The 57,425-nt window shown below is 71.8% G+C and carries 52 protein-coding genes and 4 tRNA genes (1 of these 56 only partly in view); 41 read left to right on the top strand and 15 right to left on the bottom strand.

The genetic code is table 11. The features are described from left to right. Positions 1-613: the 3' portion of a hypothetical protein gene (locus KLP28_00550; GenBank protein QWC85317.1), read on the top strand. 194 nt of this gene lie to the left of the window's left edge; the window shows 613 of its 807 coding nt (coding positions 195-807); its start codon lies off the left edge, out of view; it ends in the stop codon at positions 611-613. A gap of 21 nt (positions 614-634) precedes the next feature. Here the strand turns inward: KLP28_00550 and KLP28_00545 are convergent, their stop codons facing one another. Together KLP28_00545 and KLP28_00540 are read right to left on the bottom strand one after the other, a co-directional pair. Beyond that, on the bottom strand, positions 635-1,201 hold the full coding sequence (locus KLP28_00545; protein QWC85316.1) for a hypothetical protein: 567 nt from the start codon (positions 1,199-1,201) through the stop codon (positions 635-637). A 32-nt stretch (positions 1,202-1,233) separates the two neighbouring features. Next, complete coding sequence (locus tag KLP28_00540) at positions 1,234-1,929, bottom strand: MBL fold metallo-hydrolase (GenBank protein ID QWC85315.1); 696 nt, start codon at positions 1,927-1,929, stop codon at positions 1,234-1,236. Positions 1,930-2,055: 126 nt separating this feature from the next. Here KLP28_00540 and uvrA point away from each other — a divergent pair, with 126 nt between their 5' ends. Both uvrA and KLP28_00530 read left to right on the top strand, forming a co-directional pair. Beyond that, on the top strand, positions 2,056-5,139 hold the full coding sequence (gene uvrA / locus KLP28_00535) for an excinuclease ABC subunit UvrA (protein ID QWC85314.1): 3,084 nt from the start codon (positions 2,056-2,058) through the stop codon (positions 5,137-5,139). 47 nt (positions 5,140-5,186) lie between these two features. After that, positions 5,187-5,666: a Rieske (2Fe-2S) protein gene (locus KLP28_00530; GenBank protein QWC85313.1), complete on the top strand. Its 480-nt coding sequence runs from the start codon at positions 5,187-5,189 to the stop codon at positions 5,664-5,666. An 11-nt stretch (positions 5,667-5,677) separates the two neighbouring features. On the opposite strand, the gene KLP28_00525 is transcribed toward KLP28_00530, so the two are convergent. Further along, entirely contained in the window at positions 5,678-7,156 is a 1,479-nt protein-coding gene (locus KLP28_00525; protein QWC85312.1) for an exopolysaccharide biosynthesis polyprenyl glycosylphosphotransferase, read from the bottom strand. A gap of 426 nt (positions 7,157-7,582) precedes the next feature. Here KLP28_00525 and KLP28_00520 point away from each other — a divergent pair, with 426 nt between their 5' ends. The 6 genes from KLP28_00520 to KLP28_00495 all read left to right on the top strand — a co-directional run bounded on the left by KLP28_00520 (position 7,583) and on the right by KLP28_00495 (position 15,737). After that, the gene (locus KLP28_00520; protein ID QWC85311.1) at positions 7,583-8,689 is read left to right on the top strand and encodes a cellulase family glycosylhydrolase; all 1,107 of its coding nucleotides are present in this window, start codon (positions 7,583-7,585) and stop codon (positions 8,687-8,689) included. A gap of 15 nt (positions 8,690-8,704) precedes the next feature. Next, positions 8,705-9,841, top strand: coding sequence for a glycosyltransferase family 4 protein (locus KLP28_00515; GenBank protein QWC85310.1), 1,137 nt, complete (start codon positions 8,705-8,707; stop codon positions 9,839-9,841). A gap of 110 nt (positions 9,842-9,951) precedes the next feature. Further along, positions 9,952-11,229 (top strand): hypothetical protein, encoded by a 1,278-nt coding sequence (locus tag KLP28_00510; GenBank protein QWC85309.1) that lies wholly within the window; start codon positions 9,952-9,954, stop codon positions 11,227-11,229. Continuing rightward, complete coding sequence (locus tag KLP28_00505; GenBank protein QWC85308.1) at positions 11,226-12,068, top strand: polysaccharide deacetylase family protein; 843 nt, start codon at positions 11,226-11,228, stop codon at positions 12,066-12,068. The genes KLP28_00510 and KLP28_00505 overlap by 4 nt, the downstream gene beginning before the upstream one ends. Positions 12,069-12,108: 40 nt before the next feature. Beyond that, positions 12,109-13,629, top strand: a complete 1,521-nt coding sequence (locus KLP28_00500; GenBank protein QWC85307.1) for an O-antigen ligase family protein — start codon at positions 12,109-12,111, stop codon at positions 13,627-13,629. Continuing rightward, positions 13,626-15,737 carry a glycosyltransferase gene (locus tag KLP28_00495; GenBank protein QWC85306.1) on the top strand — a complete coding sequence of 704 codons (2,112 nt, stop codon included), beginning with the start codon at positions 13,626-13,628 and terminating at the stop codon, positions 15,735-15,737. Before KLP28_00500 ends, KLP28_00495 begins: the two co-directional genes overlap by 4 nt. Positions 15,738-15,873: 136 nt before the next feature. On the opposite strand, the gene KLP28_00490 is transcribed toward KLP28_00495, so the two are convergent. Next, complete coding sequence (locus KLP28_00490) at positions 15,874-17,523, bottom strand: acyl-CoA dehydrogenase family protein (GenBank protein ID QWC85305.1); 1,650 nt, start codon at positions 17,521-17,523, stop codon at positions 15,874-15,876. 18 nt (positions 17,524-17,541) lie between these two features. Between KLP28_00490 and KLP28_00485 the strand changes: the two genes are divergently transcribed. Genes KLP28_00485 through KLP28_00465 form a run of 5 tightly spaced genes read left to right on the top strand, consistent with a single transcriptional unit; the run spans position 17,542 to position 21,178 of the window. Beyond that, positions 17,542-18,606, top strand: coding sequence for a YihY/virulence factor BrkB family protein (locus tag KLP28_00485; GenBank protein QWC85304.1), 1,065 nt, complete (start codon positions 17,542-17,544; stop codon positions 18,604-18,606). Positions 18,607-18,651: 45 nt separating this feature from the next. Further along, positions 18,652-19,701, top strand: coding sequence for a potassium channel family protein (locus KLP28_00480; protein QWC86707.1), 1,050 nt, complete (start codon positions 18,652-18,654; stop codon positions 19,699-19,701). 2 nt (positions 19,702-19,703) lie between these two features. Continuing rightward, positions 19,704-20,459 carry a potassium channel family protein gene (locus tag KLP28_00475; protein ID QWC85303.1) on the top strand — a complete coding sequence of 252 codons (756 nt, stop codon included), beginning with the start codon at positions 19,704-19,706 and terminating at the stop codon, positions 20,457-20,459. A 27-nt stretch (positions 20,460-20,486) separates the two neighbouring features. Further along, positions 20,487-21,041 (top strand): PGPGW domain-containing protein, encoded by a 555-nt coding sequence (locus KLP28_00470; GenBank protein QWC85302.1) that lies wholly within the window; start codon positions 20,487-20,489, stop codon positions 21,039-21,041. After that, complete coding sequence (locus KLP28_00465; GenBank protein ID QWC85301.1) at positions 21,038-21,178, top strand: hypothetical protein; 141 nt, start codon at positions 21,038-21,040, stop codon at positions 21,176-21,178. Before KLP28_00470 ends, KLP28_00465 begins: the two co-directional genes overlap by 4 nt. Positions 21,179-21,190: 12 nt before the next feature. Here KLP28_00465 and KLP28_00460 read toward each other — a convergent pair whose 3' ends face one another. From KLP28_00460 to KLP28_00440, 5 genes are all read right to left on the bottom strand, one after another. Further along, the gene (locus KLP28_00460) at positions 21,191-21,565 is read right to left on the bottom strand and encodes a DoxX family protein (GenBank protein QWC85300.1); all 375 of its coding nucleotides are present in this window, start codon (positions 21,563-21,565) and stop codon (positions 21,191-21,193) included. A gap of 52 nt (positions 21,566-21,617) precedes the next feature. After that, a complete protein-coding gene (locus KLP28_00455) occupies positions 21,618-22,013 on the bottom strand; it encodes a hypothetical protein (GenBank protein QWC85299.1) in 396 nt (131 codons plus the stop codon). A gap of 409 nt (positions 22,014-22,422) precedes the next feature. Then, positions 22,423-22,497: transfer RNA gene (locus KLP28_00450), tRNA-Val, on the bottom strand. A 1-nt stretch (position 22,498) separates the two neighbouring features. Next, positions 22,499-22,569, bottom strand: a tRNA-Cys gene (locus tag KLP28_00445). 31 nt (positions 22,570-22,600) lie between these two features. After that, positions 22,601-22,673, bottom strand: a tRNA-Gly gene (locus KLP28_00440). A gap of 111 nt (positions 22,674-22,784) precedes the next feature. Here KLP28_00440 and KLP28_00435 point away from each other — a divergent pair. Next, the gene (locus tag KLP28_00435; GenBank protein ID QWC85298.1) at positions 22,785-23,633 is read left to right on the top strand and encodes an aminotransferase class IV; all 849 of its coding nucleotides are present in this window, start codon (positions 22,785-22,787) and stop codon (positions 23,631-23,633) included. 117 nt (positions 23,634-23,750) lie between these two features. On the opposite strand, the gene KLP28_00430 is transcribed toward KLP28_00435, so the two are convergent. Next, positions 23,751-24,197, bottom strand: a complete 447-nt coding sequence (locus KLP28_00430) for an SsgA family sporulation/cell division regulator (protein QWC85297.1) — start codon at positions 24,195-24,197, stop codon at positions 23,751-23,753. Between the two features lie 296 nt (positions 24,198-24,493). Between KLP28_00430 and KLP28_00425 the strand changes: the two genes are divergently transcribed. Further along, positions 24,494-24,565 (top strand) — tRNA-Val (locus tag KLP28_00425). Positions 24,566-24,636: 71 nt separating this feature from the next. Here KLP28_00425 and KLP28_00420 read toward each other — a convergent pair. Both KLP28_00420 and KLP28_00415 read right to left on the bottom strand, forming a co-directional pair. Then, the gene (locus tag KLP28_00420; GenBank protein QWC85296.1) at positions 24,637-26,628 is read right to left on the bottom strand and encodes a sulfatase; all 1,992 of its coding nucleotides are present in this window, start codon (positions 26,626-26,628) and stop codon (positions 24,637-24,639) included. Continuing rightward, complete coding sequence (locus KLP28_00415; GenBank protein QWC85295.1) at positions 26,625-28,727, bottom strand: sulfatase; 2,103 nt, start codon at positions 28,725-28,727, stop codon at positions 26,625-26,627. The genes KLP28_00420 and KLP28_00415 overlap by 4 nt, the downstream gene beginning before the upstream one ends. A gap of 176 nt (positions 28,728-28,903) precedes the next feature. Here KLP28_00415 and thrS point away from each other — a divergent pair, with 176 nt between their 5' ends. The 11 genes from thrS (at position 28,904) to pdxS (ending at position 40,590) form a co-directional block, all read left to right on the top strand. Then, on the top strand, positions 28,904-30,910 hold the full coding sequence (gene thrS, locus KLP28_00410; protein QWC85294.1) for a threonine--tRNA ligase: 2,007 nt from the start codon (positions 28,904-28,906) through the stop codon (positions 30,908-30,910). 26 nt (positions 30,911-30,936) lie between these two features. Beyond that, positions 30,937-31,899: a GldG family protein gene (locus tag KLP28_00405; GenBank protein ID QWC85293.1), complete on the top strand. Its 963-nt coding sequence runs from the start codon at positions 30,937-30,939 to the stop codon at positions 31,897-31,899. Between the two features lie 381 nt (positions 31,900-32,280). Further along, positions 32,281-33,294, top strand: a complete 1,014-nt coding sequence (locus KLP28_00400; protein ID QWC85292.1) for a diiron oxygenase — start codon at positions 32,281-32,283, stop codon at positions 33,292-33,294. A 19-nt stretch (positions 33,295-33,313) separates the two neighbouring features. Beyond that, a complete protein-coding gene (locus KLP28_00395) occupies positions 33,314-35,041 on the top strand; it encodes an FAD-dependent oxidoreductase (GenBank protein QWC85291.1) in 1,728 nt (575 codons plus the stop codon). Positions 35,042-35,092: 51 nt separating this feature from the next. Continuing rightward, complete coding sequence (locus tag KLP28_00390) at positions 35,093-35,797, top strand: TetR/AcrR family transcriptional regulator (protein ID QWC85290.1); 705 nt, start codon at positions 35,093-35,095, stop codon at positions 35,795-35,797. A 47-nt stretch (positions 35,798-35,844) separates the two neighbouring features. Then, positions 35,845-36,393: an HIT domain-containing protein gene (locus tag KLP28_00385; protein QWC86706.1), complete on the top strand. Its 549-nt coding sequence runs from the start codon at positions 35,845-35,847 to the stop codon at positions 36,391-36,393. A 12-nt stretch (positions 36,394-36,405) separates the two neighbouring features. Next, on the top strand, positions 36,406-37,020 hold the full coding sequence (locus KLP28_00380) for a CDP-alcohol phosphatidyltransferase family protein (protein ID QWC85289.1): 615 nt from the start codon (positions 36,406-36,408) through the stop codon (positions 37,018-37,020). Positions 37,021-37,024: 4 nt separating this feature from the next. Next, positions 37,025-37,912, top strand: a complete 888-nt coding sequence (locus KLP28_00375) for a phosphatidylinositol mannoside acyltransferase (GenBank protein QWC85288.1) — start codon at positions 37,025-37,027, stop codon at positions 37,910-37,912. 5 nt (positions 37,913-37,917) lie between these two features. Then, positions 37,918-39,030: a glycosyltransferase family 4 protein gene (locus KLP28_00370; protein ID QWC85287.1), complete on the top strand. Its 1,113-nt coding sequence runs from the start codon at positions 37,918-37,920 to the stop codon at positions 39,028-39,030. Positions 39,031-39,037: 7 nt separating this feature from the next. After that, a complete protein-coding gene (locus KLP28_00365) occupies positions 39,038-39,592 on the top strand; it encodes a hypothetical protein (GenBank protein ID QWC85286.1) in 555 nt (184 codons plus the stop codon). A 113-nt stretch (positions 39,593-39,705) separates the two neighbouring features. Beyond that, positions 39,706-40,590: a pyridoxal 5'-phosphate synthase lyase subunit PdxS gene (pdxS, locus tag KLP28_00360; GenBank protein QWC85285.1), complete on the top strand. Its 885-nt coding sequence runs from the start codon at positions 39,706-39,708 to the stop codon at positions 40,588-40,590. 5 nt (positions 40,591-40,595) lie between these two features. On the opposite strand, the gene KLP28_00355 is transcribed toward pdxS, so the two are convergent. Further along, on the bottom strand, positions 40,596-41,459 hold the full coding sequence (locus KLP28_00355; GenBank protein QWC85284.1) for a hypothetical protein: 864 nt from the start codon (positions 41,457-41,459) through the stop codon (positions 40,596-40,598). A gap of 285 nt (positions 41,460-41,744) precedes the next feature. Here KLP28_00355 and KLP28_00350 point away from each other — a divergent pair, with 285 nt between their 5' ends. From KLP28_00350 to KLP28_00285, 14 genes are all read left to right on the top strand, one after another. After that, positions 41,745-42,206, top strand: a complete 462-nt coding sequence (locus tag KLP28_00350; protein QWC85283.1) for a M73 family metallopeptidase — start codon at positions 41,745-41,747, stop codon at positions 42,204-42,206. A 36-nt stretch (positions 42,207-42,242) separates the two neighbouring features. Next, positions 42,243-42,806, top strand: a complete 564-nt coding sequence (locus KLP28_00345) for a hypothetical protein (protein ID QWC85282.1) — start codon at positions 42,243-42,245, stop codon at positions 42,804-42,806. After that, positions 42,803-44,296, top strand: coding sequence for a hypothetical protein (locus tag KLP28_00340; protein ID QWC85281.1), 1,494 nt, complete (start codon positions 42,803-42,805; stop codon positions 44,294-44,296). Before KLP28_00345 ends, KLP28_00340 begins: the two co-directional genes overlap by 4 nt. 36 nt (positions 44,297-44,332) lie before the next feature. Then, a complete protein-coding gene (gene pdxT / locus KLP28_00335) occupies positions 44,333-45,004 on the top strand; it encodes a pyridoxal 5'-phosphate synthase glutaminase subunit PdxT (GenBank protein ID QWC85280.1) in 672 nt (223 codons plus the stop codon). A 29-nt stretch (positions 45,005-45,033) separates the two neighbouring features. Further along, positions 45,034-45,798 carry a YebC/PmpR family DNA-binding transcriptional regulator gene (locus tag KLP28_00330; protein QWC85279.1) on the top strand — a complete coding sequence of 255 codons (765 nt, stop codon included), beginning with the start codon at positions 45,034-45,036 and terminating at the stop codon, positions 45,796-45,798. Between the two features lie 125 nt (positions 45,799-45,923). Beyond that, the gene (locus tag KLP28_00325) at positions 45,924-46,523 is read left to right on the top strand and encodes a hypothetical protein (protein ID QWC85278.1); all 600 of its coding nucleotides are present in this window, start codon (positions 45,924-45,926) and stop codon (positions 46,521-46,523) included. Positions 46,524-46,570: 47 nt separating this feature from the next. Then, entirely contained in the window at positions 46,571-47,116 is a 546-nt protein-coding gene (ruvC, locus tag KLP28_00320) for a crossover junction endodeoxyribonuclease RuvC (GenBank protein QWC85277.1), read from the top strand. Beyond that, positions 47,113-47,733, top strand: coding sequence for a Holliday junction branch migration protein RuvA (gene ruvA / locus KLP28_00315; protein QWC85276.1), 621 nt, complete (start codon positions 47,113-47,115; stop codon positions 47,731-47,733). Before ruvC ends, ruvA begins: the two co-directional genes overlap by 4 nt. Positions 47,734-47,740: 7 nt before the next feature. Further along, positions 47,741-48,841, top strand: a complete 1,101-nt coding sequence (gene ruvB / locus KLP28_00310) for a Holliday junction branch migration DNA helicase RuvB (protein QWC85275.1) — start codon at positions 47,741-47,743, stop codon at positions 48,839-48,841. 63 nt (positions 48,842-48,904) lie between these two features. Beyond that, a complete protein-coding gene (gene yajC / locus KLP28_00305) occupies positions 48,905-49,222 on the top strand; it encodes a preprotein translocase subunit YajC (GenBank protein ID QWC85274.1) in 318 nt (105 codons plus the stop codon). Positions 49,223-49,285: 63 nt separating this feature from the next. Then, positions 49,286-51,118, top strand: coding sequence for a protein translocase subunit SecD (gene secD, locus KLP28_00300; GenBank protein ID QWC86705.1), 1,833 nt, complete (start codon positions 49,286-49,288; stop codon positions 51,116-51,118). Continuing rightward, on the top strand, positions 51,118-52,413 hold the full coding sequence (gene secF / locus KLP28_00295) for a protein translocase subunit SecF (protein QWC85273.1): 1,296 nt from the start codon (positions 51,118-51,120) through the stop codon (positions 52,411-52,413). Before secD ends, secF begins: the two co-directional genes overlap by 1 nt. A 19-nt stretch (positions 52,414-52,432) precedes the next feature. Beyond that, positions 52,433-52,960, top strand: a complete 528-nt coding sequence (locus tag KLP28_00290) for an adenine phosphoribosyltransferase (GenBank protein ID QWC86704.1) — start codon at positions 52,433-52,435, stop codon at positions 52,958-52,960. A gap of 167 nt (positions 52,961-53,127) precedes the next feature. Next, the gene (locus tag KLP28_00285; protein ID QWC86703.1) at positions 53,128-55,380 is read left to right on the top strand and encodes a bifunctional (p)ppGpp synthetase/guanosine-3',5'-bis(diphosphate) 3'-pyrophosphohydrolase; all 2,253 of its coding nucleotides are present in this window, start codon (positions 53,128-53,130) and stop codon (positions 55,378-55,380) included. 75 nt (positions 55,381-55,455) lie between these two features. On the opposite strand, the gene KLP28_00280 is transcribed toward KLP28_00285, so the two are convergent. Together KLP28_00280 and KLP28_00275 are read right to left on the bottom strand one after the other, a co-directional pair. Then, positions 55,456-55,794 (bottom strand): GIY-YIG nuclease family protein, encoded by a 339-nt coding sequence (locus KLP28_00280; protein QWC85272.1) that lies wholly within the window; start codon positions 55,792-55,794, stop codon positions 55,456-55,458. A gap of 102 nt (positions 55,795-55,896) precedes the next feature. Continuing rightward, the gene (locus KLP28_00275; GenBank protein QWC86702.1) at positions 55,897-57,099 is read right to left on the bottom strand and encodes a DUF349 domain-containing protein; all 1,203 of its coding nucleotides are present in this window, start codon (positions 57,097-57,099) and stop codon (positions 55,897-55,899) included. Positions 57,100-57,425: the final 326 nt, after the last annotated feature.

Raw genomic sequence — 57,425 nt, 5'->3', positions numbered from 1 at the left:
GGTGGCGCGCAGCTACTCCGTGTCCTCCGCGCCGCACCACGGCGCCGACAGGATCCGGATCACGGTGAGGCCGACGCCGGAGGGCTTCGGCTCGCGATGGGTCGTCGAGACGCTCCGACCCGGCCACCGCGTCCGCGTGCTGCCGCCGGCGGGGGAGTTCACCCTCGACGACGTCGATGCCGACCTGCTGCTCCTCGCGGCAGGGTCGGGCATCACCCCCGTCATGTCGATCGCCTGCGAGGCTCTCGCCGCCGGCTCGGGGCGCGTGCGCCTGGTGTACGCCAACGCCGACCGACGCTCCGTGGTCTTCGCCGACCGTCTGGCGGCCCTGGAGGAGGCGTACGCGGACCGCCTCGAGGTGCTCCACTGGCTCGAGGACGAGCGCGGGCTGCCGACGCCCGAGGGCCTCGCCCCGCACGTGGCCGACTGTCGCGAGCGCCACGCGTTCGTGTGCGGGCCGTTGCCGTTCATGGAGGTCGCGACCCGGGCCCTGCGCGAGGCGGGCGTCCCGCGCGAGCGTCGGCACCAGGAGAGGTTCAGCTCGCTGGGCGGCAACCCGTTCGGGGACGCCGGGGTGCCCGAGGGGAGCCCTCGACTCGCACGCTGCCCCTGAGGAGCCGCGCCGCGGCGGCCGTCAGGGGAACGCGAGGAAGGACCCACCCTCGCCGACGCAGCCGGTGCCGACCTCGGCGCCGTCGACGTAGGCGTTCGCCGTCCAGAAGCCGATGCCCTCGGCGTCGAGGCCCCCGACCTCGGCGAGAGGCACGGTCGAGGTGACGGAGTCGTCCGCGACCTCGGGCTCCCCGTCGACGGGGACCTCTCCGCTGTCCAGGTCGGCGAGCACCGTGTACTGCGCGAGCCGCGCGCCGTCGTAGACGACCGTGAGCGCGCCGCCGGAGTCCTCGCCGCGGTTCGAGTTCGGGCCGAGGGCGTTCACCCGGAGCTCCAGCAGCGTGCCCAGCTCCGGCGAGACGCCGGCCCAGGTCGTCACCATGTCGCTCTCGGTCTGCTCGAGGGTCACCGACGCGCCGTCGCCGAGGTCGCAGGTCGCCTCGGCCGGTCCCTGCGGCGGTGCCGACTGGTTGCCTCCCGCGTCGGCGGACCCGGACGACCCGGCGGCGTCGGAGGGATCCTCGTCGCCCCCGCACGCTGTCAGGGTCACGGCGAGGAGCAGGGCGGTGCAGGGCAGCAGTCGGCGCATGTCGACACCGTAGGGCTTCGGATCGCCCGCGGTCACCACCCTCGCCCGCGCCACTCCGGGAGCTTGGGCCTCTCCTCACCGAGCGTCGAGTCCTCGCCGTGGCCGGGGTAGAACCAGGTGTCGTCGGGCAGCCGGTCGAAGACCCGCTCCTCGACGTCGTCGACGAGCTGGGCGAAGGCTGCCTCGTCGCCGAAGGTGTTGCCCACGCCGCCGGGGAACAGCGAGTCGCCGGTCCACAGGTGCGGGCGGCCGTCCGGGTCCTGCCACAGCAGCGCGATCGAGCCGGGCGTGTGGCCACGCAGGTGGATGACGTCGAGGGTCACCTCGCCGAGGGTCACGGTGTCGCCGTGGGCGAGGCGTACGTCGACCGCGACGCCGGTCTGGTCGGTGATCTCCTCGGTGTCGGGGGCGCCGGCGTACGTCGTGGCTCCCGTGGCCGCGACGACGTCGGCCAGGGCGCGGTGGTGGTCCCAGTGCTGGTGCGTGGTGACCACGGCGGCCAGACCGTCGCCGGGGCCGTCGCCGACGAGCTGCAGCACCTGCTCGGGCTCGGCGGCGGCATCGACCAGCAGCTGCGCTCCGGTGGCGCGGCAGCTGAGCAGGTAGACGTTGTTGGACATCTCGGGGTCGACCGCGAGCTTGGCGATCCGCAGGGCTCCGGTCTCGCGTACGTCGGGCTCTCCTCCGGGTGAGACGGAACCCGTGTAGGTGTTGGCGCTGGAGGTCATGTGGGCACGTTAACCGGCGTGCCGGCCCGCGCCCAGCGTTGTCGGCGGGCCCACCTAGAGTGGGCGAACACGTGTTCGACGTCAGCCGTGCACCCCATCGAACGAGCACTGAACGAGAGGCCGAGCGTGCAGGACCAGCTCATCATCCGAGGCGCCAGGGAGCACAACCTCAAGGACGTCTCGATCGACCTGCCCCGTGACAGCCTCATCGTCTTCACCGGTCTGTCGGGCTCGGGCAAGTCGAGCCTCGCGTTCGACACGATCTTCGCCGAGGGCCAGCGTCGCTACGTCGAGTCGCTCTCGGCGTACGCCCGGCAGTTCCTGGGTCAGATGGACAAGCCCGACGTCGACTTCATCGAGGGCCTCAGCCCCGCGGTCTCGATCGACCAGAAGTCGACCTCACGCAACCCGCGCTCGACGGTCGGCACGATCACCGAGGTCTACGACTACCTCCGGTTGCTGTACGCGCGCGCCGGCCGCCCGCACTGCCCGACGTGCGGCGCGCCGATCAGCCGTCAGACGCCGCAGCAGATCGTCGACAAGGTGCTGGCCGGTGAAGACGGTGCCCGCTTCCAGGTGCTGGCCCCGGTCGTCCGCGGCCGCAAGGGGGAGTACCTCGAGCTGTACCGGTCGCTGCAGACCCAGGGCTTCAGCCGCGCCCGCACCGACGGTGAGACGCACCTGCTCGCCGAGCCCCCGACGCTGGACAAGCAGAAGAAGCACACCATCGAGGTCGTCGTGGACCGCCTGGCGGTCAAGGAGTCCTCCAAGCGACGCCTCACGGACTCGGTGGAGACGGCCCTGGGCCTCGCGGGTGGGCTCGTGCTGCTCGACTACGTCGACCGCGACGCCGCCGACCCCGACCGCGAGCAGCGCTTCAGCGAGAAGATGGCCTGCCCGAACGACCACCCGCTCGACACCGACGAGCTCGAGCCGCGGTCCTTCTCCTTCAACTCGCCCTTCGGTGCCTGCCCGGAGTGCTCGGGCATCGGCACGCGCATGGAGGTGGACGCCGAGCTCGTCGTGCCGGACGAGACCAAGACCCTGGGCCAGGGCGCGATCGCACCGTGGACGGGCGCGCACGTGGCCGACTACTTCTACCGTCTGCTCGGCGCCCTGGGCCAGGAGCTCGACTTCGACCTCGACACCCGCTGGGCCGACCTGTCCCGGCCCGCCCAGAAGTCGATCCTCGACGGCCACCGCACGAAGGTGCACGTCACCCACACCAACCGCTACGGCCGCCGTCGGGCCTACGACACCGCGTTCGAGGGCGTCCGCCCCTACATCGAGCGCCGGCACCGCGAGGCGGAGTCCGACACCTCTCGCGAGCGGTTCGAGGGCTACATGCGCGAGGTGCCGTGCCCGGTGTGCCGTGGCAGTCGTCTGAAGAAGGTCGCCACCTCGGTGCTCCTCGGCGAGAAGAACATCGCCGAGGTCTGTGCCATGCCGATCAACGAGGCCTCCGCCTTCCTCGACGAGCTGCACCTCACCGACCGCGAGAAGCAGATCGCCGAGCGGGTGCTGAAGGAGATCCAGGAGCGCATGCGCTTCCTGCTCGACGTCGGTCTCGACTACCTCTCGCTGGACCGCCCCTCGGGGTCGCTCTCGGGCGGCGAGGCCCAGCGCATCCGCCTGGCGACGCAGATCGGCGCCGGCCTGGTGGGCGTGCTGTACGTGCTCGACGAGCCGTCCATCGGGCTCCACCAGCGCGACAACCACCGGTTGATCGAGACGCTCGTACGCCTGAAGGACCTCGGCAACACCCTCATCGTCGTCGAGCACGACGAGGACACGATCAAGGTCGCCGACTGGATCGTCGACATCGGCCCGGGCGCGGGGGAGCACGGCGGGCAGGTCGTGCACTCGGGCCCGGTGCCCGGACTCCTGGAGCACCCGGACTCCGAGACCGGCCTCTACCTCTCGGGCCGCAAGTCGATCCCGCTGCCCGCGGTGCGGCGTCCGCGCACCAAGGGCCGTGAGCTGGTCGTGCGTGACGCGAAGGAGCACAACCTGCAAGGTGTCGACGTGGCGTTCCCGCTGGGACTGTTCGTCGCCGTCACCGGTGTCTCCGGGTCGGGCAAGTCGACCCTGGTCAACGACATCCTGTACGCCTCCCTCGCCAAGCAGATCTACAACGCCCGGGCCGTGCCCGGTCGCCACCGCGACATCACCGGCGTCGAGCACGTCGACAAGGTCATCCACGTCGACCAGTCGCCCATCGGGCGCACCCCGCGGTCGAACCCGGCGACGTACACCGGGGTCTTCGACCACGTCCGCAAGCTGTTCGCCTCGACCCAGGAGGCGAAGGTGCGCGGCTACATGCCGGGCCGCTTCTCCTTCAACGTCAAGGGCGGTCGGTGCGAGGCGTGCTCCGGCGACGGCACGATCAAGATCGAGATGAACTTCCTGCCCGACGTGTACGTGCCCTGCGAGGTGTGCCACGGCGCGCGCTACAACCGGGAGACGCTCGAGGTCCGCTACAAGGGCAAGACCATCGCCGAGGTCCTCGACATGCCCATCGAGGAGGCCGTCGAGTTCTTCGCGGCCATCCCCGCGATCGCGCGGCACCTGCGCACGCTGGTCGACGTCGGTCTGGGGTACGTCCGCCTCGGTCAGTCCGCACCGACGCTGTCCGGCGGCGAGGCGCAGCGCGTCAAGCTCGCCTCGGAGCTGCAGAAGCGCTCGACCGGCCGCACCGTCTACGTGCTCGACGAGCCCACGACCGGCCTGCACTTCGAGGACATCCGCAAGCTGCTCGTGGTGCTCGGTCGACTCGTCGACGCGGGCAACACGGTGCTCGTCATCGAGCACAACCTCGACGTCATCAAGACCGCCGACTGGCTCATCGACATGGGGCCCGAGGGCGGCAACCGCGGGGGCGGTGTGGTGGCCACGGGTACGCCCGAGCAGGTCGCGGCGGTGCCGGAGAGCTTCACCGGGCAGTTCCTGAAGCCGCTGCTCGACGGCCGCGACCCGGTGCCGATGGGCAAGCCGACGAAGCAGGCCGCCGCACCGGCGCCGCCGATGACGAAGGCAGCGAAGAAGGCCGCCGAGAAGGCCGCCGCGAAGGCTGCCGCGAAGAAGACGACGACGACGGCGGCGACGGCGGCGGCGACGAGGAAGACCACGAAGAAGGCGGCCACGAAGAAGACGACCACGGGGGCCGCGAAGGCCCCGTCGCGTCAGCGCAAGACCCGCAAGATCTCCTGAGGGTCACGGCCGCGAGCGTTTTCGGCGGCCTGGCTAGTCTTCGCCGCATGAGCGAGCAGACCGAGGCGATCCGTCCCTGCCAGCACGCGGGCCCGACGCGCCGCGGGGTCCTCGCGGGTGTCGCGGGCGTGGGGGGAGCGTGTCTCCTCGCGGCCTGTGGCAGCTCCTCGGGCGGCTCGTCATCCTCGGGGTCGGGCTCCGCGTCCGCCGGCGAGGGTGACGTCGGTTCGACCGGCACGGGCGTCCCGGTCGCCGAGGTCGCGGTGGGCGGCGGCGTCATCGTGGGCGACGTCGACGCGCCGTACGTCGTGACCCAGCCGACCGAGGGCGAGTTCAAGGCGTTCTCCGCGGTCTGCACCCACCAGAGCTGCACCGTGAGCAGCGTCTCCTCCGGGACGATCGTGTGCGCGTGCCACAACAGCGAGTTCGACGCGACCACGGGCGAGGTCCTCGGCGGGCCTGCGCCCTCACCGCTGCCCGAGCTCTCGGTCACCCAGGAGGGCGACACCCTCGTCGTGCAGGCGTAGTCGGTCCGCGTCTACTCGCCGGATCCGGTGACGACGGCGACGACCGTGCGCATCAGGATCTTGACGTCGAGCCAGATCGACCAGTTCTCGATGTAGACGTTGTCGTAGTGCACGCGGTCGCGCAGCGAGGTGTTGCCGCGGAGTCCCTCGACGGCGGCGAGGCCGGTGAGCCCCACCGGCACGCGGTGGCGGAGGCTGTAGCCGGGGAAGCGCTCGGAGAACTCCTCCACGAAGCGCGGCTGCTCGGGTCGTGGTCCGACCACGGACATGTCGCCCCGCAGGATGTTGAACAGCTGGGGCAGCTCGTCGAGCGAGAACCGTCGGATGAAGCGGCCCACGGGGCCGATCGACGCGTCGCCGGCGGCGGCCCCCCACGACCGCGGCGAGTCCGCGTGCGGCATCGACCGGAACTTCAGCACGGTGAAGAGCTCGCCGTTGAGACCGACGCGCTCCTGGCGGAAGAGCACGCCCCGCCCGAGCTCGAGGCGCACCGCGAGGGCCACGGCCGCGAGCACCGGGGACAGCAGGAGCAGGGCGAGCGACGCGGCGGCGACGTCGAAGGCGCGCTTGGCGGCGAAGCCGACGCGTCGTTGGTAGCCCGGACGCACCCGCTGGATGGACATCCCGGCGATGTGGTCGTCGGCGATGCCCATCGGGGCCATCTCGTCGAGCGGGGAGGCGACCCACGTCTCGACGTCGCGGGCGTGGCACGACCGCAGCAGTGCCTTCAGGTCGCCCGCGGACATGCCGCCCGGATCGACGACGATCAGGGCGCCGCCGCGCATGTCACCGAGGTAGCCGACGGGGTCGCCGTCGGTGTCGTGGACGACGACGTGGTCGGGCGTCGGGGACTCCTCGCCGAGGTCGTCGGCGTCGACCAGTCCGACCAGGCTGAGGCCGGAGGACGAGCTCTCGCAGACGCGGCGCTGGAAGTCGTCGCGCATGGTGCCGCGACCGAAGAGGATCGCGGGGGTGACCAACGTGCGGCCGCTCGCGCGCAGCCGTCGGATCCGACCGTGGGTGAGGAGGCGGACGATGCTGGTCAGCAGCAGGAGCATCGTGCCCAGCAGCAGCGCCGCGGGCAGGGTCGTCGCCGTCACGAGCTGTGCCACCAGCAGGCCGACGCCCACGCCGACGGCGAGACGAGGCAGCTCCTCGATCACGCTCAGCCGGAAGCGGGGACGGTGCAGACCGAGCACGACCCACGTCGACAGCGCCACGACCGTCGTCGCCAGCGCCGCGCGGAAGCCGATGGCGTCCCACTGACGGCTCGCCAGCAGCACGACCAGCACACTCACGACGTCCGCGAGACCCAGCAGCGCCGTCACGGTGGCGCGACGGCGTCCGCCCGCCCGAGGCGACTCGGTGCCGGGCAGCGTGTGAGCGACCCTGACCAGGGAGGCGTCGCGGCCCGCCAGGTGGGCGGCCGCGTCCGTCACGCGACGTCGGGACACCTCCCCGCCGGTCCCGGGCGCTTCCATGACGGTCATGTCACCTCACTGCCAGCTCAGGAGGCCGGCTTCTCGACATCAGCTGCTCCGGCGTGCGCGCACACCGAGGAGGTCGGGGACCCCCGAGTAGGCCGCCTACCCAAGTCAACACCTACGGACGCATTGCGCGCGACCGTACGTGTCCGGCACGACATGGGTGCGCATGTCGAGTCGCAGCGGAATCGTCTCACGGGGCGTGGTGGGTGGGAGGCGTTCGTACGGACCGGCCCGGACCGTGCTGGTGTGTGCCGGTCTGCCCGGACACGCCCGGCCTGACGGACTCGTCCGCGGGGGCGGGTAAAGACTGCCGGACGCATCACGATTCCTCCGCGCGAAGCCCCCTCGGCGACGGATTCTCACGTCATGTCTCGTGCGACTCCCCGGTTGACCCTGGTGACCTTGCTCTCACTGCTGATGCTGCTTCCCATGGCTGTATCGACGGCCGGCGCAGTGCCGGCCTCGGCTCCCGCCACGGTCGCCCCCGCGGCCACCCCGGCGACCCCGGCCACCCCGGCGGCGACGACCCAGGTCGCGACGACGGCGCTGCCCGCCGTCGCTGCCCGACGCGGCCCTCGCCCCGTACGCCTCGGCGTCCAGTTCCACGGTCTGTGGTCCCACCAGACGCCGCTGACCCGCGGTCGCACCCTCGACATGATCAAGGAGTCGGGTGCACGGTGGGTGCGCCTGGACGTCAGCTGGGCGATGATCCAGCCGCGCGAGGGCTCCTACGACCTGGTGTGGGGCGTGCCGAAGGTCGACACGGCCATCCAGGAGGCACGCGCCCGCGGACTGAAGGTGCTCGTCACCTTCTGGTTGACCCCCGGATGGGCCAACGGCAACAAGGGCGAGCGGGTCGGACCCGACGACCCGAGCGACTACGCCAAGGCGCTCGCGTGGGCGGTCAAGCGTTGGAAGGGTGAGGTGCGCGCCTGGGAGGTCTGGAACGAGCAGAACTCCTCGGACTTCTTCCGCAGCGCCGACCCGGTGGAGTACACGCGCCTGCTGTGCGCGGCGCACCGACAGACCAAGGCGACCGGCGTCAAGCACAAGCTGCTCTACGGCGGCGTGATGTACAACGACTCCGGCTTCATCCGTCGCACCTACGAGGCCGGCGCCCGCAACTGCTTCGACATCCTCTCCACCCACCCGTACATGGCTCCCTCCGACGCCCACCCCGGGCTGCCGGACGACGGCACGATCTGGCGCCTGCGGCACCTGGAGAGCATCCGTCGGCTGCAGGCCGAGTTCCGCGACCGCACCCCGATCTGGGCGACCGAGTTCGGGTGGTCGGCGCACCGCAACACCGGCGGCGAGCAGAACTGGAACCGCGGGGTGAGCGAGGAGACACAGGCCGACTACGCGACCCTGGCGCTCCGGATCCTCCAGAACGACTACCCCTACGTCCGCAAGGCCTTCTGGTACAACGACGTGATGCGTACGGACGGCGACCCCCAGCTCAACGGATTCGGGATGCTGCGGCCCGACTACAGCCCCCGACCCCTGTGGAACGCCTTCCGCGCCATGCTCGGCTGAGGCACGGCCGAGGACGTGACCGGCACGCGCATCCTGCACGTCGCCCAGCCGACCGACGCCGGGGTGGCCCACGTCGCGGTCGACGAGGCCGCCCGGCAGGCCGCAGCCGGCCACGACGTGCACCTGGCGTGCCCCGACGGTGAGCTCGTGGAGCTGGCTCGCCGGGCGGGACTCACCCGGCACGCGTGGCAGGCGACCAGGTCGCCGGGGCCGTCGACTCTCCGGGAGGCCCGCGCCCTGGCTCGGATCGTCGGCTCGGTGGACCCCGACCTGGTGCACCTGCACAGCGCCAAGGCCGGTCTCGCCGGCCGGCTGGCCGTCCGGGGCCGGCGTCCGACGGTCTTCATGCCGCACGCCTGGTCCTGGAACGGCGCCGACGGACCGGTGTCGAGGCTCGCGGAGCGCTGGGAACGGCTCGCCGCGCGATGGACCGACGTCGTCGTGTGCGTCAGCGAGGCCGAGCGCGACGACGGCCGCGCCCACGGCGTGCGGGCGCCGATGACGGTGCTGCCGAACTGGGTGGACCTCGCCGAGCTCGGCCGTGACCTGCCCGGGTCCCGCGCCGCGGCGCGCGGGCACCTGGGGGTGGGCGCCGAGCCGCTGGCCGTGTGCGTGGGCCGGCTCGCGCAGCAGAAGGGGCAGGACGTGCTGCTGGCCGCGTGGCCGCAGGTGCGCGAGGCGCTCCCGACCGCCGGGCTCGTGCTGGTCGGGGACGGCCCCGAGCGGACCGCGGTCGAGGCCGCCGCCGCGAGGCTCGAGGGCGTACGCGTGCTCGGCGCCCGGCCGCGGACGGAGTGCCTGACGTGGAGCCGAGCCGCCGACGTGGTGGTGGTGCCCTCGCGCTACGAGGGCATGGCGCTGGTGCCTCTCGAGGCCGCCGCCCTGGGCACCGCGGTCGTCGCCAGCGACGTCGAGGGCATGGCGGTCGGCGCGCCGGACCGCGTACGGCGCCTGGTGCCCGTGGAGGACGTGGACGCCCTGGGCAAGGCACTGGTCGAGGCCCTGCGCGACCGCGACCGTGCGGCCGCCCACGGCGAGGAGGCCGCCGCCTGGTCGCGCGTCCACGGCACGCGCGCCGCCGACGCCATGCTGCAGGTCTACGCCGATGTCCTCGAGGCCCGCGACAGTTCGTCCGATTCGCGTAGGGCGTGACGTCCGGCCCGGGACCAAGGTCCTGCTCGCGGGCGACATCAGGCGGATGACCTGCGTCATGACCTGCGAGGTCTCCCACGCGTGACGCGGGATTGTGCCACGATCCTGGGGTGGCCCAGACCCTGCGCGAGACCGACGAGCCCGGGGGGCTCAGCACCTTCCTCCGAGCGGTCCGATGGCGGTGGCGGCTGATCCTCGCCGTGGTCGTGCCGGCGGCGATCCTTGGTGTCGGGTACGTCGCGCTGCTTCCTCCGTCCTCGACCGCGGTCAGCGTGGTGACCGTCAGTCCCCAGACGCCGGACGCCGCCTTCGGCGATCTGGTCAACCTCCGCACGGCCCGCTACGCCGTCGAGATGACCTCGACCCCGCGCCTGCAGCAGGTCTCCGACGCCTCAGGCGTGAGCGTCGAGGACCTGCAGACCGCCGTCAACGTCGAGACCGACCCCATCAACGGCAACATGCGCATCGTCGCCACGCTCGAGACCGACGAGCAGGCGCTCGCCGTGGCAGACGCCGTGGCGGACAGCGCGGTGATCGCCGCATCGAACGACACGCTGCTGCTGACCGAGAAGATCGCCCCCGCGGCACTGCAGCCCCCGCCGCTGACGTCCTCGCCGGCCCTGCTGCGGATCGTGCTGATCCTCGCGGCGCTGGCGCTCGGACTCTGGGTGGCGTTCCTGCTCGAGCGGCTCCGGCCCCGGGTGGTCGACGAGGCCGACGCCGAGCGCGTCACCGGGGTGCCCACCCTGGGCACGATCTCGCGCTCGGGATCCCAGGCCGACCTCACGGCCATGCTCGACACCGAGAAGTCATCCGCGGAGGCGAGGATCCTGCGCACCGGGCTGCGCGCCTCCGAGCCCAGCGGAGCGCCCCTGGACTTCACGGTCACCGGCGTCGACGCCGGCGTCGGCGTCGCCACCACGGCGTACCTCGTCTCCCGCAGCCTCGCCAGCGTCGGCTCCCAGGTGCTCCTGATCGACGGCGACACCGAGGACACGGTGCTCAGCAACCAGGTCGGCGTCGACCAGGGGGTGCTCCTCGGAGACCTCGTCGGCGGACGTGAGCTGGGCTCGCCCCGAGGACCAAGCGGTCAGCTGGCCCTGGTCACCACCCAGCCCGACACCTTCGCCGACGAGGACGTCCTGAGCCGAGGGCTCGCGGCCGTGGTCTCCACGGCCACCGACCGGTGGCAGCGCGTCGTGGTCAGCTCGGCCTCGATGGACGGCTCCGGCGTCGCCGAGTCCGCGCTCGGGGCGACGTCCCGGGCGGTGCTGGTCATTCCGCGGGGCACCGACACGCTCTCCGTACGCGAGGCGGTGCGCCGCATCCGCCGTCTCAGCGGCGGCCTGGCCGGCACGGTCGTGTACGACGGGACGACGACGACGTGAGCTCCCGCGGCGCCGGCTCGGGCGCAGCCGCACAGCACCGCGAGCCGCCGTGGTGGCGACGCCTCGGACGGCGGGAGCCGGTGGTGCTGCTCTACCACGGCTTCGCCGATGCGCCGCGTCCCGACGACCCCGAGCACCTGTTCGTCCCGCTGCCCGAGCTCGACGCCCAGCTGGCGTGGCTCCGCCGCGAGGGATGGGCGCTGCTCACCTGGGGGGAGTACGAGGCGATCCGCCGCGGCCGGGCCCCGCGCCCGCGGCGCAGCGTGCTGCTGACGATCGACGATGCGTACGACTCGACCCGCGCGGGACTGGCTGTCATGGCGCGGCACGAGGCCCCGTGCGTGCTGTACACCCCGGCGGGACTCATCGGCGAGACCGCCGAGTGGCTGCCCGAGCCCGAGGACGAGCCGCTGCTCACCGCGGACGAGCTGAAGGAGCTGGCCGGCCCGCTGGTGGCCATGGGCGTGCACGGGTGGGACCACTCACCGATGCGCGGCGGCGGTGCGGACTACCTCGCGCAGCAGACGGCCGAGGCGCGCAACCGGCTCGAGGAGGTCGTCGGTCCCACCGTGCCGAGCTTCGCCTATCCCTTCGGCATCCATGACGCCGCCGCTCGTCGGGCGGTGGCGGAGGCCGGATACGACTCCGCGTTCTCCGTCTTCGACGACAAGGGGACCTTCGCGATCTCGCGCGTCGACGTCAACGCCACGGACTCCCTCGCCTCGTTCCGCCTCAAGCTCATGCCGGGGTACCGGCGCGTGTGGCGGCTGCTCGACCGGGCGTCGTTCCTGCGGCGGGGCACCCGGCGCCTGCTGACCCGTGACACGACCACGCGGTGACCACCCGATGAGCGAACCGGACCTCCCCGGGGGTGTGCGCGTGTCGTCGACCGTCGTCCAGTACCGCGCGGGGGCCAGGAGCGGCCAGCAGGTGCCGCGTGCGTCCGCACGTTCGCTGACCGTCCTGCTCGGCGGAGTCGCCTTCTTCGTGGTGCTGTCCTACCTGGCGCTGTCGTCGGCACTGGCCGGTGCCGGTCCGCTCGGCCTCGCGATCCCCGCGGCGCTGTGCGCGCTGGCGGTCGCCGCGACCGCGCCGGTCGACCGCGCGCTCGGGCTGCTGTGCCTGTTCGTGGTGACCCTGCCGCTGGGCTCCGTCGGGGTGGGTCCGCTGCAGGTCGTGCAGCTGATGGCGGTCGTCGCAGCCGGCGGCGTGCTGGCGGTCGAGGCGGCTCGCGGGGACTTCGTGCCGGTGCCGTGGCCGGTCGGGCTGCCCCTGGCGGCGATGCTCGTCTCCGCCGCCCTGTCGACGTACGTCTCACCCTCGCCGGACGTCACCTTCCGGCTGGACGTGGCGCTGGTCGTCAGCGTTCTCCTCATCGCGGTCACCCACTCGGTGATCAGCTCCGCCGGCAGGCTCCGGCTCGTCGTACGCCTCCTCGTCGCCGCTGCGGCCGTGGTGGGAGCGCTCTCGGTGCAGGGAGCTGGTGAGGCGCAGGTCAGCAACGCCGGCGCCGTCGTCACCGGCCGCGCGGTCGGCATCTTCGAGCAGCCGAACGAGCTCGGCATCTTCTGCGCGATGCTCCTGCCCGTCGCTGCCGGGCTGGCGCTGGCCGAACGAGGTCGCCGCGGCCGGATCCTTGCGACCCTTGGCGCCCTGGCGATCCTGGTCGGCCTCGTGGTCAGCCTGTCGCGCGGCGCCTGGACCGGCGCCGTGGTCGGGATGCTCGTCTTCTGGGCCCTGCTCCCGGACCGCCGTCGCTTCCTGCTGCCGGTCGCGACCGCGGTGGGAACGATCGCGGCGCTGCTCGTCGTGCTCGCCCGCGTCGACATCGTGGCCATCGTGAACCAGCGGCTGCTGAGCCTCTTCGACGGCACCCAGAACCCGTACGACGAGAGACCCGCGATCTACGCCGAGGCGCGCCGCCAGATCACCGACTCACCGTGGATCGGTCAGGGCCCCGGCGCCTTCGCCCAGGTCGGTACGCAGCTGAACCAGGACGGGTACTACCTCCAGGCCGAGCACGCGCACAACATCTTCCTCAACACCTGGGCCGAGTACGGGCTGATCGGGCTGCTCTGCCTTCTCGGACTGATGGTGGGGCTCGCCTCGCGTCTGCTGCCCGGCGCGCGCAGCGTCAGAGGTCGCCTGGACGAGGCCGGACCCGCGCTCGCGAGCCGTCTCCTCGCGGGAACGACAGCGGGCCTGGTGGCCGTGCTGGCACACGGCATCGTCGACTACCCCTTCCGCAATCCCGTGACCAGCACGACCCTGTGGTTCCTCGTGGGTCTCGCCGCGGCCTCGGCCCGCGTCGCGCTCACCTACGCGAGGACGGGCGGACGGACGGGCCGTCGCACGGGCGGCAGCCGCAGGGCCGATCCCGCCGTCGGGGCGCCGTCGTGACCCCGCCGCTCCGGGTGACGGTGGTGAGTCCGTACGCCGTCCTCGGTGGATCGGAACGGTGGCTGCTCTCGCTGCTCGCCGAGACCGGGCGCCTCGACGCCCGGGTCGTGCTGCTGCAGGACGGCCCCCTGCGGGCCCGGCTCGAGGAGGCCGGTGTCCCGGTCGAGGTGATGGCGACGGGCACCGGCGCCCGCGACATGCTCGGCGCGGGCATCAGGCTCCGAGGGGTCCTGCGGCGCCACGATCCCGAGGTCGTGCTCGCCAACGGCGTGAAGGCGGCGCTGGCGGCCGTGCCTGCGGCCCGGCTGCTCGGCGTGCCCGTCGCCTGGATGAAGCACGACTTCTCCTTCGACGCCCGGCTCGGCCCCTGGCTGGGGCGGCTCAGCGACGCGGTGCTGGCGAACTCGGCCGCCGTCGCGGCGGCGACCCGGCGCGATGACGCCGTCCTCGTGCCGCCGGCGCGACCCGAGGAGCCCGCCCTCGACCGCGCGGCCGCCCGTCGCTGGTGGGCCGATCGCGGCGTCGAGCTGCCGCAGGCGTCGACGATGGTGATGCTGGGGCGGCTGGTCGCGTACAAGGGCGTCGACACCGCCGTCTGCGCGCTGGCGGCGGCCCCCGGCTGGCACCTCGTGGTCGTCGGTGGTGACGACCCCACAGAGCCGGGGGAGTCGGCTCGCCTGCGTGAGCTGGCCGCCGCCCGGGGCGTGGGTGACCGGGTCAGGTTCGTCGGAGAGGTCGACGAGGCCTGGCGTGCCCTGGCGGCGTTCGACGCTCTCGCGGTGCTGACGCGCAGTGCGGGGGGATTCGGCCGTGAGGGCTACTCCCTGGCGGCGATCGAGGCGCTGCACGCCGGCGTGCCGGTGCTCGGGGCCACGGGCAATCCCGAGGTCGAGCGCATGGCCGCCCTGCACGGTGCCGTGGTCGACGTCGACGACGCCGAGGCGGTCGCCGCAGGTCTGCAAGAGGTGGGGTCGAGGACGGAAAGCCTGCAGCCGGACGGGCGGCCGGTCGGCCTGCTCAGCGACCACCCCGACGCCGCCGCGGTGGCGGACCGGGTGGCCGCCGTGCTGGCCCGCACGGCGCTGCGGCCCGGCGCCGGGCTCGCACCGGAGGCACCGGTGTCCGTGCTCTCGTGCATGCGCAACGAGGCCGGTCACGTCGACGGGGTCGTCTCCGCCGTCGTGCCGCAGCTGCGCGAGCACGACGAGTACCTCCTGGTCGACGACGGCTCCACGGACGGCACCCGCGAGGAGATGGCGGCCTGGGCTGCCCGCGACCCTCGCATCCGGATCCTCGACGGACCCCAGGTCAACCTCTCCGCCGCGCGCAACCTCGGCTTCGGCGAGGCGAGGCACGCGGTGGTCTGCTGCACGGACGCCGGCTGCACGCCGGCGCCGGACTGGCTCGACCGCCTGCGTACGCCGTACGCCGAGGCTCACGCCGACGACGTGCCGGCGATCGTCACCGGCACCTACGACGTCGACCACGACACCGCGTGGAAGGCCGCCGCGCGCGTCGTCCTGTTCCCCGACAAGGACGCCGCACGGCGCGCCACCCCGATCCGTCGGCTGCGCGCACGTCTGCTCGGTCGTGCCTTCGCGGCGCACCGGGTGGACGGTCGGTCGATGGGCGTGGCGGTGACGTCGTGGCGGGCAGCCGGCGGCTTCGACGTCGACCTCTTCAGCTCCGAGGACGCCGTCTTCGGCTACGCCGTGCAGGAGCACGCCGGGCCCGCGGTGCTCTCCCTCGACGCCACCGTGGTGTGGGAGCAGGCCGAGACCCTGGCCGAGACCGCGGCGATGTACCGCAAGTACGGGCAGTGGGGCGGTCAGGCGGGCTCCGGGCCGCTGGTCGCCCGGGACCTCGTGCGGGTCGCGTACTTCGCCGGACTGCCGCTGCTCGCCGCCTCCGGCCGGCACGGTCGACGTCTCGCGGCGCTCGGTGCCGGGCTGTGGCTCGGACCCCCGGCGCTCTCGTGCGCCCGTCGGGGCGAGCCCGCGCAGGTGGTGGCGTACGCCCCCGTCGTGGTCACGCTGAAGGACCTCAGCAAGGCGCGGGGTCTGGTGGAGGGTCTGGTCACCCGGGCGCGACGACGGCGCCGCGGCTGAGCGTCGGCGGTCTGCGCCCCCGCCCCTGAACGCCCGCACCTGCGGGCGTTCCCGTGCTTGCGCGGGCTTGCAGGGCCGCACATGCACCTGGACGCCCGCACCTGCGGGCGTTCAGGAGCCGTGCAGGAGCGGGAGATCAGACCAGCAGCGCTCGGTCGACGATGGTGCCCAGGCTCGCCGCGTCGGCGGTCGGCAGGGTGCCGAAGGTGCCGGCGTACGCCGCGGGCCCCGAGCCGGCCAGACGCGAGGCGCAGAACAGGTCGGCGACCTCCGGCGGCGCGAAGCGTACGAGCAACGCCCCCTGCAGGCAGGCGGCCATCAGCCCGGCGAGCGACCGTGCCCCGATCTCGAGGGCGCTCTGGTCGGCGAGCATGGCGAGCACCTGCTCGACGGCGGCGTCGAGACGCCCGTCGGCACCGCGGGCCGCGCCGACCTCGGACAGCCAGGCGTCCAGCACCTCCGGCTCGCGCAGCATCGCCCGCAGCACGTCGAGCGCGTTGACGTTGCCCGACCCCTCCCAGACCGAGTTCAGCGGCGACTCGCGGAACAGCAGGGGCATGCCGGACTCCTCGACGTACCCGTTGCCGCCCAGGCACTCCAGCGCCTCCGCCGCCATCGCCGGCGTGCGCTTGCAGACCCAGAACTTCGCCAGGGGCAGCGCGATGCGCCGGAACGCCTGCTCCCGCGGGTCGTGGCGGGCGTCGACGGCGGCCGCGAGCCGCATGGCCAGCGCCGTCGCGGCCTCGGACTCGATCGCGAGGTCGGCGAGCACATTGCGCATCAGCGGCTTCTCGGCCAGCGGACCACCGAAGGCGCTGCGGTGCCGGGTGTGCCACACGGCCTCGGCGAGTGCCTTGCGCATCAGGGCGGCGGAGCCGATGACGCAGTCGAGCCGAGTCGCCGCGACCATCTCGATGATGGTGCGTACGCCCTTGCCCTCGTCGCCCAGCCGCTGCGCCCAGGTGCCGCGGAACTCGAGCTCGGAGGAGGCGTTGGAGCGGTTGCCCAGCTTGTCCTTGAGCCGCACCACGTCGAGGGTGTTGCGCGAGCCGTCGGGCAGCGAGCGAGGCAGCAGGAAGCAGGTGAGTCCATCGGGGGCCTGGGCGAGCACGAGGAAGACGTCGTTCATCGGCGCCGAGGTGAACCACTTGTGGCCGTGCAGCGCGTACTCGCCGTCGACCGAGGTGGGCTCAGCCGTGGTGAGGTTGGCCCGCACGTCGGAGCCGCCCTGCTTCTCGGTCATGCCCATGCCGGCCAGGGCGCCGGTCTTCTCCGCCAGGGGGCGTACGCCGGGGTCGTAGGAGGTGGCAGCCAGCTTCGGGGTCCACTCCTTCGCCAGGGCGTCGTCGACGCGCAGGGCGGGCACCGCGGCGTACGTCATGGAGATGGGGCAGGCGTGGCCGGGCTCGCTCTGGGACCAGGCGAAGAAGCCGGCGGCGCGGCGAAGGTGCGCGTGGGGGTCGTCGGACTCCCAGGGGCTCGCCTGCAGTCCGTAGCCCACCGCGCGCTCCATCAGCCAGTGCCACGAGGGGTGGAAGGACACCTCGTCGACCCGGTTGCCGAAGCGGTCGACGGGCACGACCTTCGGCGGGTTCTGGTTCGCGAGCATGCCGTGCTCGCGCGTCTCGGCGCGGCCGGCCTCGCGGCCGAGGTCGGCGAGGCTGTCGTACGCCGCCTCGTCCCCGTGGCGCAGGACCGCCTCGGTCAACGCCGCGTCGGCGGCGACGACGTCGTGGTCGACGAGTGGCGGTGGCTGGTTCGTGGCTACCCGACTTGTCCTGTCCATCGGTCTAGCGTAGGCGTCATGACGGTGCCCGACACGCGTACGCCCCTGCCCTCGGGCGGTCTCGGGCGCACCGGGCGCACTGGGCGCACCGGCCGCGCTGGGCGCACCGTGCAGGGGGCGGTGCGGGCGGCACGACCACGCGCACCCGAGGGGCTTCGCCACCGCGTGCTCCAGCTCTGGTCGGTCGTGGTCCGCACGGTCGGCATCTGCATGCGCAACCGGGTCACGGGGCTCGCGGCCGAGGCGGCGTTCTTCGCGATCCTGTCGCTGCCGCCGCTGGTCTTCGCGCTCGCCGGCACGGTGGGGTACGTCTTCGACAACTTCCCGGCGGCCCAGCTCGACGCCGTGCGGGACTCGGCGATGGACGCCGCGGGCCGGGCCCTGACCGAGCCCGCGGTGCAGACGGTGGTGGCGCCGATCCTCGACGACGTGTTGACCGGGGGCGGGCGCTACGGCGTCATCTCGGTCGGCTTCGTGCTGGCGCTGTGGTCGGGCTCGCGCGCGCTGAACGTCTTCATCGACACCATCACGATCATGTACGGCCTGGGCGGTCAGCGCGGCATCGTGTCCACGCGCGCGTTGTCGTTCACGCTCTACCTGATCGGCATGGTGCTGGCCGTGGCGGCGCTCCCGCTCGCGGTGGCGGGGCCCGACCTGGTGCGCGAGGTGCTCCCGACCGAGCTCGGCGCCCTGGTCTCGCTCTACTGGCCGGTGCTGCTGGTGCTCGTCACGGTGTTCCTGGCGCTGCTCTACCACCTGTCGGTGCCGGTGCGCACGTCGTGGTGGCTCAACCTCCCGGGGGCGGCGTTCACGCTCGTGGTCTGGGTGGGGGGTTCGTACGTGCTGCGCAGCGTCATCTCCGCGACCGCGGGCGGGTCGACGAGCATCTACGGTCCGCTGGCCGCGCCGATCGCGGTGCTGCTGTGGCTCTACCTGTTGAGCATCGCGGTGCTCATCGGTGCCGCCGTGAACGCGGCGGTGGACCAGGTCTGGCCCGAGGAGACGACCAGCCGGGCCCGCGCCGACCTGATCCGTCGGCTGCGCACCGCGCCGGTGCGGCTGCGACGCGACCGCACCGGTTAGGTTCGACCGGTGGCGAAGGAGACGTTCGAGCGGCCCGACCTGGACATGGTCACCCTGCCGACGCCGAGCCGCTCGCCGTGGTGGGAGCTGAGCCGGCGCCTGACCGCGGCCGCCGCGATCCTGGTCGCCACCGTGCTGCTGGTCTACATCGACCGCGACGGGTACGGCGACTCCGCCGACGGCACGGTCAGCCTGATGGACGCGATCTACTACACGACCGTCACGCTGTCGACGACCGGGTACGGCGACATCTCACCGGTCACGGACACCGCCCGCATGATCAACGCCTTCGTGATCACGCCGTTCCGCATCGGCTTCCTGGTGCTGCTGATCGGCACCACGATCGAGGTGCTGGCCGCGCAGGGCCGCGAGAGCTTCAAGATCCAGCGCTGGAGGAGAACCTTGAAGGACCACACCGTGATCATCGGGTACGGCACGAAGGGTCGGTCGGCGGTGAAGACCCTGATGAGCAACGGCATCGAGCAGGACCAGCTCGTCATCGTCGACCCCGGCACCGAGGCCGCGGCGGACGCCCAGGGTGACGGCATCGCGGTCGTGACCGGCGACGCCACCCGGCGCGAGGTGATGCGCCGGGCCGGCGTGAACCGCGCGCAGCAGGTCATCATCACCACCGACCGCGACGACTCCACGATCCTGGCCGTGCTGAACGCCCGCGAGCTCAACGACGCCGCGTGGATCGTCGCGACGGTGCGCGAGGAGGACAACATCGCGCTGGTTCGGCAGTCGGGCGCCGACCAGGTCATCACCTCCTCCGACGCGGTCGGCCGGCTGGTGGGTCTGTCCACGATCAGCCCGCAGCTCGGGTCGGTGCTCGACGACCTCCTGTCCTCCGGCGACGGGCTCGAGGTCGCCGAGCGCGACCTGCTCGTCCGCGAGGTGGGCAAGCAGCCCCAGGACCTGCCCGACCAGGTCATCGCCGTCGTCCGTGACGGGCGGGTGCACCGCTACTTCGACCCCGTGGTCACCCAGCTGGCCCGCGGCGACAAGCTGATCGTCGTACGCCCGGCGAAGGAGGCCCCGTGGGCGGCGCGGCCGGGCACGCACCAGGAGGACGTCGCAGTCGAGGAGGACTGATCATGAGCGCCCAGGTCAGCAGGCGCGAGCGCTGGGAGTCGGCGGTCGAGATCCCGATGCTCGTCCTCGCGGTCGTCTTCGTGGCGGCGTACGCGTGGCAGGTGGTCGACCAGGGTCTCTCCAGCAGCACCGAACGACTCCTGGAGTACGTCGTGTGGGGCACCTGGATGGCCTTCGTCGTCGACTACGGCGTGCGGCTCGCGGTGTCCCGGGACCGCCTGAGGTATTTCAAACAGCACTGGTACGAGGTGCCGATCGTGGTGCTGCCGATGCTGCGGCCGTTGCGGCTGTTGCAGCTGCTGGTGTTCGTGCGCGTCATCAACCGTGGTGCGGCGCACGCCGCGAGCCGGGCGGCGACCTACATCGGGATGGCTGCGGTGATCGCTGTGCTCATCGGTGCGCTGGCCGTGCTCGACGCCGAGCAGGACGCCGCGGGCGCCAACATCACGAGCTTCGGCAACGCCCTGTGGTGGGCGTGCGTCACCGTCACCACGGTGGGCTACGGCGACTTCTTCCCGATCACGGTGACCGGTCGTCTGGTGGCGCTGGGGCTGATGGTCTTCGGGGTCGCGCTGATCGGTGCCCTCACCGCGACGGTGGCCGCTTGGCTGGTCGGTCAGGTGGGGGAGGAGCGTGAGGCCGAGCTGGAGGCCGAGGACGACGCGCGACAGGGCGAGCTGCGCGAGGAGCTGGCCCAGGTGCTGCAGGAGCTGGCGCACGTCCGGCAGCACCTCTCCTCGCGCGGCGACCGCGGCTGATTGGTCGCGTACGCCACACTCTGACTCATGGCAGACGTCGGTCGTGGGCTCAAGCGCATCCTCATCGAGGGCCTCGGCTGGACACTGGTCGTCGTCGGCATCGCCGCCCTGGTGCTGCCGGGCCCGGGGCTGCTGGCTCTGTTCGCCGGCCTCGCGCTGCTCGCGACGCAGTACGACTGGGCCGAGAAGCGGCTCGCGCCGGTCCGCGTACGCGCCCTGCAGACCGCCGCCGACTCGGTGTCGTCGTGGGGACGCATCGCGGTCTCGCTCTTCGGTGTCGTCTTCCTGACCGCGGCGGGCTTCTTCTGGGGGCTCGGCCCGGAGGCCCCGACGTGGTGGCCTGTCGCCGACCGCTTCTGGCTCATGGGCGGCTGGTCCGCCGGCGCCACGATGATCGCGTCGGCCCTCATCGCCCTCGCGACGATCGTCTACAGCTACAAGAACTACCGCGGCGAGGAAGGCCGGCGTCGACTCGAGCGGGCGCAGCGCAAGACCGCCGAGGACAGCGGCTACACCGACTTCGACGCGCATGACGCCGGGGCCGACCGGCCCGCCGACCCCGTGGAGGACAGAGCATCGTGAAGACCGACCCGGATCCCGCCTCCACCCCCGAGCGCCGTCGCCGACGGCTGCGGCTGGCGCTGCTGATGGTGCTGATCGCGTTCGCGGCCTTCATGGCGCTGTCGCTCATCCCGCGGTTGTTCGGCGCGGAGGCCTGAGCCCCGCCGCGGTCACAGTTGCGCGAACCGGATCGCTGCGACGACCAGGGCGAGCACGCCCAACACCACCGTCGGCAGCGCCGTCTCCTTCAGCTCGTTGCGTCGGGCGTGGGTGACCAGGGCGCCGGCCATGGTGCCGGCGAGCCCGAGCGCGGCGATCGGTGTCAGCACCGGGGCGATGTCCAGCGCCCACGGCAGGATCAACCCGAGCGCGCCGAGCACCTCCGCGACACCGATGAAGGTCACGAGGCTGCGGGAGAACTCCTCGGCCCAGGCGAACCGCGGGTCCTCGAGCAGCTGCTCCTTGGAGCGGAGGATCTTGATCGAGCCTGCGGCGACGAAGGCGAGGGCGAGGACGGCGGAGAGGATCCAGGCGACGACGTTCATGCCCCGACCATGCCAGCGTTGCCGCGTGCTGGAAACCTGCCGGGTCGCCGGGTCAGCCTTCGCTTGAGGAGGCGGCGACGTCGACGACGACGCGCGGGGGATCGGTCAGCGTGAAGACGCGGTACGGCCGTGCTTCGTCGGCGACGCCGACGTAGATGTCCGTGTAACCCTCGAAGGTGCCGCCGACCACGACGTCGGTCACGGACCCGCCAGGACCGTCGAGGCGGTTCGGCCCTGCGTAGTAGTCCGAGCCCTCTCCCGGGTACGTCGTGCGGTCGGCGGTGACCACCAGCGCGGCGCCGCCGTCGAGGCGTACGGGATCGCCGCTGCCCTCCAGGCGCGGGTTCAAGTCGTAGCGCACCTGGAATCCGGGGACGGCCGATCCGCGGAACTCCATGACCACGCGGTCGTAGCCCTCCTGGCCGCCGGTGCGTACGTCGGTGAGCACGAGGTCGTAGGGTCCCGACCCGGCGGACGTGCTGCGTTCGCCGGGCGTGGTGCTTCCCGCGAAGGCGGGGTCGGGCTCCGCCGTCGGAGCCGCCGAGGGCTGGGAGCTCGCGGACGGCTCGGAAGACGCCGAGGGCGCAGAGGTCGACGCGCTCTGAGAGGGGCCCTGGGATGCGCCCTGGGATGCGCCCCGGGATGCGCCCTGGGACGCCTCAGGGACCGCGCCAGGCGCCGGCTCGGTCGTCGAGCAGGCTGCGAGGGATCCGATCAGCGCCGCGGCGGCGAGGACTGCGGGAGCGGCGGACGTGATGCTGCGAGGACCTCGACGGTTGATGGTGGCGACCATGGTGGCGATCGTAGGCCCGGAACGACGAACCCGCCGGGCCGACGAGCGGCTCAGCGGGTTCGGATGGTGGGCGATACTGGGTTTGAACCAGTGACCTCTTCCGTGTCAAGGAAGCGCGCTACCACTGCGCCAATCGCCCGAGGTGGAGACGGGATTCGAACCCGTGTACACGGATTTGCAGTCCGTTGCCTCGCCTCTCGGCCACTCCACCAGGTGGGGAGGGCCCTGACAGGCCTTCTCCGAGCGGACGACGAGGCTCGAACTCGCGACCTCAACCTTGGCAAGGTTGCGCTCTACCAACTGAGCTACGTCCGCTTGTCACGTTCACCGGCTGACCGGCTGTGCGTGCGGGTGAAACCATAGCCGATCCGCTCCGGGCCGCAAACCGGGGGGTGACCTGGCGCGCCGCGGGTCTAAGGTCGCCCCATGAGGGCCTGGCTCGACGGCGAGCTGCACGACGACGCCTCGCTGGCGCGGGTGAGCCTGCTCGACCACGGCCTCACGGTGGGGGACGGGATCTTCGAGTCCGTCGCGGTCTACGACGGTTCCCCTTTCGCGCTGAGCGAGCACCTCGACCGGCTGCTGCGATCCGCCGCGGCCATGGAGATGCCGACGCCCGACACGAGCCTCCTCAGGGAGGCGATCGACGCGCTGCTCGCCCGCGAGGCCGCCACCGAGGGCACCACCCCGCTGGCGCGGCTGCGACTGACGTACACCGCCGGGGAGGCCCCGATGGGGTCCGACCGGGGCGACGGTCCACCGACGTACGCGGTCGTGCACGGCCCCGTGGCACCGCAGCCTGCTGCCGCGCCGGTGGTGACCGTGCCGTGGCGCCGCAACGAGCAGGGGGCGCTCGCGGGGGTGAAGAGCACGTCGTACGCCGAGAACGTGCTCGCCCTGCGCCGTGCCCGTCAGGCCGGGGCCGCCGAGGCTGTCTTCGGGAACACTGCCGGCCTGCTGTGCGAGGGCACGGGCTCGAACGTCTTCTACGTCGTCGACGGCGAGATCCGTACGCCGACGCTGGTCTCCGGGTGCCTCGCCGGGGTCACCCGGGCCCTGGCCCTCACGTGGCTGCGGGAGGACGGAGCGGTGCCGGTCGTCGAGGTCGACGCCCCGCTGGAGGTGCTGCACGAGGCCGACGAGGTCTTCCTGACCTCCACGTTCCGCGACGTGCAGGCGGTCACTGCGGTCGACGGTCGACCGGTGCCGCCGGGGGAGGTCGTACGCCACGCCATCAGGGTGTGGGCGTCCCGCGCACCCGGGCACCGGGGCTGACCCGCGTCCGACGTCGTCGGGCGGACGCGACGGAGCGTCGCAGGCACAGGGCCTGCGACGCTCCGTGAGGGGGATGCTGCCGAGAAGTCCGACCAGCGCGGCAGCGGGTCGATGGCCTCAGACGGCCAGCAACGCGTCGACGAGGGAGTCCAGGTCGAGGTGGGCCGACTCCTCGCCGGCCGGGACGACGGACTGGGTCGCCGTGACGAAGGCGGAGATGTCGGAGGTGGGCGCCTGCAGGAGTGCCTGGCCGCCGGGGCTCTGCAGCTCGATCACGGTGACCGGGCGTCCGTCGCGGTCGACCGAGGGCCACACGTGCACGTCGCCGGTGCCCGCGGGCTCGCGCACACCGGTGGCGAGCAGGTCGCGGGCGAAGCTCCAGGTCACCTCCGGACCGTCGGTGTAGAAGGTGAGCGTGACGGCGTACGGGTCGGCGGCGTCGAAGACGAAGCCGGCGGTCAGGTCGATACTGCGCCCCATCCCGTCGATCAGGTCGAGGTGGATACGGCGGGCGACGGTCGTGGCGTCGGTGCCGGTGCGGCGGTCCTGGCTGCGGAACGACATGGTGTTTCCCCCTGGAAGCGGTGTGACCGAGCTGGCCTGTGTCGAGGACTAGAACGAGGGACCCGCGCCGTGGTGACGGTCGTGTGAGGTAAAGGACTCGCCGGTCTGGACGATCGCTTCATCCGTGAACGGGTCTCGTGGGGGTGTTCGGCCCGATCCGCAGGGAGGACGGGTCACCCCCCGAACGGTCTAGGGCGGTCTAGTCACAGTCGCGTGACGACGTCACGGAGCACGTCGCAGCACCCGAGCCCCAGGTGAGAACGGGCCGGGGACGTGCGCTAATGTTCGACGTGCTCGGGCGATTGGCGCAGTGGTAGCGCGCTTCGTTCACACCGAAGAGGTCACTGGTTCGAACCCAGTATCGCCCACCGCGCGACGAAGGCCCGGCACCTGCATCTCTGCAGGTGCCGGGCCTTCGTCGTCGAGACGTTCCGACGCCTCAGCGCAGCAGCGGGCTCAGGCGTGGCCGGCACTGCTTCCCGTCGCACGCCCGCAGCTCGCGCAGCGTGCGGCGCATCTCCTGGGACACCAGCACGTAGCCGAGCTCGTCGACGACGTTGTCGTACTGGTTCGGGTCGGCCCGGAGGTCGTAGAGCTCCTCGAACCCGGTGGCCCGGTCGGTGAAGAGGTATCGCGGCGTCCGGATGCCGATGATGAACCGGTTGTCGGGTGTGTCCATACCGCCGGGGACGATCGGGTCGCCGTCCTCGGTCGACATGCGCACCGTGGAGGCCGGTCCGGTCTCGGTGAGCACCGGCCGGTTCCACCCGCGGTCGCCCATCTGGGCGGACGGCAGGAGGGAGATGCCGTCGGGCTCGTACGGCATCCGCACGTCGGCGAGGTCGGCGAACGTCGGCGCGAAGTCGATCGACAGGAACGGGTCCTGCCGCCGCTGACCCGCGGGGATGCCGGGACCCGACATCAGCAGGGGCACGCGCAGGGACGGCTCGTACGGCAGTGTCTTGCCCTGACGGACGCCGTGCTCGCCGAGGAAGTAACCGTTGTCGGAGGTGAAGACGATCATCGTCTCCTCCCGCTCGCCGGACCGCTCGAGCTCACGCACGATCTTGCGGACCTCCTGGTCGACCACGTGCAGCGACTCCAGCCGCTGGCGGTGCACGGTCAGCAGGCCGTCGATCTCGGCGGCGTTCAGGTCGGGGTTGTCGGCCAGCTCGTCCGCCCGGTCGGAGTCGTCCGGGTCGTCCCAGAAGACGCCGGGCGCCTCGAAGACGGTGTCGTCGAACATGCCCCGCACCTTCGGCGGACGGGCGACGGTCAGGAACCGACGGGTCTCCCCGGAGTCATCGGTGATGGGGCCCGGGTCGTCGGGCTCGGTCGGGTTGCCGAAGTGGGGCGCGACGAAGGAGATGTAGGAGAAGAAGGGGGCCTCCCGCTTCGCCGACCTCCGGATCTGCTTGCGACCCTCCTGGCCGATGACGTACGTGTTGTACCTGCCCTCGTTCGAGACGAACCCGCGCCCGTTGTTGTTCAGCGTGGTGTCGTAGAAGGAGTAGGTGAACCCGTACGCGGGGTGCTTCTTCGGCAGCCCCCCGTCGATCGACCCCTTCCAGTCGTCCCAGCCGCGCGGCACGTAGCGGGCGGACGTCCCCGTGGTCGCACCGGGCTCGGGCTGGTTGCCGTAGCCGTTGAGGTACTTGCCGACGTACGTCGTGGTGTAGCCGGCGTCGTCGAGCCACGTCGCGATCGTCGACTCGTCGTCGAACTTGTTGAAACCCCAGGGCTCGACGTGGCTGAAGACGCGGTGGTTGTGGGTGTAGAGGCCCGACAGCACCGAGGCGCGGGCCGGGCAGCACAGCGGGTAGGGCGCGAGACCGTTGTCGAAGGTCACGCCCTTGTCGCCGATCAGACGTCGCGTGAGCGGCATGTACTCCAGGTCGTCGGCCCGCATGTCGTCGACCATGATCATGACGATGTTGGGCCGCGACTGCTGCGCGACCGGTCCGACCGAGGCGGTGGACACGCCACCGTCGCGGTTGCGGACCCGCACGTCGACCTCGAGGGTCGAGGCACCCCGGAGACAGTGACGCGGCACGCTCAGCGTCGTCGTGCGCGAACGGTCGGGGGACGACAGGGACGCCTTGCCGCAACGCCACGGCTTGCCGCCGGAGAACCGCAGGCGTCCGCGCTCCGGCCCGACGCCGTGCCGGACCTCGGCGATGAAACCGGCCTCCTCGCCGGGAACCCTCATGGTGAGACGCACCTGGCCGTCCCAGGCCGCCCTCGCGTGCTTGACCGTCACGCCGACGCGAGGGCCGTCGTTGTCCACCACGGTGCGTACGACCGCGTGCGGACCCTCGCCCTCGGACTGACGCTGTCTCACCGTGTCGGCGCTGGAGGGGACCGCGCCCTGGACGACCATCGCGCCGCTCAACGCGAACGCGCCCAGGGCTGCTGCAGCCCGCCGGCTCATCGGAGCACCGCCGGGAGCGGCACGGCGCAGTCCTTGCCGCCACAGGCCCGGAGCGCTCGCAGCTGGTCCCGCAACGCGGTGAGCTGCTCGGCGTACGCGGGGTCGCCCACGAGGTTGACGTACTGACGGGGGTCGACACTCACGTCGAACAACTCCTCGAATCCGCTGTCACGCTTGGTGTAGAGGTACTCGCGCGTCCGGACGCCCAGCAGGTAGCGCGGGTCGTCGCCGACGGCCTCGTCGGTGAGGGGGTCACCCGCCTCGTCGGAGCCGCGTACGACGGACTCAGGGCCAGTCTCGGTGAGCAGGCCGCGGGTCCAGCCGCGGTCGCCGCGCCGGGCGACCCGCAGTACGGACCGCCCGTCGGCCGGCACGGGTCGCCGGGCGTCCGCGAGGGCGACGAAGGTCGGGGCCAGGTCGGTGAGCGTCACGGGGTCCTCGCGGACCTCCCCGGCGGGGATCTCCGGGCCGGACATGAGCACCGGGACGCGCAGGGCGGGCTCGTAGGGAAGGATCTTGCCCTCGCGGATGCCGTGCTCCCCGAGCAGGTAGCCGTTGTCGGAGACGAAGACGACGAGGGTCTCCTCCCGCTCGCCGGTGCGCTCGAGCGCGGTGAGGACGCGCGCGACCTGCTGGTCCACGACCTCCAGCGACTCCGCCCGCTGACGTGCCACCACGGTGAGCGCCTCGCGCTCGGCGTCGCTGAGCGGCTGGATCGACTGCAGCTCCGGGGCCTGGTCGCTGCGGTCCGGGTCCTCCCAGTCCGAACCCGGACCGGCCACGATGAGGTCGTCGAACATCCCCTTGACGTCGCCGGGACGCACCGCGGTGGGGAAGTAGGCGAGGCTGCCGTCCTCCCGGACGACCGCCTGCGGGTCGTCGGGCTCACGGGGGAACCCGACGTGGGGCGCCGCGAAGGAGACCCAGGTGAAGAACGGGTCGGCCTTGTCGGCGTCGCGACGGATCTGCTGGGCGGCGAGCTGCCCGTACACCCGGGTCTGGTAGCGACCCTGGTAGTTGTCGAGGCGGCGCCCGTTCACCGACAGGGTGGTGTCGAAGAAGCGGTAGCTGCCGCCGGCCTTCGGGTGCTCGCGCGGGAGGCCGCCGGTGAGCGAGGCGCGCCACTGGGTCCAGCCCGGCGGGCGGTAGTAGATCCAGCCCTTGCCGCCCTCCTCCTGGGTGCTGCCGTAGCCGTTGAGGTACTTGCCGATGAAGTTGGTGCGGTAGCCGGCCTCCTGCAGCGACGTCGCGATCGTGGCGTCGTCGTCGAGGGCGAAGGTGCCGTACGGCCTCTTGTTGCCCAGCACACCGTGGTTGTGGGCGTACTGGCCCGTCAGCACCGAGGCGCGGGCAGGGCAGCACAGCGGGTAGGTCGAGAACGCGTTCTCGAAGGTCACGCCCTCGTCGCCGATGAGCGCACGGGTGCGCGGCATCCACTGGATCTCGTCGGCCCGCATGTCGTCGACCATGAAGAAGAGGATGTTCGGACGCGACTGCTGCGCCACGAGCTTGGTGCGGCGTACGGACTCCAGGCCCGTCGCCGTGGTCGCCACCACGCGCACCGCCACCCGCTCGGCGCCGTCGAGGCACGCACGAGGCACGTCCACGACCGTGGTGCGGGCGTTCGGCTTCGAGCGCACGCGCGCCCCGAAGCAGCCCCACGGCTGCGTACGCGCCGGCCGGGCGGTGGGGTAGGAGGTCGTCGTGGTGCGTTGCCCGGGGGCGTGGCGCACCTCGGCGACGTACGTCGTGCCGCGGCGAGCGACCCGCGTACGACCCTCGCCGGGAACCCGCAGCTCGACGGCGACGGTCCCGCGCCAGCGGGACCCCTCGTGCTCGGCGCGGACGCGCACCCGCGGGCCGTCGTTGTCGACCTCGACCCGGGTGATCGCGTGAGGACCCCTGGCATCGTCGGGGGCGTCGTCGGGACTCTCGACCACGGCGGAGTCGACGAGGCGCAGCGACGGCTGCGTCGTCCGGGTCGGCTCACCGTCCACGGCGGTGACCAGGGCGAAGGCGCTCGCCAGGCCGACGAGGCCTGCGGTGGCCACACGCGCCGGACGGCCGTCCGAGCGCCCGAGAGGGGGAAGGGTGCGCATGGTGCCTCATCGTGACATGCGGCACGCATCGCCGCAGGACAATCAAACCCAGCGTGGACAAAACGTCGCAATCGGTCCTCCGGTACGGCGGATCAGCCGCTGCGACCTGCCGACAGCCTGCCGATAGCATCGCGGCGCGCCGTCCAGGCGTCCACCACCACCCAGGAGCCCTCCCCGTGTCGCAGCTGACCGTGTCCGTGACCACCGCCGACGGCGAGACCGAGCAGCGCCAGGTCGAGCCGGGCACACGGGCGTGGGAGCTGTTCCGCGACGACGCGGACGTCATCGCGGCACGGGTCGCCGGCGACCTGCGCGACCTCTCCCACGAGCTGGCCGACGGCGACGTCGTGGTCGGCGTCGCGATGGGTTCCGCGGACGGGCGCGACATCCTGCGCCACTCCTGCGCCCACGTGATGGCGCAGGCCGTGCAGGACCTCTTCCCCGAGGCGAGGCTCGGCATCGGTCCGCCGGTCGAGGACGGCTTCTACTACGACTTCGACGTCGCGACACCGTTCACGCCGCAGGACCTGGAGAAGGTCGAGACGCGGATGCGCAAGATCATCAAGGAGGGGCAGAAGTTCTCCCGCCGACCGGTGGGGGACGACGCGGCGCGCGAGGAGCTGGCCGACGAGCCGTACAAGCTCGAGCTGATCGGGCTCAAGGGCGCCTCGGGGACCTCCGGCGAGGAGGTCGCCGAAGGCGCCTCGGTCGAGGTCGGCGCCGGCGAGCTGACGATCTACGACAACCTCAAGCGCGACGGGTCCGTGGCGTGGAAGGACCTGTGCCGCGGACCGCACGTCCCGACCACCAAGCGGATCCCGGCGTTCACGCTGATGCGCAGCGCGGCCGCGTACTGGCGCGGCGACGAGAAGAACCCGCAGCTGCAGCGCATCTACGGCACCGCCTGGGAGTCCAAGGAGGCGCTGGAGGACTACCTGCACCGCCGCGAGGAGGCCGAGCGGCGCGACCACCGTCGGCTCGGTCGTGAGCTCGACCTCTTCAGCTTCCCCGACGAGATCGGCTCCGGCCTGGCGATCTTCCACCCCAAGGGCGGCCGGCTGCGCAAGGAGATGGAGGACTACTCGCGCCGCCGTCACGAGGAGGCCGGCTACGAGTTCGTGAACACCCCGCACATCACCAAGGGGCGGCTCTTCGAGGTCTCGGGCCACCTCGACTGGTACGCCGACGGCATGTACCCCCCGATGCAGCTCGACCCCGCCGGCGACAAGCCCGGCGTGGACTACTACCTCAAGCCGATGAACTGCCCCATGCACAACCTCGTCTTCGACGCCCGGGGCCGGTCCTACCGCGAGCTGCCCCTCAAGCTCTTCGAGTTCGGCACCGTCTACCGCTACGAGAAGTCCGGCGTCGTGCACGGCATGACCCGGGCCCGCGGCTTCACCCAGGACGACGCGCACATCTACTGCACCCGCGAGCAGATGAAGGAGCAGCTCTCCCAGCTGCTGACCTTCGTGCTCGACCTGCTGCGCGACTACGGACTCGACGACTTCTACCTGGAGCTGTCGACCAAGAACGCGGAGAAGTCCGTCGGTGACGACGCCACCTGGGAGGAGGCGACCCGCACGCTCGAGGAGGTCGCGACCGGCTCGGGCCTCGAGCTCGTGCCCGACCCGGGCGGCGCCGCGTTCTACGGGCCGAAGATCTCGGTGCAGGCGCGCGACGCGATCGGGCGCACGTGGCAGATGTCGACGATCCAGCTCGACTTCAACCTGCCCGAGCGCTTCGACCTGACCTACACGGCCGCCGACGGCTCCAAGCAGCGACCGGTGATGATCCACCGCGCACTCTTCGGCTCCATCGAGCGCTTCGTCGCCGTGCTCACCGAGCACTACGGCGGCGCGTTCCCGCCCTGGCTCGCTCCGGTGCAGGTGCAGGCGATCCCGATCGCCGAGCGTCACCTGGAGCACCTCCAGCCGCTCGTGGCGCGGCTGCGCGAGCAGGGCGTACGCGTCGAGGTCGACGACTCCGACAACCGGATGCAGAAGAAGATCCGCGACGCCCAGATCGCGAAGGTGCCCTTCATGGTCATCGCGGGCGACAAGGACGCGGAGGCCGGCGCGGTCTCCTTCCGCTACCGCGACGGCACCCAGGACAACGGGGTGCTGCTCGAGGAGGCCGTACGCCGCGTGGTCGAGGCGGTGCGCGACCGCGTGCAGGTCTGAGGCGGGACGGCGACATGGCGGTCGGCGTGAAGGCAGCGTCTGTGGGTCTGGCCGCCGCGGTCGCCGCCGTCGGCGTCGCGCTCGGCACGGGCTTGGGCGGCGACGAGACGGCGCCGGACCGTGACGCGGGAACGACCGGGCAGCCGGCGCGCGTCCTCTTCGACGCCGCGCGCGGCCAGCAGGCGGGCAACGCCGACTGGGTGATCTCCGCAGTGATGCCGGACCCGCTCGCCGAGGACCCGGCGCCCGTCGAGGAGTCGGACTGGACGGGCGGCCTGTCGGCCTGGGGGGTCGCGCTGGCGGGGCGTCCCGATACCTACCGGCTGGCCACCAACCCGCCGGGGCGGCCCCTGACGCACGGCCAGGTCGGCAACGGGCTCGACCTCGCGAAGGTCGAGGTGCTTGTGCTGCCGGAGCCCAACCGCTCGCTGACCCCGGCCGAGCGGCGGGCGGTCGTGCAGTTCGTCAGCGGGGGAGGCGGGCTGTTCCTGATCGTCGACCACGCCGACTCCGACCGCGACGCGGACGGCATCGACTCCGTCGGTGTCGGGGCACAGCTGCTGGACGCGTTCGCCGAGCGGGGCCTGGCGACCGGACTGTCGATCGACGTCGCCGACATCGATTCCGAGAACACCGACAACGTCGCTGCCGGGGCCGAGGACCACCCGGTGGTCGACGGTGCGTGGGGCAGGGCGGAGTCGTCGATCCTGCGCGGCGGGACCACCTCGACGATCGACCGGGGTGCGAACCCGGCGGCCGCGTGCCTCCTGTACCGCGATGCCGTGGACCCGGCGGGGGACACCGGCTGCTTTCTCGCGCGCAGCGAGGTCGGGGAGGGTCGCCTGCTGCTGTGGGGCGACTCCTCACCAGTCGACGACGGCACCGGAGACCCCGGTGACCGGTTGTACGCCAACTTCTCCGATCCGCGCGACACCAACGAGGCGTGGGCGCTCAACGGCACCGACTGGTTGGCCCGCCTCGTCGGGTGACCGCGCGCGGGCGACCCCGCCCCCATGTAACCCCATGTTCTGGGCGCTTCGCGCGGCCCCGGCGCCGCGCGGAGCAGCAACAACACCGTCGGAGTCGAGCTGCGGGCGCGTGCGAGCAGTGGCGTACGCGATCGCGCTCGGATCGGCCTCGGATCGACCAGACGATGCATCTTCGACGGTGGTGTGGTCGCTCCGCACGGCCCCGGCGACCGTCGAGGCCGCCACAACATGGGGTTACAAGCGGGTCTGCGGCGACGAGGCACGCCCCGGCGCAGGAAAATTATGCGACACAACGTCGCGCTAACCCTGTTTGCGGACGCCATGTCGCGGTAACCTGCTCGCGGAGACACCGACCGTGGACCTGCGACCCAGGGAGTGACCATGACCGTCACGAGCGAGATCCGCACCATCGACCAGCACGAGCGCGCGAGCCACGCCGACCGCCGCGCCGCCTTCGACACCCGGCTGGCGACGCTGTCGCAGGGCTCGGTCGACATGCACTTCGACGCGTTCAAGGACATCGCCTGGGACGACCCCTCCTACGCGGTCGACCCGACGGACCCTCGTTGGATCCTGCCCGCGGCCGACCCGCTGGGCGGCTCGGACTGGTACCGCTCGCTCTCCCGCGAGCGCCAGATCGAGATCGGCCTCTACCGCCAGGCCAACATCGTCAAGGTCGGGCTGCAGTTCGAGCAGATCCTCATCTCGGGCCTGATGAACTACGCCTTCACCCGCCCCAACGGCAGCCCGGAGTTCCGGTACGCCACGCACGAGGCGACCGAGGAGTGCCACCACACCCAGATGTTCCAGGAGTTCGTGAACCGCACCGGCCTGCCGGTGCAGGGCGGTTCCCCGTGGTTCCGCGGCTCCGGCCCGTTCCTGAGCCTGGCTGCGCGCTACCTGCCCTTCGGCTTCTTCTTCGGCGTGCTCGCCGGTGAGGAGCCGATCGACCACATGCAGAAGCAGATGCTGCGCCAGGGCGAGATGCAGCACCCGCTGCTGCGTCGCATCATGCAGATCCACATCGCCGAGGAGGCGCGGCACATCGGGTTCGCGCACGAGTACCTCTCCTACCGTGCGCCGCTCCTGAACCGCCCCCAGCGCGCGCTGCTCAGCATCATGATCCCCGTGGTGATGCGCGTGCTCTGCGACGAGATCCTCGTGCCCAACAAGCAGATGCGCCGCGACCTGGGCATCCCCAAGAAGGTCGTGAAGGACCTGTACTGGAAGAGCCCGGAGGGCGAGAAGTTCCTCCGCGACCTCTTCGGCGACGTCCGGATGCTGACCGAGGAGACCGGCCTGATGAACCGTGCCGCCCGCCGCGTGTGGCGTGCGCTGGGCATCGACGGTCCCGCCTCGCGGTTCCGCTCCGAGCCCGCCTCCGCCGCGGCCTGACGGGCCCGGGGGCCAGCGCGTGCCGTACGTCGTCACCCAGTCCTGCTGCGCCGACGCCTCGTGCGTCGTCGCCTGCCCGGTCAACTGCATCCATCCCGCACCCGGTGAGCCCGGCTTCGCCGAGGCCGAGATGGTGTACGTCGACCCCCAGGCCTGCGTCGACTGCGGCGCGTGCGCCACGGCGTGCCCGGTCGACGCGATCAAGCCGCACACGCAGCTGACGGCGGCCGAGAAGCCGTTCCTCGACCTGAACGCCTCCTACTACGACGCGTTCCCGCACGCCGACCGGGCCGAGATCGCTCCGGTGCCGCCGCAGCGGCGGCTCCGGCGGCAGGGCCCCTTCCGGGTCGCGGTCGTGGGAGCCGGGCCGGCCGGCATGTACGCGGCCGACGAGCTGCTCAAGCACCCCGAGGTCCGCGTCGACGTCCTGGACCGCCTGCCGACCCCGTACGGGCTGGCCCGCGCCGGCGTCGCGCCGGACCACCTCACGACCCGCCAGGTCTCGAACCTCTTCGCCCACGTCGAGCAGCTCCCGGGGTTCTCCTACCTGCTCGACGTCGCGGTGGGCTCGCCGGAACAGGTCGAGTCGGGCGAGGCGGCGCTGACGCACGACGAGCTCGCGGCCGCGTACGACGCCGTGGTGTACGCCGTCGGCGCGAGCACCGACCGCCGCCTCGGCATCGAGGGCGAGGACCTCGACGGCTCGATGGCCGCGACCGACTTCGTGGGTTGGTACAACGGCCATCCCGACCACCAGCAGCACGACGTACGCCTCGACGCCGGCGCCCTGCCCGAGGGACGCGTCGTGGTCGTCGGCAACGGCAACGTCGCGCTCGACGTCGCCAGGCTGCTCGCCTCGGACGCCGACCGGCTGGCCGGCACCGACATGGCGCTGTCGGCCCGCGAGGCCCTGACCGCCTCGGCCGTCGAGGAGGTCGTCGTGCTCGGGCGCCGCGGACCTGCCCAGGCCGCGTTCACGGTGCCGGAGCTCGTCGGGCTGCTCGGCCTGGCTCAGAGCGGTGCGATCGACGTCCGCGTGGACGCCCGCGGTGCCGATCTCGGCGAGGGCGAGACGGCGGCACTGCTGGCCGGGTTCGCCGACTGCGCCCCGGGGCCGGGAGCGAAGCGGCTGGTGCTGCGGTTCCTCACCTCCCCGGTGCGACTCACCGGGGAGGGGCGCGTGGGCGGCATCGAGGTCGAGACCACCCGTCTGGTCACCGACGCCGAGGGGCGGACGCGCGCGGAGCCGACCGGGGCGACCGAGGTCATCCCGTGCGGTCTGGTGCTGCGCTCGGTGGGCTACCGCGGCCGCCCGGTCGCCGGTCTGCCGTTCGACGAGCAGTCGGGCACCGTGCCGCACGAGCACGGCCGCGTGAACCCCGGCACGTACGTCGCGGGGTGGATCAAGCGAGGACCGAGCGGCTTCCTCGGCACCAACAAGGCCGATGCCGAGGACACGGTGAGCAGCCTGCTCGACGACCTCGACGCGGCGGCGACGCCCGACCCCGTCTCCCCGGGCGTCGAGGGCCTGCTGGCCTCGCGCGGCGTACGCCCGGTCGACCTCGCCGGCTGGCAGCGCATCGCCGGGGCCGAGGCGGCGCACGGGCGGGAGCACGGCGTGCCGCGGTTGCCGCTCACCGACCTTGCCGCCCAGCGCTCGATCGCCGGCGGGGGCCCCGAGGGCGGCTCCGAGTACGCTTCCCGAGCCCGGGGCAGGTTGTCCGGGAGGCGCCGACAGCTCCGCTGAGCCGTACGCGCGCCTGCCAGGCGGGCGCGGACCAGTGCGGAGGAGGCGGCGATGGCGACGCAGCGTGCGACCGACGGCCGCCAGCTGCGGTGGGAGCGCCACAACGCCGAGCGCCGCACCGCGATCCTCACGGCCGCGATCGCCGAGCTGAACGACAACGCGCCCGGCAGCGAGGTGCACGTCGCCGACATCGCGAAGCGCGCCGGGCTGTCCCGCACCGTGCTCTACCGGCACTTCGACGACCGCGCCGACCTCGACCGGTCCGTGCAGACCGAGATCCTCGACGGTCTGTGGCGCGACCTGCTGCCCGGCGTCAGCCTCGAGGGAGGCACGGCGCGCGAGATCATCCGACGCATCCTCGACACCTACGTCGGGTGGGCCGTGCAGAACCCCTCGCTGCACCAGTTCGTCGAGATCGACACCTCACCCGACGGGTCCGGGCCCCTGCAGCGGGGGCTGGAGTTCATCGCCGGCCAGGTCAGCGCGGTCATCGAGGCGGCGGTGGCGCTCCTGGAGGTCGACCTCTCCGAGGACGAGGCCGCGGCGATGGACCCGCTCGTGCACGGCATCGTGGGCATGGTCTTCGGTGCGGTGCGCCGGTGGGCGTTCCGACCCGTGCGCGAGCCCGACCGGGAGGTCTTCGTGGACCTGACGACGGAGACGGTGTGGCACATCCTCGGCGGCTTCACGACCCGGCTCGGTCTCGACCTCGACCCCGACGTGCCCGTCGAGCAGCTCCTGGGGGTCGACGAGTGAGCGCCGACGGTCGTGACAGCGAGCCCGACACCTGGTCGGCGGGCACGGTGGAGCAGGAGGGCGTCGGGGACCCGGACGCACTCGAGCGTCTCTGGACGCCCCACCGGTTGGCGTACATCAAGGGCGAGAACCGTCCCGACGATCCCGACGAGCAGAAGTGCCCCTTCTGCCGCATCCCCGAGCGCGACGACCGCGACGGGCTCGTCGTGCACCGGGGCGAGGTGGCGTACGCGGTGCTGAACCTCTACCCGTACTCCTCGGGTCATCTGCTCGTCTGCCCCTACCGTCACATCCCCGACTACACCGACACCACCGACGCCGAGGCGTACGAGATGACGCTGCTGACGCGGGCGGCGATGCGTACGATCCGTGAGGTCAGCGGCGCGCACGGCTTCAACGTCGGCATGAACCAGGGCGCCGTGGCCGGCGCGGGCATCGCCGCGCACCTGCACCAGCACGTCGTGCCCCGCTGGGGCGGCGACCAGAACTTCCTGCCGGTGATCGGCGGCACGCGCACGTTGCCTGAGCTGTTGGGCGACACCCGCGACCTGCTCGCCGAGGCGTGGCAGGACGGCGGAGAGGCGTCGGTGCCCTAGCCTGAGCGCGTCATGATGGAAAGATTCCGCGCGTTCTGGACCGCCGTCTTCGCCCCCGTGGGCAACCTGTTCCTGCGATGGGGGATCAGCCCCGACGCGGTCACGATCGTCGGCACCCTCGGGGTGAGCGCCGGTGCGCTGATCTTCTTCCCCCAGGGCATGCTGCTCGTGGGTGTGCTGGTGGTGACGGCCTTCGTCTTCTCGGACATGATCGACGGCTACATGGCGCGCCAGCTGGGTCGGTCCAGCAAGTGGGGGGCCTTCCTGGACTCCACCATGGACCGCTTCGGCGACGCCGCCGTCTTCGGCGGCCTGGTGCTCTACTTCCTGGCCGGCCCCGGCGACTCCGATCTCTACGGTGTGCTCGCGCTGGTCTGCCTGGTGCTGGGCTCCATCACCTCCTACGCCCGCGCCCGCGCCGAGTCGCTCGGCATGCAGGCCAGGGGAGGCATCGCCGAGCGGGCCGACCGTCTGGTCGCCGTGCTCGTGCTGACCGGTCTGTCAGACCTGTTCAACCTGCCGTGGCTGCTCTTCGGGGTGCTGTGGGTGCTCGCCCTGGCGAGCGCGGTCACCGTCGTGCAGCGCATGATGAGCGTTCGCCGCCAGGCGCTCGCGGCCGAGGTCTGACCTGATGGCGCGTGGCGTCGCCGGACCGTGGCGCGAGGAGCTGAGCGCCTCGGCGTACGTCGCCGGATGGCGCCTGGTGCGACGGCTGCCGGAGCGCCGCGCGCGGCAGCTGTTCGACCGCATCGGTCGGCGCCTCTATCGCGGCGACGGGAAGTCGGTGCAGCGTCTGCGGGCGAACCTGCGGCGCCTCGACGTGTCCGAGGCCGACCTCGAGCGCGTCGTCGAGACGGGCGTGCGGTCCTACCTGCGCTACTGGTGCGAGTCGTTCCGGCTCCCGTCGTGGCCGGTGGACGACGTGGTGGCGCGCACCCGTCGCGTCGACGAGCAGCGCGTACGCGACGCCCTCGCCCGGGGCGGCGTGGTCGCCGTGCTGCCGCACGCCGGCAACTGGGACTGGGCCGGCACGTGGGCCTGTCAGGAGGTCGCACCGTTGGTCTCGGTGGCCGAGCGGCTGAAGCCGGAGCGCCTGTATGACGAGTTCGTCGCGTTCCGCGAGAGCCTCGGCATGCAGATCCTGCCGCTCGGTGAGGCCGACACCTGGCCGCGGCTGCGTACGTGGGTCGCCGAGGGTGGCCTCGCCTGCCTGCTCGCGGACCGCGACCTGTCGCGGCACGCGGTGACCGTGCAGCTCGCCGGGCACGCGGCCAGGTTCCCCTCCGGTCCGGCGCAGCTGGCACTGGAGACCGGGGCGGCGCTGCTGCCGATCACCTCTCACTACGAGGGCGAGCAGATGTGCCTGGTCTTCCACCCCGAGATCCCGCCGTCGGACCCGCAGACCATGACGCAGGGGGTGGCCGACGCGTTCACCTCGGCGCTGCGGGCGCACCCGGAGGACTGGCACATGATGCAGCGGGTCTTCGTCGACGACCTCGATCCGACGCGCGCCGGCTGAGCGTGATGAGGATCGGTCTCGTCTGCCCCTACTCCCTCGACGCGCCCGGGGGAGTGCAGAACCACGTGAAGGACCTCGCCGGGGTGCTCGTCGAGCGCGGCCACGACGTCGCCGTGCTCGCGCCGGGCGAGGACGACCCGGACCTCCCGGCCTACGTCACCACCACCGGCAGGGCCGTCCCGGTCCCCTACAACGGGTCGGTCGCCCGGCTCGCGTTCGGTCCGGTGCAGGCGGCCCGCGTACGCCGCTGGCTCAAGGACGTCGATCCCGAGGTGCTGCACGTGCACGAGCCGACGACGCCGTCGGTGTCGATGATCGCGACGGCGGCGACGTCGGCGCCGGTGGTCGCCACCTTCCACACCGCGCAGACCAGGTCGCGCACGATGTCGGCGTCCTCGGGGCTGCTGCGGCCGGTGCTGGAGAAGGTGACGGCGCGCATCGCGGTCTCCGAGTACGCCCGTGCCACCCTCGTTCAGCACCTGGGCGGCGAGCCGGTGATCATCCCGAACGGTGTCCACGTCGCGACTTACGCCGCCGCCACCGCACGGCCCGAGTGGGCCGGTGACCCGACGATCTCCTTCGTGGGACGGCTCGACGAGCCCCGCAAGGGGCTCGACGTGCTGTTGCAGGCGATGCCCACGCTGCTCGACACCCACCCGGGCCTGAGGCTGCTGGTGGTCGGGGGAGGGGACGCCGAGGAGATGCTGCACGAGGTGGCCAGGGCCCGGCGTGAGCGGGTGCGCGAGGCCTGCACGTTCCTCGGCTTCGTCTCCGACACCGAGAAGGCGGACGCGCTCGCGACCTCGCAGGTGTACGTCGCGCCCCACCGCGGCGGGGAGTCCTTCGGCATCGTGCTGGTCGAGGCCATGGCGGCCGGGGCGGCCGTGGTGGCCAGCGACCTCGCCGCCTTCTCGCGGGTGCTCGACGGAGGTCGCTTCGGGCGCCTGTTCACCACCGGCGATGTCGCCGCGTGCGCCGAGGCGGTCGCGGCGGTGCTGGACGACGACTCGGCGCGGCGGGCGTACGTCGAGGCGGCACGCGAGGGCGTACGCCGCTACGACTGGGAGCAGGTCGCCAGCCAGGTGGAGCGGGTCTACGAGACCGTGACGGTGCGGTGAGCCCGGCATGACGCCGCTCGTGGTGGCCGCCCTCGTCGCGGTCGCCGTGGTGGCTGTGGTGGTGCTCGGGCTGCGACTGATCTGGACGGCCCGGCGGCTCGACGCCGTGCACACGCGCCTGGACCTGGCGCGCGAGTCGTTGCGTACGCAGCTCGGCGCCCGCGCCGCCGTGGTCGTCGAGGTCTCCGGCAGCGGTGTCCTCGACCCGGCCAGCGCGGTGCTGCTGGCCGACGCCGGACGCGCGTCGCTCTCCGAGCTCGTCGCCGGCGGCGGGGTCGGTGCGGCCGAGTCCGACCTGTCGCGGCTGCTGCGCGAGGTGATGGACGCCGAGACCGTGGACTCCCTGCGCGAGGAGGTGCCCGAGCTCGTCGAGCAGCTGGGGACGCTGTGCGCCAAGGTCGAGCTGGGCCGGCGCATCCTCAACGACCAGGTCGTACGCTCCCGCGACCTGCGGGACATGGCTCACGTCCGTCTCTTCCGCCTGGCCGGGCACGCGCCGCCGTACGCCACGGTGGAGCTCGACGCCGACCCCCCGCCGGCGCTGGTGCCGCACCGGATCTGAGGCGGACCCGAGACCGGGGTGAGCGGTGTCTCGCCTTAGGCTGGGAAGGCTGCTCGCCGTGCGCACGTTGCGCACGGCGACACCCCAGAACTCGACGAGACGGAGAAGCAGACGTGAGCGAGACCGGCACCGACGGCGTCAAGCGCGGCATGGCAGAGATGCTCAAGGGCGGCGTGATCATGGACGTGGTCACCGCCGAGCAGGCCAAGATCGCCGAGGACGCCGGCGCCGTCGCGGTCATGGCGCTCGAGCGGGTGCCGGCTGACATCCGCGCCCAGGGCGGCGTCTCCCGCATGAGCGACCCCGACATGATCGACGGCATCATCGAGGCCGTCTCGATCCCGGTGATGGCCAAGGCCCGCATCGGTCACTTCGTCGAGGCGCAGGTGCTGCAGAGCCTGGGCGTCGACTACGTCGACGAGTCCGAGGTGCTCACCCCCGTCGACTACGCCAACCACGTCGACAAGTGGCAGTTCACCGTGCCGTTCGTGTGCGGCGCGACGAACCTCGGCGAGGCGCTGCGGCGCATCACCGAGGGCGCCGCGATGATCCGCTCGAAGGGCGAGGCCGGCACCGGGGACGCCTCGAACGCGGTCTTCCACATGCGCACCATCGGCGGTGAGATCCGTCGTCTCGGCTCGCTGTCCCACGACGAGCTGTACGTCGCGGCCAAGGAGCTGCAGGCCCCGTACGCGCTGGTCAAGGAGGTCGCCGAGACCGGCAAGCTGCCGGTCGTGCTGTTCACCGCGGGCGGCATCGCGACCCCGGCGGACGCGGCGATGATGATGCAGCTCGGCGCCGAGGGCGTCTTCGTCGGCTCCGGCATCTTCAAGTCGGGCAACCCGCAGCAGCGCGCCGAGGCGATCGTGAAGGCGACGACCTTCTACGACGACCCCGACACCCTGGCGAAGGTCTCCCGCGGGCTCGGCGAGGCCATGGTCGGCATCAACGTCGACGACATCCCGCAGCCGCACCGGCTGGCCGAGCGCGGTTGGTGACCACCTCACCGCAGTTCAGGACACGTGAGCTCCGCCTGCTCCTGGGCTGAGAGCGCGTCGTAGTCGCCGATCATGTCGAGCACCGCGTCGGACTGCGGGTCGAAGAAGACGCGGAACTCATAGGGGTCCTTCGCCCAGTACAGCTGCGGGTCGCCCCCGTCGGAGACGGTGTACTCGCCGTACGCGTCGCCCATCGCGGCCACGATGTCGGCACGGCTGTCGAGGACGGTCAGATCGCACCAGGCCTCGACCCACCGCGCGGTGTCGGCGTCGTCGACGGTGCGCGGGCTCTCCCGCGTGAGGCGCCAGGCGCCGCGGTGGAACTCCAGCCGCACGGTCGTCGCCGGCGTCGGGGAGCCGGGAGCGAAGCGGACGGCGAGGGTCGCCTTCTCACCGGTGTCCTGGGTGATCTCGATGTCGTCGATGGCGAAGCTGCGCGCCGGGTCCTCCCACAGCAGGGCCTCGAAGTCGACGCAGGGGTCGCCGAGCTCGGCGCGTCGCTGCTGGACGGCCTGCAGCCTCAGGTCGATGGTGACCTGGGGATGCTGCAGGCGGCACGCGGTCTCGGTGTCGCGACGACTCAGGGCGTCGAGCCATCGGGTGTACGTCTCGGCCGGACCGCGTGGAGCGTCGACCGGGCCGGCGACGGGGTCGGCCGGCGGCGACGTCTCCGGGACGAGAGCGGGCTCCGTCGCCATGTCGGCGGCATCGACGGGGGCGGTCGGGACAGGCAGCCTCTGCGAGTCGCCCGGCCTGGGGTCGTTGCAGCCGGTCAGCGCCACGGCGGCGACCAGGCAGGTGGCGAGCGCCTTCGACAGGCGCCGCCCGGCCAGCGACGCAGGACTCGACTCCAGGTCGCGGCGGGACACATTCCGACCCTGCCACGGGCGAGCCCGCTTTGTCCTGCAGACCCGCAACGGCGATCCGGGACCTTCGTCGCCCTCCCCGTGGCGCCTAGAGGTGCCGTTGGATGGTGCGCAACGGGACCTTGGCCCTGAGAAGTCCCGAAAGCGTTTCAGGACCTTTCCGAGCTGCGGTCCAGACCGCATTCTTTACTCGCACCCGACGGCGGGTGCGGCACCCAGCCGGTCGACCCGGGGTCCTCCCACACCCACGTCCCGGCGGGTGCCCCTCACCTCCCGAAGGGCATCACCATGAAGAACTCCAAGCGCGCCGGCATCGTCTCCGCCTCCGCCGCCACCCTGATCGTCGGGGGCGTCGCGTTCGCGGCGTGGACCTCGACCGGCACCGCGGACGGCAGCGTGACGGCCGGAACCGAGAAGGACCTCGTCGTGACGACCAGCAACGTCTCGTCGCTGTACCCGCAGAAGTCCGTCACGATCGAGTTCGCGGTCAAGAACGAGAACCCTTACAGCGTCAGGGTCACGACGGTCAGTCCCGCCGCGACCACCGCCACGAGCGCGGCGGGCTGCCCGGGTGGCGACGTCACGTTCGGTGAGGCCGCCCTCGAGTCCGGGTCGTCCGCCACCCTGGCCGAGGGCGCCAGTGCCTTGTACACCGCGACGGTCACGATGGAGGCCGACGCCGCGAGCGCCTGCCAGGGCGCGACGTTCACCAACACCTACACGGCCACCGCGGACAGCGACGTCTCCTGATCGCGACTGCTGACCGCCGAGCCGAGGAGCTGCGCCGTGCCCACCCCTGACCGTCGCGTCGTGCTGGGGTCCGTCTTCGTGACGGTCGCCGGCACGGCCGCGGCGGTGATGCTGGTGGGCACGGTGGGGTCCACGGGAGACAGCCCGGGTGTCGGTGACCGCGGCGCATCCAGTGCACCGAGGTCCGCCGGGGTGCTCGTCGCGAAGGCCACGACGAACAACGCCGATCCCGGGTGCAAGGGCGTGCAGAACCCCTCGTGCCAGGGGCGCATGGACGTCCTCTTCACCGACCCCGCTGCGGGTCGACTGCTCTACCCGGGGGTCCGGGTGCCTCTCGCCGCCCGGGTCGCGAACCCCAACGGCTTCCCCATCGAGGTCGTGAGCGCCACGACCGACCGGCTGGGGGCATCGACGTGTGGCACCGCGCCCGTCCTGACGCCGAACGCAGGCAAACTGTCGATCGTCGTGCCGGCACGCACCCCGGCGGCGAGTGCGGCCCGCGTGCCGGCGGGGTCGATCACCCTGCCGGCGTCGGCATCGTCCGCCTGCGAGAACGCTCGATTCTCGCTGCGTGTCACGGTGACAGCGGTGAAGCCGTGAGCCGCCCTGCTCCGAGGCACCGCGCCGACCGCCGCGTACGCGTCGTCGATCCCGAGAGGGTCTCGCTCGGCCGCGCCGCCGTCGCTCTGCCGCTGGCAGCAACCCTCACCCTCTCCGGCGTGGCTGTCTCCTCGGCCGCCTGGGTCTCCGCCGGTACCGGCGCGATCATCGCCACCGCCGCCGCGGTCGCTGCGCCCACGCACGTCGCCGCCACCCAGCAGTCCGCAGGGAGCCCGACCGTCACGGTCACGTGGCAGGCCGTTGCGAACGCCTCGCGTTACGACGTCTACCGCTCGGGCACCACCGCTCCGGTCGGCACGGTGACCGAGGCGTCGTACGTCGACACGCTGCCCACCGAGGGCACGTACACCTACCGGGTCGTCGCACGGACAGGCACGAACTGGGTCGGACCGAGCAGCGCGCCGAGCGGACAGGTCGCGTACGTGGTCGAACCCGGCGCCCCGACGATCGCTAGGTCGACGCCTGACAGCGGTACGATGGACGACGGGTTCACGAACGTGGCCGCACAGACCCTCTCTGGCACAGCCAGGCCCGGCTCGAGCGTGACCATCGTCCAGAACGGGACTGCCCTGACCCCACCGGTGACCGCCACCACGAGCGGTACGTACTCGGCACCGGTCACGTTGGCTGCCGGGGCGAACATCTTCACCGCCCGGGCTGCCGACGCGGGAGGCGCCTCGGCGCCCTCGACGCCCTTCGTCGTCTCGCTCGACCAGGTGGCCCCCGTGACGACCTACGACGCGACGACGAAGAAGTTCGAGATCGTCGAGAACGGCAGCGGCGTGGCGACCACCTACTTCAAGGTCGGCAGCGCGTCCTACGCCGTGTACGAGCAGCAGCAGATCACCGTCCCGCCCGGCAGCACGCTGCTCTTCTACTCGGTCGACAAGGCGGAGAACAGGGAGCCCGACAAGACCTACACGGCGGCCGCCGCGGACTCGACGCCTCCGAAGACCACCCGGACCGTCAGCGGCACGCAGGGCGTCAACGATTGGTACACCTCGTCCGTCAGCCTCGAGCTGTCGGCGACGGACGGTGGTGATCCCGCGTCAGGTGTCGAGAGAATCGACTACTCGACGGACGGCGGACAGACCTGGACGCCGTACAGCACGGCCCTCTCGTTCAGCTCGGAGGGCGCGCGGACCATCTCCTACCGGGCAGTCGACAACCGTGGCAATACCGAGGCGACTCAGTCGGTCGAGATCAAGATCGACCTGACGAACCCGACGATCAGTGCGCAGATGGTCTCCACCAGCAAGGGAGTCGACAAGTACACGCTGTCCGCTGCCGACAGTCTCACCGGTCCTCTGGCGATCCAGTACAGGGTGACGGCGAAGAACAAGACGCCCGGCGTCTACGCGACGTACGCCCTCGGCGCGGAGATCGGTGTGAACAGTGGGGACGTGCTGGAGTATCGGGTCACCGACTCCTCAGGTCGCACCGCCGCAGGCAGTGTCACCAAGCAGTGATTCCCCCGCCTCCAGGCGCAACTACCCTGGTCGGTCATGACCACCATCGGCGTCCTCGCGCTCCAGGGCAACGTACGCGAGCACCTCGCTGCGCTCGTGGCCCTCGGTGTCGACGCCCGCGCGGTGCGTCGCCCGAGCGAGCTGGAGGCACTCGACGGCATCGTGCTCCCCGGCGGGGAGTCCACGACGATCACGAAGCTCGCGCGCATCTTCGAGCTCCTCGACCCGCTGCGGGACCGCATCCGCGGTGGCCTGCCGGCGTTCGGCACCTGCGCCGGCATGATCCTGCTCGCCGACCGCCTGCGCGACGGTGTCGAGGGACAGGAGACGGTGGGCGGGCTCGACGTCACCGTCCGCCGCAACGCCTTCGGCCGTCAGGTCGACTCCTTCGAGGCCGACCTCGACGTGTGCCTGGACCCGCCGTGCGCGCCGAGGGAGGCCCAGCCGCCGCCGACGTACACGCCGTTCCACGCCGTCTTCATCCGTGCGCCGCTGGTGGAGGAGGCGAGCGAGGACGTCGAGGTCATCGCCCGGGTGTCGGAGCGTACGACCGGCCCCGACACCACCGGTAGGATCGTCGCCGTCCGCCAGGGCCACCTGCTCGCGACGTCGTTCCATCCCGAGCTGACGGGCGACGGCCGCATCCACGAGCTGTTCGTGACGATGGTCGAGCAGTCCCGCGACCGACAGGCCCAGGCGAGCGCCTAGAGCACCGCCGTAGAGCAGAGGAGACGCGCATGTCCGGCCATTCCAAGTGGGCGACCACGAAGCACAAGAAGGCCGTCATCGACGCCCGCCGCGGCAAGCTCTTCGCGAAGCTGATCAAGAACGTCGAGGTCGCGGCGCGCATGGGCGGGGGCGACCCGGCGGGCAACCCGACGCTCTACGACGCCATCCAGAAGGCGAAGAAGAGCTCGGTCCCCAACGACAACATCGACCGCGCCGTCAAGCGCGGCTCGGGCGCCGAGGCGGGGGGCGCGGAGTACGCGACGATCATGTACGAGGGCTACGGCCCGAACGGCGTCGCGATGCTCGTGGAGTGCCTCACCGACAACCGCAACCGGGCGGCGATGGAGGTGCGGACGGCGATGACCCGCAACGGCGGCACCATGGCCGACCCGGGCTCGGTGTCCTACCTCTTCAACCGCAAGGGCGTGGTGCTCGTGCCGGTCGACCAGGAGGATCGGACCGTCACCGAGGACGACGTGCTCGAGGCGACGCTCGAGGCTGGCGCGGAAGAGGTCAACGACCTGGGTGAGACCTTCGAGGTCGTCTCCGAGCCGACCGACCTGGTGCAGGTGCGTACGTCGCTGCAGGACGCCGGTGTCGACTACGACTCCGCGGAGGCCTCCTTCGTGCCGTCCATGCAGATCGAGGTGGACGCTGACGGCGCGAGCAAGGTCTTCCGGCTCATCGAGGCGCTCGAGGACCTCGACGACGTGCAGAACGTCTTCACCAACGTCGACGTCTCCGACGACGTGCTGGCCACGCTGGACGCCTGAGTGACCGCGACACCGACAACGGTTGCTCGGCACCGAACCTGACACGACCCGTGTCGTACCCGACGCGATCAGGACGATCTCGTCGAAGCGGCCCGAAGGCCGCTCGGGTGCGCTGGGATCGAGACATGACCGCGACCCGCCCGTCGTTCCCGGGCCTCACGTCGGCGTCGACCGAGGGGGCCGGGCGGGCTCGCCGGGGTCGTCCGGTCCGCGTGCTCGGCAGTGCGACCTGGCTCAACCTCACGCTCGTCGTCGTGGTCGCAGGCCGTGAGATCGGATCGGTGCTCGGCGACGGATCGGGGCCCGAGGACCCCCTGGTCGGAGCGAGGGTCGCGACGGTCGGCGTGCTTGTGCTCACGGCCGCGTACGGCGTGGTGTGCCTGCGTGCGTCACGCAGCAGGGTCGCCCGGCGTCGACGCGTCCTTCTCGCCATGAGCGTCCTCACGCTGGTGACCGGGCTGGCCTGCGGCGCGGCGTGCCTGAGCGCGGTGGTGTCGGCGTCGTCCTCGGCGCCGGGTCTCACGCCGGGTCCCATGCCGAGCACCGTGCCGAGCGCCGGGCCGTTCGCCGGCGCCCACCTCGTCACCGCGGACCTCGTGCTCGGTTCCGCGCTGGGCGTCGTCCTGTGGGCGGTCGTCCTCGCGGGTGCCGCGCGACTGACCACCGACGTCCTGCGTACGAGGACCCCGGCGCGTCACCGCGACTTCGTCAGGACTCTCACCTAGCCTTCCGAACACGTGTTCGGACCGGCGTCGTCAGTGAGGGAGCCCGCATGCGTGTGCTCGGCATCGACCCCGGCCTCACCCGTCTCGGTCTCGGGGTGGTCGAGGGACAGACGGGCCGTGGCCTGCGCATGGTCGCGGTGGGGGTGGCGCGTACGCCCGCCGACCAGCCGCTGGAGCAGCGGCTGTGCCACCTCGACGCGGTCGTCGAGGAGTGGGTGCACCAGCACCGTCCCGACGTCGTCGCCGTCGAGCGCATGTTCGCCCAGCACAACGTCTCGACCGTCATCGGCACCGCCCAGGCCAGTGCTGTCGCGATGGTCGCCGCCGCGCGGCTCGGGATCCCCGTCGCCCTGCACACCCCCAGCGAGGTCAAGGCGGCCATCTCCGGCAACGGCCGGGCCGACAAGAAGCAGGTGACGGCGATGGTCACCCGACACCTGCGTCTGACCGAGGCGCCCAAGCCGGCGGATGCCGCCGACGCGCTCGCCCTCGCGATCACCCACGTCTGGCGCGGCTCGGCGCAGCACCGTCTGGAGCAGGCCGCACGGCGGGCGGCGGCGAGCACCGACCCCGCAACGAGGAGGCCCGCGTGATCAGCTCCGTCCGTGGCGAGGTGACGCACCTCGGCATCACCGACGCCGTCGTCGAGGTCGGCGGGGTCGGGCTCCGCCTGGCCTGCACGCCCGAGACCCTGGCCGGGCTGCGGCTCGGCCAGCAGGCGCGGCTCGCCGCGAGCCTGGTCGTCCGGGAGGACTCGATGACGCTCTTCGGCTTCGTCGACGACGACGAGCGCAGCGTCTTCGAGCTCGTGCAGACCGCGTCCGGCGTCGGCCCGAAGCTGGCCCAGGCGATGTTGGCGGTGCTGCGTCCCGACGACGTACGCCGGGCCGTGTCGACCGAGGACGTCAAGGCGCTCACCACCGTGCCCGGCATCGGACAGAAGGGCGCCCAACGCATCATCCTCGAGCTCAAGGACCGCATCGGGGCCCCGACGGCCGCAGCGCTGCCCGGACGAGCACCCGTTGCCCCGTCCGCCGCCGGCTGGCAGCCGCAGGTGCACGAGGCGCTGACGGGGCTGGGGTGGTCGGCGAAGGAGGCCGACAAGGCCGTCGAGCGTGTGGCCGAGGACCCCGCACAGACCGAGCTCGTCGACGCCGCCGACGTCGCGGGGCTCCTGCGTGCCGCGCTGCGCGGCTTGAGCAAGGCCTGAGGCGGCCATGAACGACCTGGGCGACCACCTGTCCGCGTACGAGGACGCCGAGCTCTCCGGGCGGCTCGTCGACGGCGCGGCGGGCGCCGGGGGAGACCTCGACGAGCAGGCCGTCGAGGCGGCGCTGCGGCCCAAGAGCCTCGACGAGGTCATCGGTCAGGAGCGCGTACGCGAGCAGCTGGGCCTCGTCCTCGACGCCGCCCGGGCACGCGGCCGTACGCCCGACCACGTGCTGCTCTCCGGCCCGCCGGGGCTCGGCAAGACGACACTGGCCATGATCATCGCCGGTGAGATGAGCGCGCCGCTGCGGCTGACGTCCGGTCCGGCGCTCACGCACGCCGGCGACCTCGCCGCGATCCTCTCGGGCCTGAACGAGGGCGACGTGCTCTTCGTCGACGAGATCCACCGCATGGCGCGCCCCGCCGAGGAGATGCTCTACCTCGCGATGGAGGACTTCCGCGTCGACGTCGTCATCGGCAAAGGGCCCGGTGCCACCGCGATCCCGCTCGAGCTGCCCCCCTTCACGCTCGTGGGCGCCACGACGCGAGCCGGCCTGCTGCCCAGTCCCCTGCGCGACCGCTTCGGGTTCACGGCCCACCTCGACTTCTACGCGCCGGCCGACCTCGAGCAGATCCTGCGCCGCTCGGCGGACCTGCTCGGTGTCGAGCTCACGGGCGAGGGGGCGGCCGAGATCGCCTCGCGCTCGCGCGGCACCCCGCGCATCGCCAACCGACTGCTGCGCCGTGTGCGCGACTACGCTCAGGTGCGCGCGGACGGTGTGGTGACGCCGACCGTCGCCCACGCCGCCCTGGAGCTGTACGAGGTCGACCAGCTCGGTCTCGACCGGCTCGACCGCGGGGTGCTCGATGCCCTGTGCCGTCGCTTCGGCGGGGGGCCGGTGGGCCTATCGACCCTCGCCGTGGCCGTGGGCGAGGAGCGTGAGACCGTCGAGGAGGTCGCCGAGCCGTTCCTCGTGCGCTCCGGTTTCCTGGCGCGTACGCCCCGGGGTCGTGTCGCCACACGCGCCGCGTGGGAGCACCTCGGTCTCCCGGCGCCGGCCGGGGGCGCGGAGGACGCGCCACGATTGCCGCTGGATGGGCTGGGGTAGAGGCTCCGGTTACGATTGGCGGCTGTTGCCCGATTGAGTGCGTGATCGACGAACAGGTTGCTCGTGGAATTCATCTTTCCCCTGCTCATCCTGGTCGTGTTCTGGCTCCTGGTCATCCGCCCGGCGCGCAAGCGCCAGGCTGATCTCCAGGCCACCCAGAACGCGGCCGGCGTGGGTACCCGCGTGATGCTCTCCTCCGGATTCTTCGGATCCGTGACCGAGGAGCGAGACGAGACCTTCATGGTCGAGATCGCCCCCGAGACCGTCGTCGAGGTCGCCAAGGGCGCCGTCGTACGCATCGTGGAGCCGGTCGTGCTCGACGCTGACTCCGCGACCATCGAGTCGCCCGAGCCCGGTCGCACGACCGACGACGAGCGCTGAGGCATGGCGAAGCTCAAGCGTTCGAAGAAGTCGAAGCCGCCTAAGCGCACCGCGGCCTCGCGCGTGGGCAAGAACGCGCCGCGCTACGGCCGACGGGTGCTGGTCTTCCTCGGCAGCCTCGCCCTCATCTTCGTGGCCATCGGCGCCAACGGAGTCTGGGCGCCGAGCCTGGGTCTCGACCTGCAGGGCGGCACACGCATCACGCTCGAGGCGCAGACCACCGACGGGGAGGCCGTCGACCCCGAGCAGCTGCAGGAGGCCGTCGCCATCATCGACGCCCGCGTGAACGGCTCGGGCGTGGCGGAGTCCGAGGTCGGCACCCAGGGCGACCGCAACATCGTCGTGGAGATCCCGGGCGAGAACCGCACCGACCTCGTCGAGGCGGTGCAGCAGACCGCCCAGCTGCGGTTCCGGCTCGTGGCGCAGCTGCCGACCGGCGAACCGGCCCAGCTCCCCGGTGTCGCCGCGCCGGCGCAGCAGCAGCCGCCGGTCGCTCCCGAGAGTGACCCGTCGGATGAGCCCTCGCCGACCGACGAGGCATCCCCCTCCGACGAGGCGTCGCCGCGAGGGCGCGCCCCCTTCGCGCAGCAGACCGACGAGACGCCCGCCCAGGGCAACGGTCAGGGAACGGGTCAGGGATCGGGTCAGGACGGAGGCCAGGGCTCCGGTCAGTCCGGTCAGGGAGGGGCCACCGACGGTGAGGACCCCGCGACCGAGCTGCCGCAGCCGGACGTCGCTCCGCAGCAGGACCTCTCCAGCCTCCCCGGCGCCCCGATCGACGAGCCCCTGGCCTGGCAGCAGAACCCGGGAGGGGAGTGGTTGCAGCAGTTCGCCGACTTCACCTGTCCCCGTGACGGGTCGATCCCCGACGTCAACGACAACCCGAACCAGCCGCTGGTCACCTGCGACGAGAACGGACTGAAGTACCTGCTGTCGGTCGCCGTCATCGAGGGCACCCAGCTCACGGACGCCTCGGCGGGCATCCCGCAGGGCCAGTTCAACTACACGGTCAACCTCTCCCTCAACGGCGAGGCCCGCGGTACCTTCGCCGACATCAGCCGTGCCATCGCCGGCACCGGTGAGCTCTTCGCCATCGTGCTCGACGGGCAGGTCATCTCCCCGCCCGAGATCAATACTCCGATCCTCGGCGGCAACGCCCAGATCACCGGTGACTTCACCGAGGCCGAGGCCGAGTCGCTCGCCAACTCGCTGCGCTACGGCGCGCTGCCGCTGAGCTTCACCGTGCCCGTCATCAGCGACGAAGGACCGACGCTCGCGGCCGGTCAGCTGCAGGCCGGTCTCATCGCCGGCGCGATCGGTCTGGCCCTGGTGATGATCTACTGCCTGGTCTACTACCGCGGTCTGGGCATGGTCGTCATCCTGTCGCTGCTGATCGCCGGTCTCGCGACGTACGCCGCGGTGATCTTCCTGTCGGAGACGGCGGGCTTCACCCTGACGCTGCCCGGCATCGCGGGCCTCATCGTCTCGGTGGGCATCACGGCCGACTCGTTCATCGTGTTCTTCGAACGAATACGAGACGAGATGCGTGAGGGCAAGTCCATGCGGGTCGCGGTCGAGGCCGGCTGGACGCGGGCCCGCAACACCTGCCTCGCCGCCGACGCGGTGTCGCTGCTGGCCGCCGTGGTGCTCTACATCTTCGCCATCGGCGTCGTGAAGGGCTTCGCGTTCGCGCTCGGCATCTCCACCCTGGTCGACCTGGTCGTGTTCTTCCTGTTCACCAAGCCGCTCGTCAGCTGGCTCGGTGGCTTCAAGTTCTTCAACCAGGGTCACAAGCTGTCCGGGCTCGACGCCGAGAACCTCGGCGTCGACGCCCTGCCCAAGGCGAAGGTCACCCCCCGTCGCCCTGCCACCGCTGGTGCTGGAGGTCGTTCCTGATGGGCAAGTTCTCCCGGCTGGGAAACAGCCTCTACGAGGGCACGGTCTCGATCGACTTCGTCGGTCGCGCGAAGCAGTGGTACGCCATCTCTGCCGTCATCTTCGTGGTCGCCATCGGCGCGCTCATCTTCAAGCCCCTCAACCTCGGCATCGAGTTCGAGGGCGGCGTGGAGTACCGCATCGCCGCGCCCGCGAACCAGGTCACCGACGACGGCGCGACGGAGCTGCGCGACGCGATCATCGACACCGGTATCGAGAACGCGTCGGACCCGCAGGTGAACACCTCGGGCACCGACACCCTCCGGGTGCAGGTGCAGCCCCTGACACCTGACGAGTCCGACCAGGTCGTCGCGGCGATCCAGGAGCAGACGGGCGTCCAGGCGCAGGCCATCAGCCAGGACCAGATCGGCGCCACGTGGGGCTCGCAGGTGCTCAACCGGGCCCTGACCGGCATGATCGTGTTCCTGATCGCGGTCAGCGTGTTCATCTGGTTCTACTTCCGCGAGTGGAAGATGTCGGTGGCCGCCCTGGTGGCCCTGGGCCACGACGTGCTCATCACCGTCGGCGTCTACGCGCTCAGCGGCTTCGAGGTCACCCCCGCCACGGTCACCGGTGTGCTGACGATCCTCGGCTTCTCGCTGTACGACACCGTCGTCGTCTTCGACAAGGTCAACGAGAACATCAAGATCGGCCGCAAACGCGGCTGGTCCTACCGCTACGCCGCGAACCTCGCCGTCAACCAGACCCTCGTACGCTCGGTCAACACCTCGGTGGTCGCGCTCCTGCCCATCGGCGCGATCCTCGGCATCGGCGTGTACGTGCTGGGCTCCGGCTCGCTGAAGGACCTCGCTCTGTCGCTGTTCGTCGGCATGGCAGCCGGCACGTACTCCTCGGTCTTCATCGCCACGCCGCTGCTGGTGCAGCTGAAGATGCGGGAGCCCGAGGTGGTCGACGCCGACCGCCGCCAGCTCTCCAAGCTGCAGCGGGCCGACCGCTACGCCGCGGTGCCGACGTACGCCGACAACATGCCGGTGCCCGAGGAGCGCGACGTCCGGGAGCTCGACGAGGACTTCGACGGCGACCAGCTCAACGAGTTCGCCGACCCCAACGCAGGCACTCCGGGTGGCGGCCGTCGCCCTGCCGGCGGTGTCATGCCGCGCGGTCAGACGCACGAGGAGCCGATGGGACGGGGACGGGTCCAGCCCGAGCGGCAGCGTCCGGTGCAGGACTCCGGGGCCGCGGGGCGCAACCAGCCCCGGCGCAGCACCCGCGAGAGCCGCAAGCGTGACGGCTGAGGAGCCCGGGGCGTACACGATCGAGGCCGCTCTCGACCTCATCCGTGACGTCCCGGACTTCCCCGAGCCCGGCATCGTCTTCAAGGACATCGCCCCGCTGCTCGCCCACCCCGCCGCCCTGGCGGCGGTCGTACGCGGCCTGGCCGCCGCCGGCCGCGACGAGCAGGGACTGACGGCGGTGACACACGTCGTCGGCGTCGAGTCACGAGGCTTCCTCTTCGGTGTGCCGGTGGCGCAGGCGCTCGACGTGGCCTTCGTGCCGGTCCGCAAGCCCGGCAAGCTCCCGGGCGAGGTGCACCGGGTCTCCTACGCCCTGGAGTACGGCGAGGAGGTGCTGGAGGTCCAGACCGATGCCCTCACCGCCGGTGACCGGGTGCTGGTCGTCGACGACGTGCTGGCCACTGGCGGCACGCTCGCCGCCTCGGTCGATCTGGTCGCCCGCTGCGGCGCCGAGGTCGCCGGCACGGTGGTGCTGCTGGAGCTCGGCTTCCTCGACGGCAGGGCCGCGCTGGGCGATGTCGGGCTGACCACGCTGAGGCGTGTGTAGTCACGGGTTCAACTGACTAGACTCGACAACGACGAGGAGGCCGGATGACCGAGGAGCGCACCGCACCGCCGTCCTCGCGCGCGCCACAGCGCGCCGCTGCGATCGAGACCGAGGCGTCAGGACGCATGGCACCCGCGGGCACCGCCGCCGCTCCGTCCGCGCGCCGCATGAGGGCTCGCCTCGCGCGCATCGCCACCCGGTCGGCCCCGGGCGGCAACCCGGTGCTCGACCCGGTGTTCCGCATCGTCCGCGCGCACCACCCCAAGGCCGACCTGGCCCTGCTGGAACGGGCGTACGAGGTCGCCGAGAGGCTGCACGACGGCCAGCGCCGCCGCAGCGGCGAGCCGTACATCACCCACCCGCTCGCGGTGACGACGATCCTCGCCGAGATCGGGATGACCGAGTCGACCCTGTGTGCCGCGCTGCTGCACGACACGGTCGAGGACACCGACTACACGCTCGACCAGCTGCGCGAGGACTTCGGGCCCGAGGTCGCGCTGCTCGTCGACGGCGTGACGAAGCTCGACAAGGTCAAGTACGGCGACTCCGCCCAGGCCGAGACGATCCGCAAGATGATCGTGGCGATGGCCCGGGACATCCGGGTGCTCGTCATCAAGCTCGCCGACCGGCTGCACAACATGCGCACGATCCGGTACGTCAAGCAGTCCACCCAGGAGCGCAAGGCGCGCGAGACGCTCGAGATCTTCGCCCCGCTGGCCCACCGCCTGGGCATGAACACCATCAAGTGGGAGCTGGAGGACCTGTCCTTCGGCACCCTGCACCCGAAGATCTACGACGAGATCGTGCGGCTGGTCGCCGAGCGCGCGCCGGCGCGCGACCAGTTCCTCTCCGAGGTCATCGCGAAGGTCGAGGCCGACCTCAAGACCTCCAAGATCACCGCGACCGTGACCGGCCGCCCCAAGCACTACTACTCGATCTACCAGAAGATGATCGTGCGGGGCATGGAGTTCTCCGACATCTACGACCTCGTCGGCATCCGCATCCTGGTCGAGGACGACCGCGACTGCTATGCCGCGCTCGGCGTGCTGCACAACCGGTGGAACCCGGTGCCGGGACGGTTCAAGGACTACGTCGCGATGCCGAAGTTCAACATGTACCAGTCGCTGCACACCACGGTCATCGGGCCGTCCGGCAAGGCCGTCGAGCTGCAGATCCGCACCTACGACATGCACCGCCGTGCGGAGTACGGCGTCGCCGCCCACTGGAAGTACAAGGAGAACGCCCGCAACGGCGTCGACACCTCCAAGCGGCTCGAGGGCGGCACGAAGACCGAGGACCTCTCCTGGATGCGTCACCTGCTCGACTGGCAGGCCGACATCGTCGACCCCAGCGAGTTCCTCGAGTCGTTGCGCTTCGAGGTCAACCGTGCCGAGGTGTACGTCTTCACCCCGAACGGCGACGTCGTGGCCCTGCCCACGGGTTCCACCCCGGTCGACTTCGCGTACGCCATCCACACCGAGGTCGGGCACCACACCGTCGGCGCCCGGGTCAACGGACGCCTCGTGTCGCTGGAGTCCACGCTCGACAACGGCGACACCGTCGAGATCTTCACGACGAAGTCGGACTCGGCCGGGCCCAGCCGCGACTGGCTGAACTTCGTCAAGTCACCGCGCGCCCGCAACAAGATCCGGCAGTGGCACTCGCGCGAACGCCGCGACGAGGCGATCGAGGCCGGCAAGGACGCGATCGCGAAGCTGATGCGCAAGGAGGGCCGCCCCCTCAAGCGGCTGCTCACCCACGAGTCGCTGACCGCCGTGGCCGCCGACCTGCGTCAGCCCGACGTGGAGTCCCTGTACGCCGCGGTCGGCGAGAAGCAGCTGGGTGCCCAGACCGTCGTACGCCGCGTGGTGGAGATGTTCGGTGGCGAGGCCGGCACGACCGAGGACCTCTCCGAGGCCGTGACGATCACCCCGGGCACCGGCTCGGTCAGCGGGCGCGTCGGTCAGGGCGGAGACGCCGGCGTCATCGTGCGCGGGGTCTCCGACGTGTGGGTGAAGCTCGCCAAGTGCTGCGCCCCGGTGCCCGGCGACGACATCCTCGGCTTCGTCACCAAGGGCGGGGGAGTGTCGGTGCACCGGGCCGACTGCACCAACGCCGCGGACCTGCGCGGCCAGCCCGAGCGGCTCCTCGACGTCGACTGGGCGCCCACGAGCTCCTCGGTGTTCCTGGTGAACATCTGCGTGGAGGCGCTGGACCGGTCCCGGCTGCTGTCCGACATCACCATGGCGTTGGCGGACAGCCACGTGAACATCCTCAGCGCCACGCTCACCACGGCGAAGGACCGCGTCGCGAAGTCGCGCTTCAGCTTCGAGATGGCCGACCCGAAGCACCTGGACACGGTGCTCAAGCAGGTCAGGGGTGTGCCAGGCGTCTTCGACGCCTACCGCATCACCGGGTGAGATGTTGCCGCTGGTTGAGGAGCCGAGCCTCGGTGGTTGAGGAGCCGAGGTACGAGGCGTCTCGAAACCATCGGCCTACCGAGGTCCGATCGGGCCGTCCGCCTGAACTCCGGACACCTGCCCCCGATCGCGACTGTGCGTACGCCGCATCGCGAGCCCGGGCAGGCCGGCGAAGTCGCCGGACATGAGCGCTTCGCGCTTCTTGCGCGACCAGCCTTGCACCTGCTTCTCGAAGGCGTATGCCTCGTCGATCCGCGAGAACTCGCACGACCAGGCCAGGCGCAGAGGTCGACGGCGCCGCGTGTACTCGGCGCCGAGCCCCTGCTGATGTTCGCTGAGGCGCCGCTCGAGATGACGGGTGCTGCCGACGTAGGAGGAGCCGTCAGCACACTCGAGGATGTAGGTCCATGCCATGGGCGGTAGTCGATCCCAGAACTGCTGCGGTGTCGAATGGCTGTCCACAGGCTTGAATGGTTTCGAGACGCCTTCGTTCCTCGGCTCCTCAACCACCGGGCGTCAGCTGTAGTCGTTCAATGCCTTCTGTGCCTCCGCCAACCACAGCTGCCGCGCCTGGATCGCCTCGGCCGCCTCGGCCGCGGCCTTGGCGTTGCCGGCCGCGTCTGCCTTCGCCTTCTTGCTCTCCAGGTCGGCGATGAGGGACTCCAGCTGCGTGACGGTCGCCTGAGCGCGGGCCGCGGCCTCGGGGTTGGTCCGCTTCCAGCGCGCGTCGTCCGCGTCGCGCACGGCCTTCTCCACCGCGCTCATGCGGCCCTCGAGCTCCTTGATGCGCGCCCGGGGCACCTTGCCGGCGGCGTCCCACCGCTCACCGATGTCGCGCAGGGACGCCTTCGCGGCGGCGAGGTCCTTCACCGGCAGCAGCGCCTCTGCCTCGACCAGCAGCTGCTCCTTGACCTCGGCGTTGCCGGCGAACTCCTTGTCGAGCTCGGCGTTCATCGCGTCGCGCGCGGCGAAGAAGTGGTCCTGGGCGACGCGGAAGTCGTTCCAGAGCGTGTCCTCGACGTCGCGGGGCGCCGGACCGGCGGCCTTCCAGTCGCGCATGAGGTCGCGGAAGCGACCCGAGGTGGGGCCCCAGTCGGTGGAGTCCTTCAGCTTCTCGGCCTCGGCGAGCAGGCGCTTCTTCACCACGGCCGCCTCGCCGCGCTTGGCGTCCATCTCGGCGTAGTGGGCCTTGCGCTTCTTGCCGAACGCGGACCGGGCGCCGGAGAACCGCTGCCACAGCGCGTCGTCGGTCGGCTTGTCGAGCCGCGCCTCGGCCTTCCACTGGGCCAGGAGGTCGCGCAGCCGGTTCATGCCGTTGCGCCAGTCCGAGCCCTCGGCGACCTTCTCGGCCGCGGCGACGATCTTCTCCTTGTTCTTCAGGGCGACGGCGCGCGCCTTCTCGCGCTCGGCCCTGCGCTCCTCGCGGGCCGCCGCGACGAGCTCGTCCATCGCGGCGATGCGTGTGAGCAGCCCGTCGAGGTCACCCACGGCGGCGGCGCCGTCGACGTCCTCGCGCAGTCGGGCCGCGGTCTTGGAGGCCTCGTCGGGCTTCACCGCACCGGTGCGCAGCCGCTGCTCGAGCAGCTCGACCTGGCCCTCGAGGGCCTCGAACCGGCGTACGTAGAAGGCGAGGGCGGCGTCCGGGGAGTCCGCGGCGTACTGGCCCACCTCCCTCTCCCCGTCGCCGTCACGGACGAAGACGGTGCCGTCCTCGGTCACCCGGCCGAACGTCGCGGCCTCCGAGCGCCCGGCGGCGACGTCCTCGGCGGTGGTGCCCTCCGGGGCCGCTGAGGGCGGCGCGGGACGCGGCGGCGCCGACGGGGCGCGTACGGCTCGCGCGACCGCACCCGGGCCCGGCGTCGGGGTGGGGCGCGGCCGAGGCGCAGCAGGAGGCGGTGTCGGCGCCTGCTCGGCGGTCTCGGCGGTCTCGTCGGCGGGGGCGTCGGGCTGCTCCTGCGGGATGTCCGTGCTCACGGTCGCTCACTCTAACTGCGAGGTCAGGGGCTAGGGTGACTCGCGGCGTCGGATCCCTCGCATGCCGGCTG

It is taken from the genome of Nocardioidaceae bacterium (assembly GCA_018672315.1).
Lineage (GTDB): Bacteria > Actinomycetota > Actinomycetes > Propionibacteriales > Nocardioidaceae > TYQ2.
This window is presented reverse-complemented; position numbering and strand designations above follow the sequence as displayed.

What these genes read in the sequence shown, in the direction of transcription:
- KLP28_00545 (QWC85316.1), bottom strand. Translation starts at nt 1,201, where the DNA reads ATGCGCCGACTGCTGCCCTGCACCGCCCTGCTCCTCGCCGTGACCCTG.
- KLP28_00540 (QWC85315.1), bottom strand. Translation starts at nt 1,929, where the DNA reads ATGACCTCCAGCGCCAACACCTACACGGGTTCCGTCTCACCCGGAGGA.
- KLP28_00530 (QWC85313.1), top strand. Translation starts at nt 5,187, where the DNA reads ATGAGCGAGCAGACCGAGGCGATCCGTCCCTGCCAGCACGCGGGCCCG.
- KLP28_00525 (QWC85312.1), bottom strand. Translation starts at nt 7,156, where the DNA reads ATGACCGTCATGGAAGCGCCCGGGACCGGCGGGGAGGTGTCCCGACGT.
- KLP28_00520 (QWC85311.1), top strand. Translation starts at nt 7,583, where the DNA reads ATGGCTGTATCGACGGCCGGCGCAGTGCCGGCCTCGGCTCCCGCCACG.
- KLP28_00490 (QWC85305.1), bottom strand. Translation starts at nt 17,523, where the DNA reads ATGGACAGGACAAGTCGGGTAGCCACGAACCAGCCACCGCCACTCGTC.
- KLP28_00485 (QWC85304.1), top strand. Translation starts at nt 17,542, where the DNA reads ATGACGGTGCCCGACACGCGTACGCCCCTGCCCTCGGGCGGTCTCGGG.
- KLP28_00480 (QWC86707.1), top strand. Translation starts at nt 18,652, where the DNA reads ATGGTCACCCTGCCGACGCCGAGCCGCTCGCCGTGGTGGGAGCTGAGC.
- KLP28_00475 (QWC85303.1), top strand. Translation starts at nt 19,704, where the DNA reads ATGAGCGCCCAGGTCAGCAGGCGCGAGCGCTGGGAGTCGGCGGTCGAG.
- KLP28_00470 (QWC85302.1), top strand. Translation starts at nt 20,487, where the DNA reads ATGGCAGACGTCGGTCGTGGGCTCAAGCGCATCCTCATCGAGGGCCTC.
- KLP28_00460 (QWC85300.1), bottom strand. Translation starts at nt 21,565, where the DNA reads ATGAACGTCGTCGCCTGGATCCTCTCCGCCGTCCTCGCCCTCGCCTTC.
- KLP28_00435 (QWC85298.1), top strand. Translation starts at nt 22,785, where the DNA reads ATGAGGGCCTGGCTCGACGGCGAGCTGCACGACGACGCCTCGCTGGCG.
- KLP28_00430 (QWC85297.1), bottom strand. Translation starts at nt 24,197, where the DNA reads ATGTCGTTCCGCAGCCAGGACCGCCGCACCGGCACCGACGCCACGACC.
- KLP28_00420 (QWC85296.1), bottom strand. Translation starts at nt 26,628, where the DNA reads ATGAGCCGGCGGGCTGCAGCAGCCCTGGGCGCGTTCGCGTTGAGCGGC.
- KLP28_00415 (QWC85295.1), bottom strand. Translation starts at nt 28,727, where the DNA reads ATGCGCACCCTTCCCCCTCTCGGGCGCTCGGACGGCCGTCCGGCGCGT.
- KLP28_00400 (QWC85292.1), top strand. Translation starts at nt 32,281, where the DNA reads ATGACCGTCACGAGCGAGATCCGCACCATCGACCAGCACGAGCGCGCG.
- KLP28_00390 (QWC85290.1), top strand. Translation starts at nt 35,093, where the DNA reads ATGGCGACGCAGCGTGCGACCGACGGCCGCCAGCTGCGGTGGGAGCGC.
- KLP28_00380 (QWC85289.1), top strand. Translation starts at nt 36,406, where the DNA reads ATGATGGAAAGATTCCGCGCGTTCTGGACCGCCGTCTTCGCCCCCGTG.
- KLP28_00375 (QWC85288.1), top strand. Translation starts at nt 37,025, where the DNA reads ATGGCGCGTGGCGTCGCCGGACCGTGGCGCGAGGAGCTGAGCGCCTCG.
- KLP28_00370 (QWC85287.1), top strand. Translation starts at nt 37,918, where the DNA reads ATGAGGATCGGTCTCGTCTGCCCCTACTCCCTCGACGCGCCCGGGGGA.
- KLP28_00365 (QWC85286.1), top strand. Translation starts at nt 39,038, where the DNA reads ATGACGCCGCTCGTGGTGGCCGCCCTCGTCGCGGTCGCCGTGGTGGCT.
- KLP28_00350 (QWC85283.1), top strand. Translation starts at nt 41,745, where the DNA reads ATGAAGAACTCCAAGCGCGCCGGCATCGTCTCCGCCTCCGCCGCCACC.
- pdxT (QWC85280.1), top strand. Translation starts at nt 44,333, where the DNA reads ATGACCACCATCGGCGTCCTCGCGCTCCAGGGCAACGTACGCGAGCAC.
- KLP28_00330 (QWC85279.1), top strand. Translation starts at nt 45,034, where the DNA reads ATGTCCGGCCATTCCAAGTGGGCGACCACGAAGCACAAGAAGGCCGTC.
- KLP28_00325 (QWC85278.1), top strand. Translation starts at nt 45,924, where the DNA reads ATGACCGCGACCCGCCCGTCGTTCCCGGGCCTCACGTCGGCGTCGACC.
- ruvC (QWC85277.1), top strand. Translation starts at nt 46,571, where the DNA reads ATGCGTGTGCTCGGCATCGACCCCGGCCTCACCCGTCTCGGTCTCGGG.
- ruvB (QWC85275.1), top strand. Translation starts at nt 47,741, where the DNA reads ATGAACGACCTGGGCGACCACCTGTCCGCGTACGAGGACGCCGAGCTC.
- secF (QWC85273.1), top strand. Translation starts at nt 51,118, where the DNA reads ATGGGCAAGTTCTCCCGGCTGGGAAACAGCCTCTACGAGGGCACGGTC.
- KLP28_00285 (QWC86703.1), top strand. Translation starts at nt 53,128, where the DNA reads ATGAGGGCTCGCCTCGCGCGCATCGCCACCCGGTCGGCCCCGGGCGGC.
- KLP28_00280 (QWC85272.1), bottom strand. Translation starts at nt 55,794, where the DNA reads ATGGCATGGACCTACATCCTCGAGTGTGCTGACGGCTCCTCCTACGTC.